58 protein-coding genes (2 of these 58 running past the window's edge) are annotated in these 55255 nt (G+C 62.7%); 33 read left to right on the top strand and 25 right to left on the bottom strand.

From position 1 onward, the window contains the following. On the top strand, positions 1 to 494 hold the 3' portion of the coding sequence (locus AWT76_RS07365) for a hypothetical protein (protein WP_141655905.1). It extends 70 nt beyond the left edge of the window; only the last 494 of its 564 coding nucleotides appear in the window; its start codon lies off the left edge, out of view; the stop codon is at positions 492 to 494. On the opposite strand, the gene AWT76_RS07360 is transcribed toward AWT76_RS07365, so the two are convergent. After that, the gene (locus AWT76_RS07360) at positions 491 to 1093 is read right to left on the bottom strand and encodes a rhodanese-like domain-containing protein (RefSeq protein ID WP_072245778.1); all 603 of its coding nucleotides are present in this window, start codon (positions 1091 to 1093) and stop codon (positions 491 to 493) included. The two genes, AWT76_RS07365 and AWT76_RS07360, sit on opposite strands and share 4 nt — an antisense overlap. 245 nt (positions 1094 to 1338) lie before the next feature. Here AWT76_RS07360 and AWT76_RS07355 point away from each other — a divergent pair, with 245 nt between their 5' ends. The 3 genes from AWT76_RS07355 (at position 1339) to AWT76_RS07345 (ending at position 2987) form a co-directional block, all read left to right on the top strand. After that, complete coding sequence (locus AWT76_RS07355; protein ID WP_072247570.1) at positions 1339 to 2025, top strand: 50S ribosomal protein L21; 687 nt, start codon at positions 1339 to 1341, stop codon at positions 2023 to 2025. 6 nt (positions 2026 to 2031) lie between these two features. Further along, positions 2032 to 2301, top strand: a complete 270-nt coding sequence (rpmA, locus tag AWT76_RS07350) for a 50S ribosomal protein L27 (RefSeq protein WP_072245777.1) — start codon at positions 2032 to 2034, stop codon at positions 2299 to 2301. 143 nt (positions 2302 to 2444) lie between these two features. Then, positions 2445 to 2987, top strand: a complete 543-nt coding sequence (locus AWT76_RS07345) for a GNAT family N-acetyltransferase (protein WP_072245776.1) — start codon at positions 2445 to 2447, stop codon at positions 2985 to 2987. Positions 2988 to 3044: 57 nt separating this feature from the next. Here AWT76_RS07345 and infC read toward each other — a convergent pair whose 3' ends face one another. Next, the gene (gene infC, locus AWT76_RS07340) at positions 3045 to 3533 is read right to left on the bottom strand and encodes a translation initiation factor IF-3 (protein ID WP_245638788.1); all 489 of its coding nucleotides are present in this window, start codon (positions 3531 to 3533) and stop codon (positions 3045 to 3047) included. Between the two features lie 225 nt (positions 3534 to 3758). Here infC and AWT76_RS07335 point away from each other — a divergent pair, with 225 nt between their 5' ends. Next, entirely contained in the window at positions 3759 to 4478 is a 720-nt protein-coding gene (locus tag AWT76_RS07335) for a hypothetical protein (RefSeq protein WP_141655904.1), read from the top strand. Between the two features lie 77 nt (positions 4479 to 4555). Here the strand turns inward: AWT76_RS07335 and AWT76_RS07330 are convergent, their stop codons facing one another. The 5 genes from AWT76_RS07330 to AWT76_RS07310 all read right to left on the bottom strand — a co-directional run bounded on the left by AWT76_RS07330 (position 4556) and on the right by AWT76_RS07310 (position 8796). Further along, complete coding sequence (locus tag AWT76_RS07330; RefSeq protein ID WP_082700138.1) at positions 4556 to 5470, bottom strand: SPOR domain-containing protein; 915 nt, start codon at positions 5468 to 5470, stop codon at positions 4556 to 4558. A gap of 77 nt (positions 5471 to 5547) precedes the next feature. Then, positions 5548 to 6183, bottom strand: coding sequence for a uracil phosphoribosyltransferase (upp, locus tag AWT76_RS07325; RefSeq protein ID WP_072245772.1), 636 nt, complete (start codon positions 6181 to 6183; stop codon positions 5548 to 5550). Next, positions 6180 to 7169: an adenosine deaminase gene (locus tag AWT76_RS07320; RefSeq protein ID WP_072245771.1), complete on the bottom strand. Its 990-nt coding sequence runs from the start codon at positions 7167 to 7169 to the stop codon at positions 6180 to 6182. The genes upp and AWT76_RS07320 overlap by 4 nt, the downstream gene beginning before the upstream one ends. Continuing rightward, positions 7166 to 8365, bottom strand: a complete 1200-nt coding sequence (locus AWT76_RS07315; RefSeq protein ID WP_072245770.1) for a phosphopentomutase — start codon at positions 8363 to 8365, stop codon at positions 7166 to 7168. The genes AWT76_RS07320 and AWT76_RS07315 overlap by 4 nt, the downstream gene beginning before the upstream one ends. Then, the gene (locus AWT76_RS07310) at positions 8365 to 8796 is read right to left on the bottom strand and encodes a cytidine deaminase (protein ID WP_281179088.1); all 432 of its coding nucleotides are present in this window, start codon (positions 8794 to 8796) and stop codon (positions 8365 to 8367) included. The genes AWT76_RS07315 and AWT76_RS07310 overlap by 1 nt, the downstream gene beginning before the upstream one ends. Positions 8797 to 8920: 124 nt before the next feature. Here AWT76_RS07310 and AWT76_RS07305 point away from each other — a divergent pair, with 124 nt between their 5' ends. The 7 genes from AWT76_RS07305 to AWT76_RS07275 all read left to right on the top strand — a co-directional run bounded on the left by AWT76_RS07305 (position 8921) and on the right by AWT76_RS07275 (position 16882). Continuing rightward, on the top strand, positions 8921 to 11200 hold the full coding sequence (locus AWT76_RS07305) for an NADP-dependent malic enzyme (protein WP_072245768.1): 2280 nt from the start codon (positions 8921 to 8923) through the stop codon (positions 11198 to 11200). A gap of 186 nt (positions 11201 to 11386) precedes the next feature. Continuing rightward, positions 11387 to 13288 carry a propionate-CoA ligase PrpE gene (prpE, locus tag AWT76_RS07300; protein ID WP_072245767.1) on the top strand — a complete coding sequence of 634 codons (1902 nt, stop codon included), beginning with the start codon at positions 11387 to 11389 and terminating at the stop codon, positions 13286 to 13288. A 223-nt stretch (positions 13289 to 13511) separates the two neighbouring features. Continuing rightward, a complete protein-coding gene (locus tag AWT76_RS07295) occupies positions 13512 to 13796 on the top strand; it encodes an Hpt domain-containing protein (RefSeq protein WP_176699359.1) in 285 nt (94 codons plus the stop codon). Next, entirely contained in the window at positions 13796 to 15187 is a 1392-nt protein-coding gene (locus AWT76_RS07290; protein ID WP_072245765.1) for a sigma-54-dependent transcriptional regulator, read from the top strand. Before AWT76_RS07295 ends, AWT76_RS07290 begins: the two co-directional genes overlap by 1 nt. Positions 15188 to 15195: 8 nt before the next feature. Continuing rightward, on the top strand, positions 15196 to 16020 hold the full coding sequence (locus AWT76_RS07285) for an SDR family oxidoreductase (protein WP_072247569.1): 825 nt from the start codon (positions 15196 to 15198) through the stop codon (positions 16018 to 16020). 78 nt (positions 16021 to 16098) lie between these two features. Further along, positions 16099 to 16308, top strand: coding sequence for a twin transmembrane helix small protein (locus AWT76_RS07280; RefSeq protein ID WP_072245764.1), 210 nt, complete (start codon positions 16099 to 16101; stop codon positions 16306 to 16308). A 1-nt stretch (position 16309) separates the two neighbouring features. After that, a complete protein-coding gene (locus tag AWT76_RS07275) occupies positions 16310 to 16882 on the top strand; it encodes a cob(I)yrinic acid a,c-diamide adenosyltransferase (protein WP_072245763.1) in 573 nt (190 codons plus the stop codon). On the opposite strand, the gene AWT76_RS07270 is transcribed toward AWT76_RS07275, so the two are convergent. Continuing rightward, positions 16879 to 17280, bottom strand: coding sequence for a DUF4864 domain-containing protein (locus tag AWT76_RS07270; RefSeq protein ID WP_072245762.1), 402 nt, complete (start codon positions 17278 to 17280; stop codon positions 16879 to 16881). The two genes, AWT76_RS07275 and AWT76_RS07270, sit on opposite strands and share 4 nt — an antisense overlap. Before the next feature lie 133 nt (positions 17281 to 17413). On the opposite strand from AWT76_RS07270, the gene AWT76_RS07265 reads away from it, so the two are divergent. Next, positions 17414 to 18289, top strand: coding sequence for a CHAD domain-containing protein (locus tag AWT76_RS07265; protein WP_072245761.1), 876 nt, complete (start codon positions 17414 to 17416; stop codon positions 18287 to 18289). On the opposite strand, the gene AWT76_RS07260 is transcribed toward AWT76_RS07265, so the two are convergent. Further along, positions 18286 to 19905 carry a lysine--tRNA ligase gene (locus AWT76_RS07260; RefSeq protein WP_072245760.1) on the bottom strand — a complete coding sequence of 540 codons (1620 nt, stop codon included), beginning with the start codon at positions 19903 to 19905 and terminating at the stop codon, positions 18286 to 18288. The two genes, AWT76_RS07265 and AWT76_RS07260, sit on opposite strands and share 4 nt — an antisense overlap. Before the next feature lie 107 nt (positions 19906 to 20012). On the opposite strand from AWT76_RS07260, the gene AWT76_RS07255 reads away from it, so the two are divergent. The 5 genes from AWT76_RS07255 (at position 20013) to AWT76_RS07235 (ending at position 25475) form a co-directional block, all read left to right on the top strand. Next, positions 20013 to 20435, top strand: a complete 423-nt coding sequence (locus AWT76_RS07255) for a tellurite resistance TerB family protein (RefSeq protein ID WP_072245759.1) — start codon at positions 20013 to 20015, stop codon at positions 20433 to 20435. 18 nt (positions 20436 to 20453) lie between these two features. Beyond that, positions 20454 to 21509, top strand: coding sequence for an AI-2E family transporter (locus tag AWT76_RS07250; protein ID WP_342667183.1), 1056 nt, complete (start codon positions 20454 to 20456; stop codon positions 21507 to 21509). Continuing rightward, the gene (locus AWT76_RS07245; protein ID WP_072245757.1) at positions 21506 to 22174 is read left to right on the top strand and encodes a P-loop NTPase family protein; all 669 of its coding nucleotides are present in this window, start codon (positions 21506 to 21508) and stop codon (positions 22172 to 22174) included. The genes AWT76_RS07250 and AWT76_RS07245 overlap by 4 nt, the downstream gene beginning before the upstream one ends. Positions 22175 to 22294: 120 nt before the next feature. Further along, positions 22295 to 23236 (top strand): META domain-containing protein, encoded by a 942-nt coding sequence (locus tag AWT76_RS07240; protein ID WP_072245756.1) that lies wholly within the window; start codon positions 22295 to 22297, stop codon positions 23234 to 23236. A gap of 55 nt (positions 23237 to 23291) precedes the next feature. Continuing rightward, positions 23292 to 25475: an RNA degradosome polyphosphate kinase gene (locus AWT76_RS07235; protein ID WP_072247568.1), complete on the top strand. Its 2184-nt coding sequence runs from the start codon at positions 23292 to 23294 to the stop codon at positions 25473 to 25475. Between the two features lie 100 nt (positions 25476 to 25575). Here the strand turns inward: AWT76_RS07235 and AWT76_RS07230 are convergent, their stop codons facing one another. Continuing rightward, positions 25576 to 26100, bottom strand: coding sequence for a TIGR00645 family protein (locus AWT76_RS07230; protein WP_072245755.1), 525 nt, complete (start codon positions 26098 to 26100; stop codon positions 25576 to 25578). A 219-nt stretch (positions 26101 to 26319) separates the two neighbouring features. After that, positions 26320 to 27090: a transglutaminase-like domain-containing protein gene (locus tag AWT76_RS07225; protein WP_072245754.1), complete on the bottom strand. Its 771-nt coding sequence runs from the start codon at positions 27088 to 27090 to the stop codon at positions 26320 to 26322. A 121-nt stretch (positions 27091 to 27211) separates the two neighbouring features. Between AWT76_RS07225 and AWT76_RS07220 the strand changes: the two genes are divergently transcribed. From AWT76_RS07220 to AWT76_RS07200, 5 genes are all read left to right on the top strand, one after another. Beyond that, entirely contained in the window at positions 27212 to 28672 is a 1461-nt protein-coding gene (locus AWT76_RS07220; RefSeq protein ID WP_072247567.1) for a class I adenylate-forming enzyme family protein, read from the top strand. After that, positions 28659 to 29285: a DsbA family oxidoreductase gene (locus AWT76_RS07215; protein WP_072245753.1), complete on the top strand. Its 627-nt coding sequence runs from the start codon at positions 28659 to 28661 to the stop codon at positions 29283 to 29285. The genes AWT76_RS07220 and AWT76_RS07215 overlap by 14 nt, the downstream gene beginning before the upstream one ends. Then, positions 29282 to 30508 carry a multidrug effflux MFS transporter gene (locus AWT76_RS07210; RefSeq protein ID WP_072245752.1) on the top strand — a complete coding sequence of 409 codons (1227 nt, stop codon included), beginning with the start codon at positions 29282 to 29284 and terminating at the stop codon, positions 30506 to 30508. Before AWT76_RS07215 ends, AWT76_RS07210 begins: the two co-directional genes overlap by 4 nt. 66 nt (positions 30509 to 30574) lie before the next feature. Then, positions 30575 to 31429, top strand: coding sequence for an SPFH domain-containing protein (locus AWT76_RS07205; protein ID WP_072245751.1), 855 nt, complete (start codon positions 30575 to 30577; stop codon positions 31427 to 31429). Between the two features lie 3 nt (positions 31430 to 31432). Further along, positions 31433 to 31750, top strand: coding sequence for an NfeD family protein (locus AWT76_RS07200; RefSeq protein WP_072245750.1), 318 nt, complete (start codon positions 31433 to 31435; stop codon positions 31748 to 31750). 28 nt (positions 31751 to 31778) lie between these two features. Here the strand turns inward: AWT76_RS07200 and AWT76_RS07195 are convergent, their stop codons facing one another. After that, positions 31779 to 32798: a ribose-phosphate pyrophosphokinase gene (locus AWT76_RS07195; RefSeq protein WP_072245749.1), complete on the bottom strand. Its 1020-nt coding sequence runs from the start codon at positions 32796 to 32798 to the stop codon at positions 31779 to 31781. Between the two features lie 90 nt (positions 32799 to 32888). On the opposite strand from AWT76_RS07195, the gene AWT76_RS07190 reads away from it, so the two are divergent. Next, positions 32889 to 33485 carry a 2-hydroxychromene-2-carboxylate isomerase gene (locus AWT76_RS07190; RefSeq protein ID WP_072245748.1) on the top strand — a complete coding sequence of 199 codons (597 nt, stop codon included), beginning with the start codon at positions 32889 to 32891 and terminating at the stop codon, positions 33483 to 33485. Between the two features lie 81 nt (positions 33486 to 33566). Here AWT76_RS07190 and AWT76_RS07185 read toward each other — a convergent pair whose 3' ends face one another. Then, positions 33567 to 33890, bottom strand: coding sequence for a DUF6280 family protein (locus AWT76_RS07185; RefSeq protein WP_072245747.1), 324 nt, complete (start codon positions 33888 to 33890; stop codon positions 33567 to 33569). 209 nt (positions 33891 to 34099) lie between these two features. Here AWT76_RS07185 and efp point away from each other — a divergent pair, with 209 nt between their 5' ends. Together efp and AWT76_RS07175 are read left to right on the top strand one after the other, a co-directional pair. After that, positions 34100 to 34663, top strand: coding sequence for an elongation factor P (efp, locus tag AWT76_RS07180; protein ID WP_072245746.1), 564 nt, complete (start codon positions 34100 to 34102; stop codon positions 34661 to 34663). Positions 34664 to 34697: 34 nt separating this feature from the next. After that, positions 34698 to 35894, top strand: coding sequence for an META domain-containing protein (locus AWT76_RS07175; protein WP_072245745.1), 1197 nt, complete (start codon positions 34698 to 34700; stop codon positions 35892 to 35894). Positions 35895 to 36101: 207 nt separating this feature from the next. On the opposite strand, the gene AWT76_RS07170 is transcribed toward AWT76_RS07175, so the two are convergent. The 3 genes from AWT76_RS07170 to AWT76_RS07160 form a co-directional block, all read right to left on the bottom strand. Next, positions 36102 to 38333: a xanthine dehydrogenase family protein molybdopterin-binding subunit gene (locus AWT76_RS07170; protein WP_072245744.1), complete on the bottom strand. Its 2232-nt coding sequence runs from the start codon at positions 38331 to 38333 to the stop codon at positions 36102 to 36104. Continuing rightward, the gene (locus AWT76_RS07165) at positions 38330 to 38788 is read right to left on the bottom strand and encodes a (2Fe-2S)-binding protein (protein WP_072245743.1); all 459 of its coding nucleotides are present in this window, start codon (positions 38786 to 38788) and stop codon (positions 38330 to 38332) included. The genes AWT76_RS07170 and AWT76_RS07165 overlap by 4 nt, the downstream gene beginning before the upstream one ends. A 79-nt stretch (positions 38789 to 38867) precedes the next feature. After that, the gene (locus AWT76_RS07160) at positions 38868 to 39590 is read right to left on the bottom strand and encodes a DUF1223 domain-containing protein (RefSeq protein ID WP_072245742.1); all 723 of its coding nucleotides are present in this window, start codon (positions 39588 to 39590) and stop codon (positions 38868 to 38870) included. A 245-nt stretch (positions 39591 to 39835) separates the two neighbouring features. Between AWT76_RS07160 and acnA the strand changes: the two genes are divergently transcribed. Both acnA and AWT76_RS07150 read left to right on the top strand, forming a co-directional pair. Then, the gene (gene acnA / locus AWT76_RS07155) at positions 39836 to 42586 is read left to right on the top strand and encodes an aconitate hydratase AcnA (protein WP_072245741.1); all 2751 of its coding nucleotides are present in this window, start codon (positions 39836 to 39838) and stop codon (positions 42584 to 42586) included. A 98-nt stretch (positions 42587 to 42684) separates the two neighbouring features. Then, positions 42685 to 43062, top strand: a complete 378-nt coding sequence (locus tag AWT76_RS07150) for a hypothetical protein (protein ID WP_072245740.1) — start codon at positions 42685 to 42687, stop codon at positions 43060 to 43062. Here AWT76_RS07150 and AWT76_RS07145 read toward each other — a convergent pair. From AWT76_RS07145 to glmU, 8 genes are all read right to left on the bottom strand, one after another. Beyond that, positions 43059 to 44783, bottom strand: a complete 1725-nt coding sequence (locus AWT76_RS07145; RefSeq protein ID WP_072245739.1) for a cation:proton antiporter — start codon at positions 44781 to 44783, stop codon at positions 43059 to 43061. The two genes, AWT76_RS07150 and AWT76_RS07145, sit on opposite strands and share 4 nt — an antisense overlap. A 135-nt stretch (positions 44784 to 44918) precedes the next feature. Continuing rightward, the gene (locus tag AWT76_RS07140) at positions 44919 to 45458 is read right to left on the bottom strand and encodes a DsbE family thiol:disulfide interchange protein (protein WP_072245738.1); all 540 of its coding nucleotides are present in this window, start codon (positions 45456 to 45458) and stop codon (positions 44919 to 44921) included. Continuing rightward, positions 45451 to 45609, bottom strand: a complete 159-nt coding sequence (gene ccmD / locus AWT76_RS07135; protein ID WP_176699358.1) for a heme exporter protein CcmD — start codon at positions 45607 to 45609, stop codon at positions 45451 to 45453. Before ccmD ends, AWT76_RS07140 begins: the two co-directional genes overlap by 8 nt. Further along, a complete protein-coding gene (locus tag AWT76_RS07130) occupies positions 45606 to 46337 on the bottom strand; it encodes a heme ABC transporter permease (protein WP_072245737.1) in 732 nt (243 codons plus the stop codon). Before AWT76_RS07130 ends, ccmD begins: the two co-directional genes overlap by 4 nt. Positions 46338 to 46388: 51 nt before the next feature. Beyond that, a complete protein-coding gene (ccmB, locus tag AWT76_RS07125; protein ID WP_072245736.1) occupies positions 46389 to 47045 on the bottom strand; it encodes a heme exporter protein CcmB in 657 nt (218 codons plus the stop codon). Continuing rightward, positions 47042 to 47662, bottom strand: a complete 621-nt coding sequence (gene ccmA / locus AWT76_RS07120) for a heme ABC exporter ATP-binding protein CcmA (protein WP_072247565.1) — start codon at positions 47660 to 47662, stop codon at positions 47042 to 47044. Before ccmA ends, ccmB begins: the two co-directional genes overlap by 4 nt. A 46-nt stretch (positions 47663 to 47708) precedes the next feature. Then, the gene (gene glmS, locus AWT76_RS07115) at positions 47709 to 49526 is read right to left on the bottom strand and encodes a glutamine--fructose-6-phosphate transaminase (isomerizing) (RefSeq protein WP_072245735.1); all 1818 of its coding nucleotides are present in this window, start codon (positions 49524 to 49526) and stop codon (positions 47709 to 47711) included. 4 nt (positions 49527 to 49530) lie between these two features. Beyond that, the gene (gene glmU, locus AWT76_RS07110) at positions 49531 to 50880 is read right to left on the bottom strand and encodes a bifunctional UDP-N-acetylglucosamine diphosphorylase/glucosamine-1-phosphate N-acetyltransferase GlmU (RefSeq protein ID WP_072245734.1); all 1350 of its coding nucleotides are present in this window, start codon (positions 50878 to 50880) and stop codon (positions 49531 to 49533) included. A gap of 180 nt (positions 50881 to 51060) precedes the next feature. Here glmU and AWT76_RS07105 point away from each other — a divergent pair, with 180 nt between their 5' ends. The 5 genes from AWT76_RS07105 to AWT76_RS07085 all read left to right on the top strand — a co-directional run bounded on the left by AWT76_RS07105 (position 51061) and on the right by AWT76_RS07085 (position 55071). After that, a complete protein-coding gene (locus tag AWT76_RS07105; protein ID WP_072245733.1) occupies positions 51061 to 51471 on the top strand; it encodes a universal stress protein in 411 nt (136 codons plus the stop codon). Next, positions 51464 to 51880: a universal stress protein gene (locus tag AWT76_RS07100; RefSeq protein ID WP_072245732.1), complete on the top strand. Its 417-nt coding sequence runs from the start codon at positions 51464 to 51466 to the stop codon at positions 51878 to 51880. The genes AWT76_RS07105 and AWT76_RS07100 overlap by 8 nt, the downstream gene beginning before the upstream one ends. A gap of 74 nt (positions 51881 to 51954) precedes the next feature. Continuing rightward, entirely contained in the window at positions 51955 to 52371 is a 417-nt protein-coding gene (locus AWT76_RS07095) for a universal stress protein (protein WP_072245731.1), read from the top strand. A gap of 89 nt (positions 52372 to 52460) precedes the next feature. After that, positions 52461 to 54473, top strand: coding sequence for an ASKHA domain-containing protein (locus AWT76_RS07090; RefSeq protein ID WP_072245730.1), 2013 nt, complete (start codon positions 52461 to 52463; stop codon positions 54471 to 54473). 31 nt (positions 54474 to 54504) lie between these two features. Beyond that, positions 54505 to 55071, top strand: a complete 567-nt coding sequence (locus tag AWT76_RS07085; protein WP_072245729.1) for a hemerythrin domain-containing protein — start codon at positions 54505 to 54507, stop codon at positions 55069 to 55071. A gap of 34 nt (positions 55072 to 55105) precedes the next feature. Here the strand turns inward: AWT76_RS07085 and AWT76_RS07080 are convergent, their stop codons facing one another. Beyond that, positions 55106 to 55255: the final stretch of an aspartate aminotransferase family protein gene (locus AWT76_RS07080; protein WP_072245727.1), read on the bottom strand. 1176 nt of this gene lie beyond the right edge of the window; the window shows 150 of its 1326 coding nt (coding positions 1177-1326); its start codon lies off the right edge, out of view — the gene reads right to left on this strand; the stop codon is at positions 55106 to 55108.

Genomic DNA, 55255 nt, shown 5'->3' with positions numbered 1-55255 from the left:
GGCTGTGGCAATTGCCGCTTGCCGTGGGGCTGACATTGGGCGCGCTTTATCTGGCGGCAAGCCTTGTGCCGCCCTGTAGCGCGCCCGGTCCAGATTGCGCACCCCCCAACAAGCCAGACGCCCCTTTGATACAACCGCGCGCGCCAGATGCCGCAGCCCCGCATAGGCGCCCCATTCTGCGGGTCGCTTTCGCGCCATTGCCGCTGAGCATGGCAGATGCGCCGCCCGAAAGGGCCGCCCCCCTGCCATCGGGCCAGACGGTTGCCGATATCGCCACGCGGCCCAAGGCCATTGCGCTGGACCAGCTAAACCTGATCGCCGTGGTCGAGGCCGCAGGCCTACGCCACGCGCTGGTGCGGCTGGCCGATGGGCGTATTTTGCGCGTGCGCGAAGGCGACCGGCTGCAAGATGCCACCGTGGCCGCGATCGGGGACAACACGCTCTACATGCTGCGCCCCGACAACACGCGCCGAATGCTGGTGCTGGGGGGCTAGCCCTCTGCCCCGCCTGCGACCGTCAGGCCCAACATGCGCCAGCCCTGCATGCCCCAGCGATAATAGGCAATCTTCTCGGCCGGGTAGCCCGCATCAATAATGCGCCGAATCGCGGTGGGCGACTGGCCGCACCATGGGCCGTTGCAGAACATCACAAGGTTCGGGACCACATCGGCATCGCAAATAAAACCTTCGAAATCCGGCTCACAGCCCAGTTCGTGCAATTCATCCGCCATTTCCGTATAAGGCATGTTGATCGCGCCGGGGATGGTGCCGGTCTGCCAATCGGGCCGCACGCGGCCATCCACGACCAAGGTGTCGGGGTCTTGGAGCGCGTCCATCACATCCAGCTCGCCCACCGTGCGCACCCCCTCGGCGGGCGTCATCGGCTGGATGCAGAATTCCGGGCAAGGCCGCGCGATGCGGGCAAATTCCCCGTCAATCACGGCCGATTCGTCCTGAATGCGCGAAATCTCGACCGGGCCGGACGGGGTTTCGACCGTAACGGCGCCCATTTCGGGCGTGATATTGACGGTCTGCGCCAAAACAGGCCCGGTCAAGGCCAACGCGATGGCGGTCATGGGAACAAGGCGGGTCATGGTCTCTCCTCCACTTGAGATACCTTAGGGTAACGCAACGGCCCCAGCGCGCAACACCCCGTGAACAGGGGCCTTTGCACTGCTTGACAGAGCGCGCGTGCTGGTGCATTAGCCAGCTTCCGTTCGGGCATTCGGCCCGCGCGGATCTATGTCTATGCCCCGAACCGGGGCACGCAGCCCGACGGTAACAAACGCCTGCTTATGCAGGGACCACAGGGCGCGGCAGAAAATAAGGAATGACCGATATGTTCGCGGTCCTGAAAACAGGTGGCAAGCAATACCGGGTGCAGGCGGGTGACGTTCTGCGCGTGGAACGCATTGCCGCACAAGCTGGTGAAAAAGTCCAGTTCAACGAGATTTTGATGATCGGTGGCGATGCCCCCGTGATCGGCACGCCCATTGTGGACGGTGCTGGCGTGCAGGCCGAGGTGATCGACCAGATCAAGGCCGACAAGGTCATCCATTACGTCAAGCGTCGCCGCAAGCACAGCTCGCAGCGCACCAAGGGCCACCGCCAGAAGCTGACGCTGCTGCGCGTGACCGATATTCTGGCCTCTGGCGCGGATGCCTCGGGCGTGAAAGCCGCGATCGGCACCGGGTCCGTGTCGGGCTTTGCGGTTGAAGCTGCCGCTCCGGCCCCCAAGCCCGCCAAGAAAGCCGCCCCGGCGGCAGAAGCCGTGGAAGGCACCAAGCCTGCCAACCTGCTGACCGAAGCCCGCGACGGCAAGGCCGATGATCTGAAAAAGATCTCTGGCGTTGGTCCCAAGCTGGAAGGCCTGCTGCACGAAAACGGCGTGTTCCACTTTGACCAGATCGCAGCTTGGGGTCCGGCAGAGATTGCCTATATGGATGACAAACTGTCGTTCAAAGGCCGTATCGAGCGTGATGGCTGGATCGACCAAGCCAAGCAATTCGCATCTGAACAGGAGTAACAGCTCATGGCACACAAGAAAGCAGGCGGTTCCTCCCGCAACGGTCGCGATTCTGCCGGACGTCGCCTTGGCGTCAAGCTTTACGGCGGTCAGCTCGCGATTCCGGGCAATATCATCGTGCGTCAGCGCGGCACCAAGCATTTCGCAGGTGAAGGCGTCGGCATGGGCCGCGACCACACTCTGTTTGCCCTGACCGAAGGTCGCGTGACCTTCACCAAAGGTTTGAAAGGGCGCAGCTTCGTATCGGTGCAACCGATTGCGGATGCCGCGGAATAAGCCGAACTGTAACATTTTATATGTAACACGGGGTCGGCAGAAGTGCCGGCCCCGTTTCGGTTTCGCAGCCCGGTTGCGTGGAGGAGCAGGCAACCGGCATTTTAGCGGCACCGATCCGGGTGAGGGCCCGACAGGAGGATTGAATGAAACTTGATACCACGCTTGGCGCAGATTTGCCCGTGCTGACCAGCGCACGCCTTGTGCTGCGCCCGTTGCAAACTTCTGATGAAGGGCTACTGGAGCTTTACACAAGCGATGCGCGCGTGGCCGAAGGGACGCGGTCCATCCCGCACCCCCTGCCGCCGGGCGCAACCGCCCAATTCATCGAACGCGCGACTGCGCCCACGCGCGAGGAAGATGTCTGGGTCATGGATGGCGCGGGGCATGATCGCGCGGCGGTTCTGGGGCTGATCTCGCTCAAACCTCTTGACCGGCAGCAAAGCCAGATCGGGTTCTGGGTCGCGCCCGCGTTCTGGAATGCCGGTTATGCGTCGGAAGCCGTGGCCTGCATTGTCAAAGCCAATCCGCATAACGCGCGCACGCTATTTGCCGAAGTGTTTCAGGACAACACGGCCTCTGCGCATGTGCTGACGAATGCCGGCTTCGACTATCTGGGAGATGCCGAAGCCTATTCCGTCGCCCGCCGCGCCAATGTGCCCACCTGGACCTATATCCGCCGGATGTAAGCGCATGAAAAAGCCCGGCACGGCCGGGCTTTTCTGATCCTGCAAAACGATGCGCAGTCAGCGCGGCGCGATCATCATAATCATCTGCCGCCCTTCCATTTTAGGCATATTCTCGACCTTGCCGATTTCTTCAACATCGGCGGCCACGCGGTTCAGCAGGTCTGCACCCAAGTTCTGGTGCGCCATTTCGCGGCCCCGGAAGCGCAGTGTGACCTTGACCTTGTCGCCACCTTCCAAAAAGCGCATCACGTTGCGCATCTTGACCTCGTAGTCATGGGTGTCGGTATTGGGCCGAAACTTGACTTCCTTGATCTCGATAACATGCTGCTTTTTGCGGGCTTCCGCCTCGCGCTTCTGCTGTTCATACTTGAACTTGCCAAAATCCATGATCTTGCAGACCGGCGGCGTTGCATTGGGCGAGATTTCAACCAGGTCCAACCCGGCTTCCTCGGCAAGCATCATGGCTTGGGACGGTTTAACCACGCCGATATTCTCCCCGTCGGCCCCAATCAAGCGAATCTCGGGCGCGCGAATGCGCTCATTCACGCGGGGTCCAGTGTCGCGCGGGGGCGGGGCGTTGTGCGGTCTGCGAGCTATGGCTGAATTCCTTGTATTCTTACGTTTGTGGCGCGCAATCTAAGCCCGCGACCGCTGCTATTCAAGCGGGAATCGCGCGCGGGATATTGCTCGTTTATCGGCGGCTGACTTTGCAAGCGCAGAGATTTCTGTCATACGCAGCGACAGTTAATCATGGTTTCAGAGGACCGTAGCATGAACAAGATGGTTTTGTCATTGATCGCATTGGCGATCGCCGCTGTGGGGATCTGGTTGGGGATCCAGTCGCGCACACCGTCAGAGGTTGTCGCGCCCGTTGAAACGCCGATGGAAGAGCCAGCACCTGCCGAAGACGCCGCAGATGCCGAGCCAGCCGAAGACGTGGCACCCGACACGCAGGACGCCGTAGAAGAGGCTGCAAGTGCCGCGGAAACCGCGGTCGAAAACGCAACAGAGGCGGCAGAATCCGCCCTCGAAGATGCCACCACGGCCGCGCAAGATGCTGTTGAGGGTGCCGTCGAAGAAGCTGAGTCGCTGATGGAAGACCTGACCGGCGCGGGCGAAGACGCGACAGACGACGCGGCCGAAGCGACAAGCGATGCCGCCTCTGACGCTGCAGATATGGCCGATGACGCGGCAGATGCGGCAAGTGACGCGGCGGACGACGCAGCCGAAGCGACATCGGAAGCGGCGGAAGACGCGGCCGAAGCAACAGATGACGCTACAACGGATGAGCAAAGCGATGCCACTGACGCGCCAAGTGAAGGCGCGACAGAAGAAGCGGCAGACGAACCGGCCGAAGGCGCAAACGACGCAGACAATGCGGAAGGCGAAGGCGACTCAGACAATGCCGGCGCGGAAGCTGAAGGCGACGCAGAAGAAAGCGCCGCAGAAATCCTGCTTCGCAATGAAGCCCAAGGGTCCGACGCGGAATAACCGCTGGCACATCCCCGAATTGCCCCCCGGCGAGAGCATTCTCGCCGGGGGTTTTTCATGCCGTAACCGTCTTGACCTTAGCGGCGCAGGAAGGCGTCGTGAAAGCCCATCGCGCGCACCTGTGCCAAGGCGCTCTGTGCCTCTGCGCCGCCGCTGAAAGGGCCAACGCTCACAACCCTTAGCCCGCGTGCCGTCTGCTGGCTGGCGGGCAAGCCATGCGCTAGCAGACGCGACACCAGCCGGTGGGCATTGGCCGGCACGGAAAAACTGCCCACCTGCACCCTTAGCCCCTGCCCGCCACTGTCATGCTGGGCAACAGAGGCGAGCTGCGTCTGCTCTGTTTCGTGCTTGCCCAGAAACAAGGCCGGTTCGGTCACGCAGCGCACCAGTTTGCGCCCGTCGCTTGCATTCACCAACTGCCCGAAAGGCGCACTGCCGGGGCAGGACGGGTGACGGCCAGAGGCATCGGCCACCGGGTAGCGCGGCTTGGCGCGGCGCGGCGGTTGGCTTCGTGGCGGTTCCTTGCCCAGAAAACTGGGTGCGACGCGGCGCACCGGGTCACGGACAGCGCCGACAATCTCTATCCGGCCGCGCGGTGCGGCGGTGGTGTCGGCGGGCGCGGCCGCTGTGGTTTCGGTCGTTTCCGGATCGGCCTGCTCTGCGTCGGCGGCAGGTGCTGCATTTTCTGCCGCGCTGGCCTGTTGGCTTGGCGCGTCTGGCGCAGATGTTGCCGGGGCTGCGGGAGTATCGGATGCAAAAACCGTTGGGGACAGGTCGCAAACCGGGTTGCGGTCCGTCCCGTAGCGCGGAATCCATGTCACTTCGCCCCCGAAGGTTGACCGCAGAAATGCGCAGCCCGCGCTATCGACGAATTCGCGCCCTTCAAACGCTGCGGGCGGCAGATTGGCCGGGTTCAACCCATTGGTCTGAGCCTGTGCCGCAAGGCCCGTGCAAATCGCCGCCACACTTGCAGCCATCAAAAAACGAGTCATCCAAACCCCCCGGTCAATTCATTCAAGAATGCCGCTGCAAGCCTTGGAAAGTAAAGGCGATTCGGCCCTGCGCTTGCCTAAACCGTGCCAAAGATACGATCACCTGCATCGCCCAAGCCCGGCACGATATACCCTTTTTCGTTCAAATGGCTGTCCAGCGCGGCGGTTACGATCCGCACATCGGGGTGCTTCTGGGCCATGACTGCCACGCCTTCGGGCGCGGCCAGCAGGCAGATAAAGCATATCCGCGCGGCACCTGCCCGCTTTAGCAGGTCAATGGCTGCGGCAGCGGAATGGCCGGTGGCCAGCATCGGGTCGACCGCTATGGTAAACCGGCCCGGCATATCAGAGGGCAGCTTGTTGTAATATTCCACCGGGCGCAGGGTTTCTTCATCGCGGTAAAGGCCCACAAAGCCTACTTTGGCCGTTGGCACCACATCAAGCACCCCGTCAAGCAGCCCATTGCCCGCCCGCAGGATTGACACCACCGCCGGGTCAGGCCCGGCCAGCATGGGGGCGTCCATCGCCGTCAGCGGCGTGTCGATGCGCTGCGGCGCGATGGGCAGGTCGCGCGTGGCCTCATAGGTCAAGAGCAGCGCGATTTCGCGCAAAAGGCGGCGAAATTCCGGGCTGGGCGTGCGGCTGTCACGCATCAGGCTTAGCTTGTGCTGCACCAGCGGGTGGTCGATCAGGGTAAGGTCAGGATGGGTCATGCGCTCTCCAATCGTTTGGCAAGGCGTGCGCGCGTGCTGTCGTCGCAAAAGGCGGCGTGCAGCGCGGTCTGCGCCAGCGCGTCGAATTGCGGCTGCTCCCAGCCGAAGGCGCGGTGCAGCCCGGCATATTCCGCGCTCATATCGGTGTGGAAAAACGGCGGATCGTCGGTCGAGACGGTGACAGCCACCCCCGCCGCGCGCAGTTTTTCGATGGGATGGGCGCGCAGGTCGGGATAGACGCCAAGCACCACGTTGGACCCGGGACAGACCTCTAGCACGGTGCCGCGCTCGGCCAGATGTTCGACCAGCGCCGGGTCGTCTACCGCCCGCACCCCATGGCCGATGCGCGACACGCGCAGGTGTTCCAGTGCTGCGCGCACTTCATCCGGCCCGCGCCATTCGCCGGCATGGGCGGTCAGGCCCAGACCCGCCTCGCGCGCGGCATCGAAACTATAGATGAAATCGGGCAGTTCGCCCGCGTTCTCATCGCCCGCAATGCCAAAGCCAGTGATGAAATCGCCCGCCGTTTCCTGCGCGCACCGCGCGATGATGCGGGCTTTGTCCGGCCCAAAATGGCGAATGCAGGTAATACAGCCGCGCAGGGTGATGCCCATTTGCGACTCGGCGGTCGCAGCCGCAGCTTCGATCGCCGCCAGGTAGTCGCGCCACGCCACCAAGTCGCCGCCACCGCAAAAGTCGGGCGAGAGGAACGCTTCCGAGTAAATCACGCCATGCGCGGCGGATTGCTCCAGCACGGCCAAGGTCAGGTCGTGAAAATCTTGCGGGGTGGTCAGCACCGTGCAGGCAGCTTCATAGACGCGCAAGAAATCCACGAAGCCAGTGTATTTATAGGCCCCTGCCACGTCAAAAATGCCCGACAGGTCCACGCCCTTACGCTTGGCCTGCGCGCGGATGAAGGCAGGGGGTGCCGCCCCTTCCAGATGCAGGTGCAATTCCAGCTTGGGCAGCTTTGCAAAATCGCTCATGGTAGAAAGCTCCGTCCCGGCCCATGGGCAGGAACGCCCAGATGCTGCGCGATGGATGCCGCGACATCGACAAAACCGCAATGCCCGATTTCGCCCGCACCAAGGCCCGCAACCAGAACCGGCACGCGTTCGCGCGTGTGGTCGGACCCCGCTGCCGTCGGATCGTTGCCGTGGTCGGCGGTGAACACCGCAATATCGCCCGGGCGCAGGCGACCCAGCATTTGGCCCGCGACTGCGTCGAACCGTTCTAGCGCGCGGGCATATCCCGCCACGTCGCGCGGGTGGCCGTATAGGCTGTCGAATTCCACAAGGTTGCAGAAGGTCAGTGACCCGTCCTCGGCCCCGTCCACCAACCGCAGAAGGTGATCGCACAGCGCCGCGTCATCCGCCCCTTTGTGGCTATGCGTAATCCCCTGCCCCGAGAAAATGTCGGATATCTTGCCCACGCCATGCACCACGCGCCCGGCCCCGCTAACCCAATCGCACAGCGTGGGCGCGGGCGGGGCAATGGCGTAGTCGCGGCGGTTATGGGTGCGGGTGAACGCGCCCTCGGTGCCCAGAAAGGGCCGCGCAATGACCCGACCCACGCGTATGGCGTGCAGATGGGGGGCAAGATCGGCACAAAGTTTGTGCAGCCGGTCCAGCCCGAAGGCTTGTTCATGCGCGGCAATCTGGAACACGCTGTCGGCAGAGGTGTAGCAGATCGGCCAGCCCGTGCGCAGGTGTTCGGCCCCGAAACGGTCGATTATCGCGACCCCGCCAGCGTGACAATTGCCCAAAATGCCATGGGTCCCGGCCAAATCGCAGACCTTCGCGGTCAGATCGGGCGAAAAGGCCGGGATCTGGCGCGGGAAATAGGTCCAGTCCCACGGCACCGGCACGCCCGCCAGTTCCCAATGCCCCGACGGGGTGTCCTTGCCGCGCGAGACCTCTGTCGCCGCACCCCACAGGCCCGAGGGCCGCGCGCCAAGACCCGGCGCATCCATGCCAGAGGCGAGCAGGATCGCGGCCCCCAAGCCCAGCCCATCCAGCACCGGCAGGCGCAACGGCCCTGCGCGGCCCTTGTCCGCCTGCCCCGCCGCACAAGCTTGCGCGATATGGCCCAGCGTGTTGGCGCCCGCATCGCCGAACGCCTCGGCATCCGGCGCGCCGCCACAGCCCACCGAATCGAGCACAACGAGGAAGGCACGCGGCATCAGCCGCGCTCCATATGGTCCGCGCCGAACGCGCCGGGCAAAAGTGCCGCGACCGTGGTGTTCTGCCGCGCGCCGTTCAGCGACAAGAGCGTGACCGGCACATCAGCCCCCGCAAATTCGGCAATCTTCTGACGGCAGCCACCGCAGGGGGGCACCGGCGTTGGGCTGTCGGCAATGACCACGATTTCCGCAATCCGCTGTGCGCCACCCGCGATCATGGCCGCAATCGCGCCCGCTTCGGCGCAGGTGCCTTCGGGGTAGGCCACGTTTTCCACATTGCACCCCACGAACACCGCGCCCGTGTCGGCGCGCAGCGCCGCCCCCACCTTGAAATTGGAATAAGGCGCATAGGCCCGCTCGCGCACATCGCGCGCTGCATCTTCGAGTGACATCGCATACCTCTTTTTGCGCGCAAGTTTGCGCCGCCGCACGCAGCGATGCAAGCCCGCGCTGCGGCGTTTGCCGACGACTGGACAAAACCGCTTTAGCGCTACCGGGACTTGCAGCGACCGGGCAATGGTTTAAGGTTAAACCAAGTTGCGGCAGGAGGATAAGATGACAGAGCAGACCCATGACGACAACCGCCACCCGGCGCTGCTTTATCATGAATACCCGCGCCCTGGGAAATTAGAAATTCGGGCGACCAAGCCCTTGGCCAATGGCTATGACCTGTCGCGCGCCTATTCACCCGGCGTGGCAGAGGCCTGTCTGGAAATCAAGGCGAACCCGGAAAATGCCGCCCGCTACACCACGCGCGGCAACCTTGTGGCCGTTGTCAGCAATGGCACCGCGGTGCTGGGGCTTGGCAATATCGGGGCGCTGGCGTCCAAACCGGTTATGGAAGGCAAGGCGGTTCTGTTCAAGAAATTCGCCAATATCGATTGTTTTGACATTGAACTGAATGAACCCGACCCGGTCAAGCTGGCCGAGATCGTCTGCGCGCTGGAACCCACATTCGGCGCGATCAACCTTGAAGACATCAAGGCCCCCGATTGCTTCATCGTGGAAAAGATCTGCCGCGAGCGGATGGGCATTCCGGTGTTCCATGACGACCAGCACGGCACCGCCATTGTTGTGGGCGCAGCGGCGACCAATGCATTGCGCGTGGCCGGCAAGCGGTTTGAAGATATCAAGATCGTCTCTACCGGCGGCGGGGCTGCGGGCATTGCCTGCCTGAACATGCTGCTAAAGCTGGGTGTGAAGCGCGAAAACGTGTTCCTGTGCGATATTCACGGGCTGGTCCATGCCGGGCGCGAAGTGGATATGAACCCGCAAAAGGCCGCTTTCGCCCAAGCCACCGATGCCCGCAGCTTGGACGATGTGATCGACGGGGCCGACCTGTTTCTGGGCCTGTCCGGCCCCGGCGCGCTGACGCCCGCGCATGTGGCACGCATGGCAGCGCGCCCCATCATCTTTGCGCTGGCCAACCCCACGCCAGAAATTCTGCCAGATCAGGTCCGCGAGGTTGCCCCCGATGCGATCATCGCCACGGGGCGTTCTGATTTCCCCAATCAGGTCAACAATGTGCTGTGCTTTCCCTTCATCTTTCGGGGCGCGCTGGATGTGGGCGCGACAGAGATCAATGACGCGATGCAGATCGGCTGTGTCGAGGGGATCGCGGCGCTGGCCCGCGCGACCACCAGCGCCGAAGCGGCAGCGGCCTATAAGGGCGAGCAGCTTAGCTTCGGCCCCGATTATCTAATTCCGAAGCCCTTCGACCCGCGCCTGATGGGGATTGTGGCGAGTTCGGTTGCGCGCGCGGCAATGGAATCGGGCGTGGCCAAGCGCCCCTTGGCCGATCTGGACGCTTATAAACAGGGGCTGGATGCGTCGGTGTTCCGCTCTGCCATGATTATGCGGCCCGTGTTCGAAGCGGCGCGCGCGGCCTCGCGGCGCATTGTCTTTGCCGAGGGCGAGGATGAGCGCGTGCTGCGCGCCGCCAGCGCCATGCTGGAAGAAACCACCGAAGTGCCCATTCTGATTGGCCGCCCCAAGGTTGTCGCCAACCGGCTGGAGCGCGCGGGGCTGTCGATCAAACCGGGCACCGATTTCGAATTGGTCAACCCGCAAGATGACCCGCGTTATCGCGACTATTGGCAAAGCTACCATCAAATCATGCAGCGCCGGGGTGTGACGCCCGAACTGGCGCGCGCCATCCTGCGCACCAATACCACCGCCATTGGCGCGATCATGGTGCATCGGGGCGATGCCGACAGCCTGATCTGCGGCACCTTCGGGCAATATCTGTGGCACTTGAACTATGTCACGCAAATTCTGGGCGGGCCAGAGCGGCACGCGGTGGGCGCGCTGTCGCTGATGATTCAGCAAGAGGGCAACCTGTTCGTGGCCGACACGCAGGTCCACCCCAACCCAACGCCCGAGCAGATTGTCGAAACCACCATCGGGGCCGCGCGCCATGTGCGCCGCTTCGGGCTGGACCCGAAAATCGCGCTGTGCTCGCATAGCCAGTTCGGCAATCTGGATACGCCATCCGGGCGCAACATGCGCGCGGCGCTGGGCATTCTGGACAGCATGGGCCTAGATTTCGACTATGAGGGCGAAATGCATGTCGATGCGGCGCTTGACCCCGATCTGCGCGCGCGGCTGTTGCCCGATGCGCGGTTCAGCGGGCCTGCCAATGTGCTGATCTTTGCAAATACCGATGCCGCCAGCGGCGTGCGCAACATTCTGAAAACCCGCGCCGGCGCTTTGGAAGTGGGGCCGATCCTGATGGGCATGGGCAATACCGCCCATATCGTAACCCCCTCTATCACGGCGCGGGGCTTGCTGAACATGACCGCGCTGGCGGGCACACCTGTGGCGCATTACGGGTAAGGGGCACGCACCAATTTGCAAAACCGCCTTCGGCCGCGTGGTTTCGGCACGCATAATAGCGTGTTTGCAAACTCTGGCCGCAAAATTGCAAATTTTATGCACCTCCGCGCCCTATGTTGACGGTAACAGCCATTGCGCGCTGCCCGCGCGCTCGGCTAATCCATGTGCATTCTGAGGAGGATGACCATGGCCTATGCCGACCTGCACCGCGCATCATTGACCGACCCGAACGCATTCTGGATGGAGCAAGCCCAAGCCATCGACTGGGTAACGCCGCCATCCAAGGCGCTGTTTGACGAGAACGCGCCGCTTTACGAATGGTTCAAAGACGCGCAGTGCAACACCTGCTGGAACGCGGTTGACCGCCATGTCGAAGCGGGCCGGGGCGAGCAGACGGCCATCATCTATGACAGCCCCATCACCCATACCAAGCGCGAGATCAGCTATGTGGAACTGCGCAACCGCGTGGCCAATCTGGCCGGTGCGCTGCGCGCCAAGGGTGTGGAAAAGGGCGATCGGGTCATCATCTACATGCCGATGATCCCAGAGGCGCTGGAAGCGATGCTGGCCTGCGCGCGTCTGGGGGCGGTGCATTCGGTCGTCTTCGGCGGGTTTGCCGCCAATGAATTGGCCGTGCGGATTGACGATGCGCAGCCAAAGGCGATCATCGCCGCAAGCTGCGGGTTGGAACCGGGGCGCGTGGTGCATTACAAGCCGCTGCTGGATGCCGCGATTGACGCGGCCCGCCACAAGCCCGACTTCTGTGTCATCTTCCAGCGCGAACAGGAAGTGGCCAAATTGGTCGAAGGGCGCGACTATAATTGGCACGGCTTTCAGTATGGCGTGGCCCCGGCGGAATGTGTGCCGGTCGCGGGCGACCATCCGGCCTACATCCTTTATACATCCGGCACCACCGGCCAGCCCAAGGGCGTGGTGCGCCCCACCGCAGGCCATATGGTTGCGCTGCATTGGACGATGAAGGCCATCTACAATGTCGATCCGGGCGATGTGTTCTGGGCAGCCTCGGATGTGGGTTGGGTCGTGGGCCACAGCTATATTTGCTATGCGCCGCTGCTGGCCGGAAACACCACCATCGTGTTCGAGGGCAAACCCATCGGCACCCCAGATGCGGGCACTTTCTGGCGGGTGATTTCCGAACATAAGGTCAAAAGCTTTTTCACCGCGCCGACCGCCTTCCGCGCCGTCAAACGCGAAGACCCGCAGGGCGAGTTCGTCAAGAAATACGATCTGTCCTGCCTGAAACAGGTTTACCTTGCGGGCGAGCGCGCGGACCCTGACACGATTACATGGGCGCAAGAGCAGTTGAACGTGCCGGTCATTGACCATTGGTGGCAGACCGAAACCGGCTGGGCGATCGCCGCAAACCCCGTGGGTGTGGAACACTTGCCGGTCAAGATCGGCTCGCCCGCAGTGGCAATGCCGGGCTATGACATCCGGGTGCTGGACGAAGGCGGCCATCCGGTCGCGCCGGGCGAATTGGGCGCCATCGCCATCAAGCTGCCGCTGCCGCCGGGCACGCTGCCCACGCTGTGGAATGCCGAAGACCGCTTCCGCAAAAGCTATCTGGAACAATTCCCCGGCTATTACGCGTCGGGCGATGCGGGCTACATGGATGAAGACGGTTATGTCTATATCATGGCGCGGACCGATGATGTGATCAACGTGGCAGGGCACCGCCTGTCGACCGGCGGCATGGAAGAAGTGCTGGCAAGCCACCCCGATGTTGCCGAATGTGCCGTGATCGGCATTTCGGACACGCTGAAAGGCCAAGCGCCGCTGGGCTTTTTGTGCCTGAACAAGGGGGCGGACCGCGAAGCCGCAGAGGTGGTCGCGGAATGCGTGAAGCTGGTGCGCGAGAAAATCGGGCCGGTTGCCGCGTTCAAGCTGGCCGTGGTGGTGGACCGCCTGCCCAAAACACGGTCAGGCAAGATCTTGCGCGCAACCATGGTCAAGATCGCCGATGGCGAGGCGTTCAAAATGCCTGCAACCATTGACGATCCGGCAATCCTTGATGAAATCGCCACGGCGTTGCAAACCCTTGGCCTGCCCGCCGCGAAAGCCGGCTGACACAACCGCAGGGATTAAATACGCGCCCAAATTCCCGCTAGGGCACTTAAACCTCTTGTTGTCGGAACCGGCTTCGGACTAGGCTGAAGCAGATGAGTTTCAGCCTTGGCAATGAAGCGGTGTACTGGTGTCCGGCAGGATTGCAACAGAAACGGGGTCATTTGACCCGGTAAAATTGTCAGAGTTTCTTGACATGGGGGGCCCGGAGCTGCGGGATGTGCTTTTGGCACAGGTCCAAATGGACCTTGCGCGGTGTCGCGATGTCTTGACGGCTGCACTGGCAAGTTCGGAACCGTCACGCGACATGAACGCTTTGCGCAAGACCGCGCATGAGGTCAAGGGTTTGTCCGTCACATTGGGGGCGGACAGCCTTGCAGACACTGCCGAACAGGCCGAACAGGCCTGCACCGTGCACGACCGCACGGCGCTGGCTGTCTTGCTGCCAATGCTGGAAGCGCAAACCCAACAGGCCGGGGCGACACTGGCCGCGCTGGCGGCGGGCGATTGATGCCGCAGCAAGATACCAAGGCGCATGGCCTGCTTCTGGTAGAGGACACGCCATCTTTGCAGATGCTGTATGCCACGGTGTTGCGCAAGGCAGGCTACAAACCGATGCTGGCCGCCAGCGGTGCCGAAGCCCTTGCAACCTTTGCCGAGCACCGGCCACGGGTGGTGTTGCTGGACCTTATGCTGCCCGATGCCGATGGGCTGATGGTCATGCGCGAAATGCTGGAATTGCAGCCCGAAACGCGCATCATCGTCATCACCGCCAACGGGTCGGTCAATAACGCAATAGAAGCGACGCGCGAAGGCGCGCATGATTTCCTTGTCAAGCCGCTGGGCGATATCCGCATGATCGGGGCGGTTGCCAGCGCCTTTGCGGAATTGCGCGAAGAGGTCAGCCTGACCGTTGACTCTGCCGGGCGTGGGGACGCGCTGGACCGTGCATTCATGGGCCAATCGGCCGCGATGCAAGAGGTCCATAACCGGATCGCGGCAGTGGCCGCATCAACCGCGCCAGTGTTCATCTTGGGCGAAAGCGGCACCGGCAAAGAGCTGTGCGCGCGCGCCGTGCATCTGAAATCGGACCGCGCGGCGCAGCGTTTTGTCACGCTCAATTGTGCTGCGGCCGACCCAGAGATGCTGGAGATCGAACTGTTCGGGCAAAGCGCGCCCAAATCCGGGCGCGGTTCTGCGCAGGCCCAAACCCGCGCCGGTGCGATTGCGCAAGCCGATGGCGGCACACTGTTTGTACAAAACATTCAGGACATGAATCGCGATCTGCAAGCCGCGTTCTTGCGGTTTCTGCAACGCTCCAGCTTTGCGCCGGTCGGCGACACACGCCAGATCAAGGTCGATGTGCGCCTTGTGTGCACCGCCAGCCGCGACCCGACCGAAGACATGCGCGCCGGTCGCCTGCGCGAGGATCTGTATTACCGGCTGTTCGTCATTCCGTTGACCATGCCGCCGCTGCGCGCGCGCGGCACCGATATTCACATGTTGGCGCAATATTACCTGGCCCAGATTGCCGCGGAAGAAGGCAAGCGCTTTTCCCGCTTCAGCCCCGATGTGCTGGACCTGTTCCTGACCCTGCCATGGCACGGAAATGTGCGCGAGTTGATAAATGTCCTGCGTCATGCCGTCGTTTTGCATGATGGAGAGGTCGTGACCCGGGCAATGCTGCCGCATAATCTGGCCAATCTGCCGGACCCGAACCAAGTGCCCCCCACTCAGCCGAACGCAGACCCGTTCGCCGGGTTGACCATGGCCCAGATCGAAGAGCGCGCGATCACGGCGGCCATTTCGCGCCATGGCGGATCTGTGCCGCGCGCCGCGCGCGAACTGGACATCGCGCCTTCGACCATCTACCGCAAGCGCGAGCAATGGGACAAGGCATAGGCCCGCGCATGCGCAGCGTTCTGATTACCGGGTGCAGTTCCGGCATTGGCCATCATGCCGCCCATGCGCTGGCCGCGCGCGGCTGGCAGGTGCTGGCCACCTGCCGCAAGCCCGACGATTGCGCGCGGCTTTGCGCCGAGGGGTTGGACAGCTTTCCGCTGGACCTGACCGACACGGCCAGCATTCACGCGGCACTGGCGCAAACACTGGACCGTACCGGCGGGCGGCTGGATGCGCTGTTCAACAACGGTGCCTTCGCCCTGCCCGGCGCCGTGGAAGACCTGCCAACCGAGGGCTTGCGCGCGCTGTTCGAAACCAACCTCTTTGGCTGGCACGAACTGACCCGCGCGGTCCTGCCCCTGATGCGCGCGCAAGGGCATGGGCGGATTGTGCAGAATTCGTCAGTGCTGGGGCTGGCGGCGCTGAAATGGCGCGGTGCCTATGTGGCCAGCAAATTCGCTCTGGAAGGGCTATCAGACGTGATGCGTCTGGAATTGGCGGGCACGGGCATTCATGTCGCGCTGATCGAACCGGGGCCGATCACCTCGCGCATACGGGAAAATTCGATCCCGCATTTCGAGCGGTGGATCGATTGGGAAAATAGCCCCCGCGCCGCGCAATACCGTGGCAGCCTGCTGGCGCGGCTATATGATAAGCGCGACCCCGATGTTTTTGAACTGCCGCCCGAAGCGGTCACGAAACGACTGATCCACGCGCTGGAAGCGCGCCGCCCACGCGCGCGCTACCCGGTCACAACACCCACCTACCTGCTGGGGGCATTGCGCCGGGTGCTGCCCACGCGGGTTCTGGACATGATCTTGCAGCGGCTGTAACCCCACGCGAAATTAGGGGTCGCAACGCGCGGCAATAAGATTAAGTTGCGCGCAAGGCGCAACGACAGGGGACTGGCCATGTTCGCAAATGATCCGTTATTCATAGCTGCGGTGGTGGCCTGTCTTGTGGTGCTGGGCGTTCTGGTGGTGGGCATTGGCGGTTTCGGCCGCGGTGGGGCCTTCAACCAGAAACACGGCAACCGCATGATGCGCTACCGACTGATCGCGCAGTTCATCGCGGTCCTGCTGATCGTCGCCTTCGTCTATTTCCGGCAAAAAGGGGCCTGACATGGTTGTTCTGAACAAGATTTACACGCGCACCGGTGATGCGGGCGAAACCGCTTTGGGCAACGGCATGCGGGTCGCCAAACATTCGCAGCGCGTGACCGCTTATGGCACGGTCGATGAGTTGAACGCCGTCATGGGCCTTGCGCGGCTGCACGCGACAGGCGACATGGCCGCCGCCATGGCGCGCATTCAGAACGACCTGTTCGATCTGGGCGCGGATCTGTGCCGCCCCGATATGGAGCGCGACGCAGAGGAAGAATACACCCCCTTGCGGATGATCCCGGCGCAGATCGACCGGCTGGAAGCTGAGATCGACGCGATGAACAAAGACCTGCAACCCTTGCGCAGCTTCATCCTGCCCGGTGGCACGCCTTTGGCCGCGCATTTCCACCTGTGCCGCACGGTCGCGCGCCGCGCTGAACGCGAAACCATTGCACTAGCGGCGATTGAATCCGTCAACGAGTCGGCGGTGAAATACCTGAACCGGCTGTCCGACTGGTTTTTCGTCGCCGGTCGTGTGGTCAACAATAACGGCGCCGACGACATTCTGTGGGTGCCCGGCGCGAACCGTTAAGCGCCCACCTGCCCGTCGCGCACGATCTGGACGCCGTCGATCTGCCAGCCTGCGTCAGACGGGATCATCTGGTAGTCTAGAAAATGCAGACGCCCCTCCGCGTCACGGATCATCACGCGCTGAATGCGGGCCGCGCCCATCTCGCGCAGGTCCAGCATCTGCACGTCGGCGGGGCGATAGACCATCGGGTAGCCGCTTTGCACCATCTGGCCAAACCGCTCGGGCGTGCCGAACAGGCGCTTGATCGTCGGGCTGGCATGGTCAAACGCGGCGGTGAAATCATCGGCCTGAAAGGCGCTGATCTGGTCGCGGATGACATCGGGTATCTCTGAGCCTTGGGCGCGCAACCCAGCGGGCGCAAGGGAAATGGCAAGCAACAGGGCAATCACGTAGCGCATGGCATGTCCTTTCTTGTCTGGATGGTTACGCTACGCGGGCGCGTTCGGATCAGTTTCAGGCCATGGCCATGGATCGGCCCTGCCCGTGCCATAATCGCACGGCACGCTGCCCCGATTGGATCAACCCCTGCATATGACGATGAAACTGGCCTATCCGTCCAACCGTCCAAAGCTGCAACCCGCGCTGCGCCAAGTGCTGAGCGCGCGCGCCAGCATGGCATGTGCAGAGGTCGCGCAACATGGCAGCGCGGCCAGCCTGTTTATGCTGCGAAAACGCGCCAAGGAATGTCGCGGGCTGTTGCGGCTGCTGCGCGGCGGGTGGGACGAGGCCAAAGACTGGAACGCGCAGCTTCGCGATGCCGCCGCCCGTCTGGCCCCTGCCCGCGATGCCGAGGTGATGCTGACCACCTTCGACGATCTGACCGCGCGGCGCCGCGCCCCTGCCGATTTCGACAGCCTGCGCGCGGCCGTGCTGGACGAGATTGAACTCTGGAATTCTGCAAGCGACCCCATGGCGCTGCAAGAATTTTCCGGTATGATGGCAGACTTCGCCGATGCCGCGCAAAGCGCACGCCTCCATGGCAAGACCGCACCGCTTGTCTGGGGCAACCTTGCACGAACATGGATCAAGGGCCAGCGCGCCTATTGCGCGGCCAGCATGGCGGGCGAGGACGCAACCGCCTTTCACACCTGGCGCAAGCGACTAAAACAGCATTGGTATCAAGCGCGGTTTTTCAAACCAATCGACCGGCCCGCGCTGCGCGGCCATATCGCTCAGGTCGACAGGCTTGCGCGCACCTTGGGTGCGCATAACGATCTGGATGTGTTGCACATATTTCTGCGCGCGACCTGCACAAACGACCCCGCCTTGGCGCGGCTGGAGCCGGACCTGATTGCCGCGCGCGCCCGTTTCGCGCGGCAGGCGTTGCATATGGGCCATGCCCTCTATGCCCAGCCCAACCCGACAGAGGGTTGGGCGAAAGCGTGGCAGGTTTGGCGCAAAGCCTAGGCGGTCAGATCGCCCGCCAATGCGCGGTCAATCAGAGCGACGGTTTCGGCCAACCCGTAGAGTGCTATGAAGCTGCCCCAACGCGGCCCCTGGTCCGACCCCAGAAGCACCTCATACAGCACCTTGAACCATGCGCGCAGGTTGTCGAAACCATGCGCCTTGCCAGTATCGCGCACCACCGACATGAACAGTTCTTCGGAAAAGCTGTCATATTCGGCGGCATGGGCTTCGGGCACTGCGCCCGTCTCTGCCATGGTTTTCAGCGTTGCGGCCAATTCCACCAGTGCCGCGCGCTCGGCATCGTCGGGGGCGCGGGGCTTTAGCGTGGGGGCCACGAAATCTGCGAAATAGCGCACGGCAAAACCGGCCGCTTGGTCAAGGTCCGGGTGCGTGTCTGGCGCGGCTTCGGGCGCGTAGCGGCGGATAAAGCCCCAAAGCGTGTCCTTGTCCTGCGCACGGGCAACCGACGCAAGGTTCAGCAAAAGCGAGAAACTGACCACCATGCCAGACGCGGGCACCTGCCCGCCATGGATATGCCAGACCGGGTTCGCGGCTTGCTGATCGGCATCTTGCCCCGGAAAGGCGCGCAATTGCTGGTGATATTCATCCACCGCTTTTGGGATCACATCCCATGACAGGCGCTTGGCGGTGCGCGGTTTCAGGAACATGTAATACGACAGCGATTCCGTGCTGGCATAGGTCAGCCATTCGTCAATGCTGATCCCGTTGCCCTTGGATTTGCTGATCTTCTCGCCCTGCTCATCGAGGAACAATTCATAGATGTAATGCTCGGGCGCGCGCCCGCCCAAGATCTCGCAAATCCGGTCATAGATGGGCGTGTTGGCGGCGTGGTCCTTGCCATACATCTCGAAATCCACGCCAAGCCCGGCCCAGCGTGCGCCGAAATCGGGCTTCCATTGCAGTTTTACATGGCCGCCGGTCACAGGCAGCGTCCATTCGCGCCCGTCCTCGTCGTCAAATGTGATTTCACCCTTCGCGCCATCGACATGCTTCATCGGCACATACAGAACGCGGCCGGTTTCGGGATGGATGGGCAGGAAGATGGAATAGGTTTGCTGACGTTCTTCGCGCAAGGATTTCAGCATGACCGCCATAAGGTCATCATAGCGTTCGGCAGCGCGCAGCAACACCGGGTCGAACTGGCCGGATGCGTAATATTCCGTGGCCGAGATGAATTCGTAATCAAACCCGAACGTGTCCAGAAACCGGCGCAACATGGCGTTGTTATGCGCGCCGAAACTGTCATGCGTGCCGAACGGGTCGGGCACCGCGGTCAGCGGTTTTTGCAGATGTTCGGCCAGCGCGCTCGGGTCGGGCACGTTGTCGGGCACCTTGCGCATACCGTCCATGTCATCGGAAAAGCAGATCATCCGGGTCGGGATGTCGCTGATCGCCTCAAACGCGCGGCGGATCATGGTTGTGCGCGCGACCTCTCCAAACGTGCCGATATGCGGCAGGCCAGAGGGGCCATAGCCGGTTTCAAACAGCACATAGCCCTTTTCCGGCGGCGCGTCCTTGTAGCGCGCGGCCAGTTTCCGGGCTTCCTCGAAGGGCCAAGCTTTCGAGGTCAGGGCAGCGTCGCGCAGGCTGGACATGGGTCTGGTCACTTCCGTGTGGGGGGGCTGGTTTGGCCTTGGTTCCTATTGCGGCGGCGCGCCCGCGTCAATATTCTGCACCTGCACGCATAACACAGGACAAAGATATGCCCCCCCTTCCGCACCCGATGTCGCCGCAAGACAGCCTTGTCGCGGTGATGATCGCGGTTTCCGCCGCCGACCAAAGCATTCGCACCGCGGAACTGGTCGCCATCCAGACGCTGGTGAACCACCTGCCGATCTTTGCGGAGTATGATTCCGACCGCATCCGGGTCATGGCCCAGACCGTGTTCGAACTGTTCGAGGAAGATGACGGGCTGGATGCGCTGTTCGGGTTGGTGCGCGACAGCCTGCCAGAGGTGCTGCACGAAACCGCCTATGCGCTGGCTTGCGACGTGGCCGCCGCCGACGGGTTGCTGGCGCAGCCCGAATTGCGCATGCTGGAAGAAATCCGCCATGAGCTGGGGATAGATCGGCTACATGCCGCCGCCATCGAACGCGGCGCACGCGCGCGCCACATGACAGTGTAAGGGGTATTCGCCGTGGCCATGCCGATAGACCAACAGTTGCGCTATTGGGGCCTTGCGGGGCTGGTCTTTATTGCCCTGTTATGGGTGATGGGGGATGTGCTGTTGCCCTTCATCACGGGCATGGCGATGGCCTATTTCCTGAACCCGGTTGTGACCAAGCTGCAAAACAGGGGGGTGCCGCGCACCGCCGCGGTCTCTGCGCTGATGGCGCTGGCCTTTGGCGTGGTGGTGCTGGCCGGGGGGCTGATTATCCCGGCCGTGGTCACTCAGGCGGTGCAGTTTTCCGAAACCGCGCCGGACCTATTGACACGCCTGCAAGAATTCCTGACCGCACGCTTTCCCGATATCGCGCAACTGGAAGACACGCTGCGCAATTCGCTGTCATCGCTGGGTGAGGCGATCCGCGACCGGGGTGCGGCCTTGGCGCAGGGTGTGCTGCGTTCGGTTTCGGGGCTGGTGGGCGCGCTGGTCTTTCTGGTGGTCACGCCGGTCGTGGCCTTTTACCTTCTGCTGGATTGGGAACGCCTTGTGCGCCAGATTGACGACCTGCTGCCACGCCAGCACGCACCGGTGCTACGCCACCTGGCCGGAGAGATTGACGCCAGCATCGCCGGGTTCGTGCGCGGTCAGGTGACGGTGTGTTTCATCCTTGCCGCCTATTACGCGACTGCGCTGGGCCTGATCGGGCTGCAATTCGGGCTGGCGATTGGCGTCACGGCGGGGCTGATTTCCTTCATCCCCTATATTGGCGCCATCATCGGGGGCGCGTTGGCGATTGGCGTCGGGCTTTGGCAGTTCTGGGGCAGCCCGCTGGAAATCGGGCTGGTGCTGGCGGTGTTCGTTTTCGGGCAGATGCTGGAAGGAAATGTGCTGGTGCCGCGCATTGTCGGAGATTCGGTTCGGCTGCACCCGGTCTGGCTTTTGTTCGCCGTCTCGGCCTTTGGGGCGCTTTTGGGCTTTACCGGCATGCTGATCGCAGTGCCGCTGGCGGCCAGCATCGGGGTGCTGGTGCGCTTTGGCGTGGCGCAATACATGGACAGCAAGCTTTATGGCAAAGGCGGAGAGCCGAAATGACGCCCCGGCAAGCCGCTCTGCCGCTGGTTCTGCCCGCGCGCATGGGGCGGGCCGATTTCGTGCCAAGTGCTTGCAATGCGGCAGCGCTGGGGCTGCTGGGCGCGCCTTTGCCCGGCGGTCGCTTGGTGCTGCATGGGCCAGAGGGGTCGGGTAAAACGCATCTGGGCCATATCTGGGCAGAGGCACGCAATGCAGTGCATCTGGACGGCACCGCGCTGGCCCGGGCCGATCTGCCCGGCGCAGTCGCGCAAGGGGCGGTCTGGCTGGACAATGCCGCGCAGGTGGCCGACAGCGCTGACGGGCAAACCGCGCTGTTTCATTTGCTGAACCTTGCGCAGGCGCATGACGCCGAAGTGGTGATGGCCGCGCGCCCCCCCGCCCGCGATTGGGGTGTGACCCTGCCCGACCTTGCCTCGCGGCTGGGTGCCTGCACTCATGTCGCCGTCGCCGCGCCTGATGACACGCTGCTGGCCGCCGTATTGGCCAAGCTGTTCGCGGATCGGCAAGTGGTCATATCCGAGCGGCTGATTCCCTATCTGCTGCCCCGGATGGAACGGTCGCTGGCGGCCGCGCAAAGGCTGGTCGCGCAGCTTGATGCCAATGCCTTGGCGCGCGGCAAACCCATCGGGCGGGCGCTGGCGGCAGAACTTATGCAAAGCGATTGACCTGCGCCGCCCCCGGCACGCGCAAGGGGCCATGCATATTCTGAACAGCGCGACTTGTGGCACGGCAAGCGCGTGCTTACTGTCGTGTCATTGCATTAAATCACACTCGAGGCCTTTGCCGTGATCCGCTCTCTTCTGTTTGTCCTTGCTCTGATTATGGCCGCGCCGATTGCCGCCGCCCAGACCACCCGCCAGATCAGCGGCGAGGTGGTGCTGCTGGAACGAATCGCCCTGCCCTTTGGCACTAGTTTCATGGTTGACCTTGTCGATGCCGACGACACCAAGGCCGCTGAAAGCCGGGCCGAAATTGGCGATACCCAAAGCCCGTTCGCCTTTGCGCTGGACGCGCCCACCGACCGCGCCTTGATCCTGCGGGCCGGGCTGCGGGCACCCGGCGGTCAATTTTGGCTGACAGAACCCTATGCCCTAAACCCCGGCACTGATGATATCACGCTGCCCCCGCTGCGGGCGATTGCAACACCGCCCATGGGCTTTGCCAGCCTGCTCGATTGCGGCGGGCAATATGTGGAAATCGGCTTTCTGCCGGAAGAATTGCGCTTGCGCTTCAACGAGCAGGTGCTGACGCTGGTGCCGCGCCCGGCGGCCTCTGGCGCGTATTACGAGCAGGCCGACAACCCCGCGACATCTGCGCATCTGAAAGCCGGGTCTGCAATTCTGACCATTGACGGTGCGCAACTGGCCGACTGCCGCTTCATCGCTGCCAGTGAAGAACTGGCGCGCGGGGTCTGGAACCTGACCCAGATTGACGGCAATGCGGCGCTGTTTCCGTCGCGCACCGAATTGGTGTTCTTTTCCGATGGGCGCATGTCCGCCACGGTGGGCTGCAACCGGCTGATCGGCGGGTTTCAGCGCCATGGCGGCATTCTGACCTTTGGGCGCATTGCCAGCACCATGATGGCCTGCACGGACGCCACGATGGCGCAGGAACAGCGCTTTGCCCGCGCCTTGGAACGTGTGGATGGCTACCGGCTGTCCCCAGAGACGGGGCGGCTTTCGTTGACCGCCCAAGGCGCGGTCGTCATCGACGCCCGCCGCCAATAATGAAATGCGCCTGCGCCGTTACAAAACCTACATCAAATCTGGTTATGCGAACCCTATGACACACACGACCCCCACGGCAGATTTTCTGTCCAGCCCCTTCCCCGCGCCCGTAACCCTGTCGGATTTCGACCCGGCCGGACCGGACCGTTTCTTCAACCGCGAATTGTCGTGGCTGGCCTTTAACTGGCGCGTGCTGGAAGAGGCGATGAACCCACGCGTGCCGCTGCTGGAACGCGTGCGCTTTCTGTCCATCTCGGCGGCCAATCTGGATGAATTCTACACCGTCCGCGTGGCGGGTCTGCGCGAATTGGCGCGTGCCGGGCATAGCACCCCGTCGGATGACGGCAAAACCCCCGCCGAACAGCTTGTGCTGATCGACGAGGATGCGCGCCGCCTGATGGATTACCAGCAAGAAGTCTGGGCCAAACTGCGGCCGCTTCTGGCAGAAGAAGGCATCACCATCCTGTCGCGCCATGAGCTGACGGCCGAAGACCGCGCATGGTTGCAGGACTGGTATCTGAACAATGTCTTTCCGGTGCTGTCGCCGCTGGCCATTGACCCGGCGCATCCCTTCCCCTTCATCCCCAATGCCGGTTTCTCTTTGGCGTTGGAACTGGAAGACCCGTCTGGTCGCCAGTTGGACGCGCTTGTGCCCATCCCCAACCAGATTGACCGTTTCGTCCGGGTGGGCACCAATCCCGTCCGTCTGCTGCCCTTGGAAGAACTGGTGCTGGCCGAACTGGACAGCCTGTTTCCGGGTTACGCGCTGCGTGGCTCTTGCACCTTTTCGGTGCTGCGCGACAGCGACCTAGAGGTCGAGGAAGAAGCCGAAGATCTTGTGCGCGAATTCGAGGTTGCGCTGAAACGCCGCCGCCGGGGCGAGGTGGTGCGCCTGAAACTATCGCAAGGCGCCACTGCCGACCTGCGCGACATGGTCATGGACAAGCTGCGCGTCGCCCCCGAAGAAGTGGTCGAAGTGCGTGGGATCATGGGCATCACCACACTGAAGGAACTGATCCTTGATGAGCGGCCTGACCTGCTATGGCCCAGTTTCAGCCCGCGCGTGCCCGAACGTGTTCAGGACCATGATGGCGACATGTTCGCCGCCATCCGCCAGAAGGACATGCTTCTGCACCACCCCTATGAAACCTTCGACATGGTGGTGCGCTTCTTGCAACAGGCCGCGCGCGACCCCGATGTGCTGGCCATCCGCCAGACACTGTATCGCACCTCGCGCAACAGCCCCATCGTGGAAGCCCTGTGCGAGGCGGCCGAGGACGGCAAATCCGTGACCGCCCTTGTCGAATTGAAAGCCCGCTTTGACGAGGCCGCCAATATTCGCCAGTCCCGCCGCCTGGAGCGCGCGGGCGCGCATGTGGTCTACGGCTTCGTGAATTACAAGACCCATGCCAAGATCAGCACCGTGGTGCGCCGCGAAGGCGACCGGCTGGTGACCTATACCCATTGGGGAACGGGCAATTACCATCCCATCACCGCCCGCATCTATACCGACCTGTCGCTGTTCACCTGCGACGCGGCCTTGGGGCGCGATGCGGCGCGGGTGTTCAACTATGTCTCGGGCTATGCCGAACCTGCGCGGCTGGAAAATCTGGCGATTTCGCCCATGGGCATCAAACCGCGCCTGCTGGACATGATTGCCGCAGAGGCCGCGCGCGCCCGCAAAGGCGAACCCGCAGAAATCTGGGCCAAGATGAATTCGCTGATAGAGCCGGATATCATTGACGCGCTTTATGATGCCAGCCGCGCGGGCGTGAAAATCAGCCTTGTCATTCGTGGCATCTGTGGCTTGCGGCCCGGCATTGCGGGGCTGTCAGAGAATATCCGCATTAAATCGGTCGTGGGCCGGTTTCTGGAGCATTCGCGCATCGTGTGCTTCGGCAATGGCGCTGCGCTGCCGTCTGGTCAGGCGCGGGTGTTCATGTCTTCCGCCGATTGGATGGGGCGCAACCTGAACCGCCGGGTGGAAACACTGGTCGAGATCATGAATGACACGGTCAAGGCGCAGATCGTGGGCCAGATCATGGCCGCCAACCTTGCGGATGAGGCGCAAAGCTGGGTGCTGCAACCCGACGGCCCGGCCCGGCGCGTGCTGCCCGAAGATGGTGACGACCGCCGCCTGTTCAACTGCCACCGATTCTTCATGGAAAACCCGTCCCTGTCCGGGCGCGGGTCGGCGGGCGCGGATGACGTGCCAGAACTGACGCATGGATTTGATTGAGGGCGGGGGAAGGTCCGCAAACGGCCTTCCCGCACCCGATGACCCATCGCGCCGCCAAGGCCCGGCGGCAAGCTTCGCCGGTTAAAGGCGGCGGAAGCGGTCAGGTTTTCGGAAGCTTTGATCGCTTCAGGGCTTTGGCATGGTTGGCGATCCAATCCATCGCAGCAAGAAGAACGCCCGAGACGACAAAGACCAAATGGATGATAATCATCCACTGGATCTGCGCATCGGTGTATTTCTCGATATCCATGAACACCTTAAGAAGGTGAATCCCGGAAATTGCCACGATAGAGGCCACGAGCTTGAGCTTCAGCGCAGAGAAGTCGACATCGCCCTGCCAGTCGAACCGATCTTCATGTTCCTTAAAGTCCATACGGCTGACAAAATTCTCATAGCCCGAGAAAATCACGATCAGAAGCAGGTTCGCCGCAAGGCTCAGGTCGATCAGAGCAAGAACGCCAAGGATCGCATTATCGACCGTCATCGACGGGATTTGACCTACGAAGCGGACCAGTTCCACCCCGAAAACCCAGACAAGCGCAGCCACGGTGACCACAAGCCCAAGATACATCGGTGCAAGCAGCCAACGACTGGCAAAAAGAGTATTCTCGATCAGACGTTCCATAATGTGTTCACACTTGCCAGAGGGTCGCCACCATAAGCGAGCGTCCAAGTATGGCAATCTTGGCCCGTTCGCAAGTGATCTTTCAAGCAGCGGCCGCGCCAGCACCCGGCAAGGGCCGCAAGGCTGAACCCGGTCTTGGGAATGGGCCTGCCGACTGGTCGTTCATCGGCAAAGAGGTCGCTCAACGAGGGTGTGCAAATGACGGTTTTGACGGCCTTCTCAGCCCACCCGCACCTCTTGCCGCACCACGGTCGCCCAGCCTGCCGTTTCCATGAAGGCCACATCGCCCGCGTCGCGGCCAGAGGCGATCACGGCGAAGTTGCCCGGCGTGCTCATCCCCGTCGGGTCCACCAGTTGCCAGCCGCCCTCCAGCCAGACCTCGGCGCAGGCGTGGAAATCGGGCGGTGTCACGCTGGGGCTGTAGCCCGAAACATAGCGCGCGGGCACCCCGGCGGCGCGGGCAAAGGCACAAAGCAAATGCGCATAGTCGCGGCACACCCCCTGCCGCGTGACGAATGTGTCCAGCGCGGTGGTCGCAGCATCTGACGCGCCGGGCACATAGCGCAGATTGCCCGCCACCCAGTCGCGCATGGCGGCGATCATCGCGCCCCCCGACAAATGCCCGAACCGGTCCTGCACAAATGGCCCAAACCGGTCCGAGGGGCAGAACAGCGACGGGCGCAGTGCCGCCAGCGCCTCTGTGGGCAGATCGTGCATGGGAACGGCCGACAGCCTGTCCAGCAGCGGTGCCGCGCGGGATATCTGAACCCGCGCCGCGTAGCGGGCCAGCAGGCGCACGCCCTCATGCAAGACCCAGACACGCTGACCCGCCGCCCCGGCCTGATCCAACCATGAAAGCTGGGCATCTTGCACCTGCAAATCGCTGTGCAGGATGGTCTGCGCGGGCGATGGCAGCACTGCAAGCGCCAGCAAGACCGGATCGCCCGGTTCCAGCGCATAGTCCATGGTCACATCGATGGTCACGATCATGCTTGAAGCCTTTGCTGCGGGAATGGGGCGCTGTGCCGCCCTTGCATGTTCAGGCGGGCTGCGTCAACGCTTGTGCGGCTGGGTGCTTGCATCTTTCACACGGGCGCGCCTATGTCATGGCATGACCGCCCATTGCCCTGCCCCGTTCAACCTGACCGCCCATGTGCTGGCGGCGGGTTTGCAGACCCCTGACAAGATCGCGCTCGAGATCTTGCGCGCCAGCCGGGCCGAACGGTGGTCCTTTGCGCGGCTGGACGCAGCGGTGCGCGGCACCGGCACGGGTTTGGCGGCGCTTGGCTTGCCACCGGGCGCACGGGTGCTTTTGCGCTTGGGCAATAGCGTGGGTTTTCCGCTGGCCTTTCTTGGGGCTGTGGCGGTTGGGCTGGTGCCCGTGCCGACCTCTACCGCGCTGACCGGGCCAGAGATTTCGGCCATGGCCAAGGGGTTGAACCCCGCGCTGGTTATCGCGGAAGAAGGCGTCGCCCTGCCCGACCACCCGGCCCCCGTCCTGACGCTGGAGCAGTTGCGCGCCATGCGCGATCTGCCGCCATGTGCCTATGACATGGGCGCGCCCGACCGGCCCGGATATATCGTCTTCACCTCTGGCAGCGGCGGCACCCCGCGTGCGGTGGTGCACGCCCATCGCGCGGTCTGGGCGCGGCGGATGATGTGGGATGGCTGGTATGGGCTGCGCACCGATGACCGGGTGTTGCACGCAGGCGCGTTCAACTGGACCTACACGCTGGGCACCGGGCTGATGGACCCTTGGGCGATTGGGGCAACCGCCTTGGTGGTCGCGCCCGGTGCGCCCATGAGCCTGCTGATGCGCCGCCATGATGCCACGATCTTTGCCGCCGTGCCGGGCGTGTATCGCCAGCTTCTGGCAGCGGGCCGCTTGGGCGCGCTGCCGCGCCTGCGCCATGGGCTGTCGGCGGGCGAAAAACTGCCAGAGGCCACACGCGCGGCATGGGCCGCCGCCACGGGCACAGCGATTTACGAAGCGCTCGGTATGTCCGAATGTTCGACCTATATTTCCGCCAGCCCCACGCGGCCTGCGCCTGACGGCGCGATTGGCTACCTGCAAGACGGGCGGCGCATATCCGTGCAGGACGGTGTTTTGGCCATTCACCGCGATGATCCGGGCTTGATGCTGGGCTATCTGGGGCCGGATGGGCCGCATCTGCCCTTGCACGGCGACTGGTTCGTGACCGGCGACCGCGTAGCGCAAGCCAAGGATGGCGCGATCACCTATCTGGGCCGCGACGATGACATGATGAATGCGGGCGGCTTCCGGGTCTCTCCACTAGAGGTAGAGCGCGCATTGGCCGACGCCCCCGGTATTGACGATATCGCTGTGACCGATGTCGAAATCCGCCCCGATGTGCGGATCATTGCCGCGTTTTACACCGCGCCAGCGCCGCTGGACGACGCAGCGCTCAACGCCTTTGCAGCCGGGCGGCTGGCGCGCTACAAGCAGCCGCGACTCTACCAGCATTTGCCCAGCTTGCCACGCGGGGCGAATGGCAAACTTTCCCGGCGCGCGCTGCGGGCCCAGTTCAAGGCAGATGATGATAACGCTTGAGATCTATTCCGACCCGGTCTGCCCGTGGTGCTATATCGGCAAGGTCGCGCTGGAGCGCGCGATGGAGGCGCGCCCTGACCATCCGTTCGCGGTGACATGGCACCCGTTCATGCTAAACCCCGACATGCCCGCAGACGGCATGGACCGGCAGGAATACCTTGAGCTGAAATTCGGCGCCGACCTGATGAGCGCTTACGGCCCTATCGTGAAACGCGCCGAAGCGCTGGGGTTGGATCTAAACCTGCCCGCGATCACGCGCCAACCCAACACCGCTGCGGCGCATGCGCTGATCCATTGGGCCGGGCTGGAAGGCAAGCAGAACGCTGCCGTAAGCGCGCTGTTCCGGGCGTATTTCAAAGAGGGTCGCGACATTGGCGCGCGCGATGTGCTGTTGAGAATTGCTGACAGTATCGGCATGGACCGCGATCTGACCGCGCGCCTGCTGGATGCCGGCGCGGATCGCGACGCGGTAATAGACGCCGACCGCACCGCCCGCACGCGTGGCATACAAGGCGTGCCGTTTTTCGTGGTGGCAGGTCAGCACGCTGTCCCCGGCGCGCAGGACACCGAATTATGGGTGCAGGTGATCGACGAATTGGCGGAACGGGCATGACCTGGCCGCGCCCCACCCGCCCGCTGCATTTCGGCGAATTCGTCGCATTGATGGCGCTGATGATGTCCTCTGTGGCCTTCAGCATAGATGCCATGCTGCCCGCGCTGCCCACGATCGGGCTGGAATTGTCGCCCGACGCGCCTCAGAAAGGCCAGCTGGTGATTACCAGCTTCGTGCTGGGCATGGGGCTGGGCGTCATGATCTGCGGGCCGGTGTCCGACGCATACGGGCGCAAATCGGTGCTGCTGATCGGGATCGCCGCCTATATCGCGGGCTCGCTTCTGGCCATGCAGGCGCAAAGCATTGACGGGCTGCTGGCCGCGCGCTTCCTGCAAGGGCTGGGGGCTGCCGCGCCGCGCGTGATCGCCACCGCCATGGTGCGCGACATGTATGAAGGGCGCACCATGGCGCGGGTCATGAGCATTATCATGACCCTTTTCATCCTTGTGCCGGCGCTTGCGCCCTCTATCGGGGCGGTCATCATCTGGCTGGCCGACTGGCGCGCGGTGTTTCTGGCCTTCGTGGGCTTTGGCCTGATCGCGGCTGCGTGGCTTATGCTGCGCCAACCCGAAAGCCTGCCCCCAGACCGCCGCCGCGCGCTGTCCTTGCGCAACATCTGGGCGGCAATTGTGGAAATCGTGACCACGCCCGCCGTGATGATCTATGTAGTAACACTGGTATTTGCCTTTGCGCCCTTGTTCGCATGGCTGTCGAACCTGCCGATGATCTTTGCCGATGTCTATGATCGCGAGGCAAGCTTTCCCATCTGGTTCGGCGTCACCGCGCTGATCGCGGGCAGCGCCAGCGTGGTCAATGCGAAACTGGTCATGCGGCTGGGCATGAAGCGGATCGCCACGCTGGCCTTCGGCTTTCAGGCCGGGGTATCATTGTTCTTTCTGGCCCTGTTGCAGTTCAACCTGCCTGCACCGTGGGATTTCGCGTTTTTCTTCGCTTTCATGTGCAGCGCGTTTTTCTCGATCGGGCTGACCTTTGGCAATTTGAACGCGCTGGCGCTGCAACCCTTGGGGCATATGGCTGGCATCGGGGCGTCGGTCATCCAATCGCTTTCGACCGTGGGGTCGGTCATGGTCGCGGTGCCGATTTCGCTGGCCTATAACGGCACGCCCCTGCCGCTGATAACCGGCATGGCGTTTTGCGCCTGCTCGGCGCTGGCGCTGATGTTGATCGCGCAGCGCCTTGCCCCAGAGCAGCCCGCCGAATAGCATTCAATTTCCATCTTTTGCCTTGTAGAAGGTAGTTGAAGGTATTTTCGTTAAAGGTGTCATGACATGGAACTGATCCTCGCCCTTGCCGTTCTGATCGTGTTGATCGTGCTGATGGGCCTGAAAATCGTGCCGCAGGCGCAGAATTTCGTTGTTACCCGACTGGGCGCTTACCACCGCACGCTGGATGCGGGCGTGAATGTGATCGTGCCGTTTCTGGACAAGGTCCATTCCAAGGTGCCGGTCAATGACCAAGTGCTGAATGATATCCAGCTAGAGGTCGTCTCTGCCGATAACGTGGTATTCGGGGCCAAGCTGCTGGTTGTCTACCGTATTGAAAACGCAGAAGCCGCCGTGTTCCGCGTGAACAAGATCGATGAATTGGTCATCGGGCTGGTGCAATCGCTGGTGCGTTCGGAACTGGGCAAGGTGGAACTGGACGCGGTGCAATCGGATCGCGGTTCGCTGAACGTGGCGCTGCTGACCGCATTGGAAGACGCGGGCAAGACCTATGGTATTCGCATTTCACGCTCGGAAATCATCGATGTGAACCTGAACGCGACAACACAGGCCGCCATGGCCGAAGTGCTGGCCGCCGAACGCGAACGCCGCGCCGCCATCACCCGCGCCGAAGGCGAGCGGCGCGCGACCGAGTTGAACGCCGATGCCGAGCTTTATGAAGCGCAGCGCAAGGCCGACGCCATTCGCGCCATCGCGCAGGCCAATGCGGAATCGAACCGGATGCTGGCCCTGTCACTGGACAGCGACAGCGCGCGCGAGGCGTTGATCTTCCAGACCGCCCGGATGCAGGTCGAAGCCTTGGAAGGGTTGGCGAAATCATCCAATGCCAAGCTGATCATGCTGCCGGGCGGGCCATCGAACAGCTTCCGCGAAGCCGCCGCCATCCTGAAGGAGATGTAAACCATGGACCTGTTCGCCCTGCCCGACTGGTCCATCTGGGGGCTGATTGCCGTTATCCTTCTGGTGGGCGAAATGCTGACCACCGCCTATGTGGCCTTGGGCTTTGCCGTGGCGGCCGGGCTGATGGGGCTGATCGTCTGGCTGGTGCCGGGGCTGCCCGTGGTGGTTCAGGCCTTTATCTGGGCCGCGCTGGGTCTGGCGATCTGGCTGGGGCTATCGCGCTGGAACACGCAGCGCCACAAACGCCCCGACATAAACGACTACGACCCGCGCGACAGCCTGCCGCCCTCTGACCGGGGCGGCTGGACCGGCAAAGACTAGACGGGGGCGCAGCGCGCGCCCCCCGCACTTAAACGCTGGAATACAGCCCCTCATAGATCGGCTGCAACGTCTCTGTATCGAACAGCGACGAGACAGATGTGCCTTTCCATGTGTTCAGGATCGCTTGGGCAAACATGGGCGCCGTGGCCACAATGCGGATATTGGGCGCAGCTTTCACCGCATCGGTCGGCGCGATGGAATCGGTTATGATCAGCGATTTCATCACCGATTTGGTAATCCGCTCCACCGCCGGGCCGGACAGCACGCCATGGGTGATGTAGCTGTGCACTTCGGTGGCCCCCGCTTCCATCAGCACTTCGGCTGCCTTGCACAAGGTGCCTGCGGTGTCGCAAATGTCATCGACGATGATGCAGGTCTTGCCGCTGACATCCCCGATCACGGTCATTTCCGACACTTCGCCCGCCTTCTCGCGCCGCTTGTCGACAATCGCCAGCGGGCAGCCCACACGTTTGGCCAATTCGCGCGCCCGCGACACCCCGCCCACATCGGGAGAGATAATCATCACATCATCCAGCCGCCCTTTGAAATGGTGCAGCACATCCAGCGCGAAAACCGGCGCGGCATACAGGTTGTCCACCGGAATGTCGAAAAACCCCTGTATCTGCGTGGCGTGCAGGTCCAGCGTCAGCACCCGTTCGATCCCCGCCTGCGCGATCATATTGGCGACCAGCTTGGCGGAAATCGGCGTGCGCGCCTTGGTGCGGCGGTCTTGGCGCGCATAGCCGAAATACGGGATCACGGCAGTGATGCGCGCAGCGGATGAGCGTTTCAGCGCATCGGCGATAATCAACAACTCCATCAGGTTGTCATTTGCCGGGCGCGAGGTCGATTGCAGGATGAACATGTCCTCGCCCCGGACATTTTCGTAAACTTCGACAAAGATTTCTTGGTCATTGAAACGTTCGACCCGCGCATCGACCAGTCCGACATTGACGCCGCGATGCAACGACATGCGCCGCGCAATGGCCTTGGACAGTTCGGGATTTGAATTCCCGGCAATCAGCTTGGGTTCGGTACGGTCGATCATGGGGGTTTCCTTGGCGAGTCGCGACGTTGACACCGCTTACCACCCCGATACGGTCTTGGAAATGTTACAAGCAGCCAAAAGGGACCGCAGATGTCGCAGATTGACTACTACCTAAGCCCGATTTCGCCATGGACGCATCTTGTCGGGGGCCGCGCCGCCCGGATTGCCCGCAAGGCGGGTGTGACGTTGCGCTACAAACCGCTGGACCCGATGGCGCTGTTTCCGCGCACCGGCGGACAGGTTCTGGCTGACCGCCATGACAGCCGCAAAGCCTACCGCTTGCAAGAACTGGACCGCTGGTCGCGCCGCCTTGGCGTGCCTTTGAAGCTGCACCCCGCGCATTTCCCGACCAACCCCGCGCCCGCCGCCTATGCGATCATTGCCGCGCAGGAAACAGGCGGCGGCGACATTGACGCGCTGGTCACCGGCCTGAGCCGCGCATGTTGGGAGGACGACCGCAACATCGCCGAGGATGACGTGATCCGCGACTGTCTGGCAAAAGCGGGCTTCGATACCGGGCTGGCCTTTTCCGGCATGTTGCAAGGCGCAGAGATCTACCCCCGCAACCTTGAAGACGCGATAGAAGCCGACGTGTTCGGCGTGCCCTTCTTCGTGGTGGATGAGGCGCGGTTCTGGGGGCAAGACCGGCTGGATTTTCTGGCCGATCACCTTGGCGTGACCCTGTAACCCAGCAGCCCGCTTTCAGACACGAAAAAACCCCGCACCGATCACGGATGCGGGGTTTTTTCAGGTCCGGTCCAGCGTTGTTCAGGCCGCTTCGGCCTCTGCCTCGGCTGCGGCACGGCGTTCACTTTCCTCGCGCGACAGCGCAACAGAGGTGCGCACACCCTTGGCCACGAATTCCATCAATCCGGCGACAACGCGCTCATTGGGGTCGATTCCCGCACAGCTCAGCACTTCGCGGCCATCGCGCGAGCGTGCCCAGCGGGCAATCTGTTCCGGCCCGTTGCCGTATTTCTTGTCATCGGCGATCGCGTCATCCAGCGCCGCCAGCACCACCGCCGCAAACAGCTTGCGTGCCCGCGCGCCCTGCTCATGGGTAAACGCCGTTCCATCCGCCGCATCAAACATGTTCTTTCCTTTGTTCTTGCTCTTGCATTCACCGCGAACGCCTGCCTACCCTTTTTGAAGACTGATTCGCTAGCCCGCCAACGCATACCACCCATGCAAATTTTGCATAGCACATCACAAGGCGGCTCCATATCCTGTTCTTGCGCGGCTTGGCATCACGCGATATAGCATCCGACAAGAAAAGTCGCGTCCTCGCCAAGGTTTGTCCCATGCCCAAAATCAACGGTAACGAAATTCGCCCCGGCAATGTGTTGGAGCATGACGGCGGCCTGTGGGCCGCGGTGAAAGTGGGCCATGTGAAACCCGGCAAGGGCGGCGCCTTTGCCCAGGTCGAGATGAAGAACCTGCGCGATGGGCGCAAACTGAACGAACGCTTCCGGTCGGATGACAAGGTCGAGCGTGTGCGGCTGGAGCAAAAAGACCAGCAATTTCTGTATGAAACCGATGGCCGCCTTGTGGTCATGGATATGGACACATTCGAGCAGATCGAACTGGATGCCGAGATCCTTGGCGACCGCCGCCCTTTCTTGCAAGACGGCATGACCGTCACGGTGGAATATTACGGCGAGGAAGCATTGAACATGACGCTGCCGCAAAAGGTGATCTGCAAGGTTGTTGAAACCGAACCGGTCGTCAAAGGCCAGACCGCGGCCAACAGCTTCAAGCCCGCCCTGCTGGACAATGGCGTGCGCGTGCTGGTGCCGCCCTTCGTCGGGCAGGACGAGGACATCGTCGTCAACACCGAAACCTTCGAGTATTCCGAACGCGCCTGACCCTCTTGCGCGGCTTCGGTCCGGGGCCAGGCCTATGCGTGTCATTGCCATATCCTGCGCAATCACAGCCCTTGCACAGGGCGTGCAGGCGCGTGACGTGGCCCTGACGCTTGACTGGCCGACCGATACAGCCCCGGCAACAGAGATTGTCGCCGTCACCCGTGACACGGCAGGCGCTGTTCTGGACACCCAACGCCTGACCCTGCCCGCCGACACGCGCAACGCGGTGCTGCCCCTGCCAAGCCTGTCTCGCCAAGCCAGCACAGTGCAGGTCGGCGCGTTGGTGGATGATGCTTTTGCGTTGCAAAGCGCGCGCGCCCCCGTCGAAGGCGGGCAAGCGCCCGAACAGATGCAGCTAAACGCGGCGCTGAGCGCAAGTTTCTCTGACGCGTATCTGTGCAATTCGGGGCAGGTGATCGCGCTTTTCCCCGATGGCGACGCGGTCCGGTTAGAGGGCCAACGCTTCAGCCCCGCGGCGCTGGAAGGGAGGTTTACCGCCCCCGACGGGACGGTCCTGAACCGCGCGCCCGGCCTGCTGCAACTGGAAACCGCCGAAGGCACGCTGATCGACAGCTGCCAAGCCATTCCCGCACGCCCCATCCTGCCGCTGACGGCACTGGGGCCGGATGCAAGCTGGAAAGTGCACACAGAAGTCGCCGGGTCCATGGTTCTGACCACGCCAGAGCCGCCGGCCGATCCCGTGCCAGAGCTTGCCCCGACCAAGATCACCCGAACCGCCGATGACGTGTATGCATTCAGAATCGGACGCCAGACCCTGCGGGTAGAACACCGCCCTTGCCAGCTTCCGGGGCTGGACATGCCCTATCCCTTCACCGCGCAGCTTTCGGCCCCGGGGGCCAGTTTTCCACCGGGCTGCGCGGGCAACCCGCTGCATGCGCTGGAAGGGCCGGTCTGGCAGGTCACGCATCTGTATGGGCTGCCCCTGCCCCGCGCGGATGAAAGGATGACGGATTTCTCGGTTCAGGTTAATGCCGGGCGGCTTTCGGGGCGGACAAACTGCAACCGCTACCTTGGCCGCGCCGCGATTGCCGAAACCCGTTTGCAGGTCACCGACCTTGGCACCACGCGTCTAAGCTGCCCGGCCAACCAGTCCAATCTTGAAATCCGCTTTCTGGACGCGCTGGAAGCTGCCACCGGGATCAAGCACCTGCCGGATGGTAGTTTGGCGCTCTATGCCGGGCCGGTGGCCGTGCTGGTTGCAACGCGGTGACGCACGCCTTCAACATTCGGGATCGCACCGCGCCGAGAGGCTGAGAGGAACCCAAAGCGACAGATGCGGCACGACGCAGGAAGGCGCGCTCTTATCAGTTGCCAGAAACCTGACATAGCTTAAGAAAGTTATGCCAAGAGTTTCTGACATCAGATTTTCAAAGAACTGGTTTGAGCGGCCTTGGCCACTGCCCCGCGTGAACCAATCCTAAACCCCGAAATCCGCCACATCGCGCAGGGGCAGGCTGCGCGCGCGTGTGCCTGTCAGGGCAAACAGCGCATTGGCGAGCGCGGGCATGGCGGGCGGTGTGCCGGGTTCCCCCACACCGCCCATATGCGGGTTGTCTTGCAGGATCGCGACCTCGATGCGCGGCGTGTTGACCATGCGCAAGGCGTCATAATCGGGGAAATTGGCTTGCTCGACTGCGCCACCCGCGAAGGTGATCTTGCCCATCACCGCCGCCGATAGCCCGTAGATCAGCCCCGATTCCATCTGCGCGCGCACAATGCCGGGGTCCAGCACCAGCCCCGGATCACAGGCCATGAAGGCACGGTCCATGCGGATGCGCTCGCCATCCTGCGCCAGTTCGATCACCACCGCCGTGGGCGTGCCGAAAGACCATGTCATCGCCACGCCGCGCGCGCGGCCTTCGGGCAGGGGCGTGTCCCAGCCCGACATCTCGCGCACGCGGGTCAGCACGCCTGCGGCAACCGGGCTTTCGGGCGCGACATGCGCCAGCCGAAACGCCAGCGGGTCGGCCCTGGCAGCATGGGCCAATTCATCGACAAAGCTTTCATGAAAGAACCCGTTGAAAGACGCGCCCACCGACCGCCAGAAGCCGATGGGCACGTCCAGATCGGCCAGATGCCCCGCCACGCGGTAATTCGGGATCGCATAGGGCTGGTCGAACGCGCCTTCGACATGCCCCTTATCGGCCCCGCCGGGCGCGCGGCCCATGATCCGCGTCATGGCGGCGCGGGTGACGGATGGCGCGGCAATCGCGGCGTTGAAATGGCTGATGCGGCCCTGATCTAGCGCGCCTTGCATCCGCGCTATGGCGGCGGGGCGGTAGAAATCATGCCCCATATCTTCCTCGCGCGACCATGTCAGGCGAATGGGCGTGCCGGGCATGGCGGCGGCAATGCGGGCGACTTGGGCGACCGCATCGGTTTCCGCGCGCCGCCCGAACCCGCCCCCCATAAAGGTCGTGTGCAGGGTGATCGCATCCTCGGCCAGCCCAGACGCTTCAGCCGCCTTTTGCACGCAGAGGCGCGGCGCTTGGTTGCCAGCCCAAAGGGTCATGCGCCCGTCTTGCAACCATGCCGTTGCGCCTTGGGGTTCCATCGTGGAATGGGCAAGGAAGGGCACGCGATACTCGGCGCTGATCGCGCCGTCTGGCAAGGTGGTCGCGTCACCCTCATCGCGCAGGGTGGAATTTGGTTCTGTGTCGAACGCGGCCTCTATAGCGGCGAACATGCCGTCCATATCGGCAGGCAGAGGCGAGTCTGTCCATGTGATATCCACCGCCCGCGCCCCTTCCAGCGCGGCCCATGTGTTGCGCGCGACCACGGCCACGCCATTGCCCATGTCGATCACCTGTTCAACGCCGGGCATGGCCAGCGCAGGCGCGGGATCAAACCCCGCCATGCCGCCGCCCAGATGCGGGCAGATGCGGACGGTGGCGAATTTCATCCCCGGCAGTTGGATATCGGTTGCATATTGCGCTTTGCCCGTGATCTTGGCGCGCATATCGGGGCGCGGCAAAGCACGACCCAGCAATTTCCACTCTGATTGCGGGCGCAAGGTTACATCGGGCACCGGGCGCGCGGCGGCCTCTTCCGCCAAATCGGCATAGGGAATACGTCTGTCGTCGGGGGCGATGACAGCCCCGTCTTCGGTGCGCAACTCCGCTCTGTTCACCCCCAGACGGTCGGCTACGACCGCCTTCAGCGCCTCGCGCGCGCCAGCACCGGCCAGCCGCATCTTCTCATAGGCATCGACGGTCGAGGTGGACCCACCCGTCACCTGCAACCCCAGCAGCTTGCTGACTGCGCCAAGCCCGCCGACCACGCTATGTTGCCAATCCTTCATGGCGTAATCGGCAACGGGCAGCGCACCATGCATCAGCGCGCCGTTGTAATAAGCGGCAGAGGGCGGGCCATGCTCGACCCGGATGGACGCGAAATCCACGTCCAGTTCTTCGGCTACAAGCGCGGCAAGGGTGGTGTGCACGCCCTGCCCCATTTCGGCGCGCGGCGCGATGATGGTCACACCCGTCTGGTCAATGATGACATAGGGGTTCAACGTGGCGCCCTGATCGGGGGCCAGCGGGTTTTCGACCGGTTTGCGAATGTGATAGACGCCAAATGCCGCGCCGCCCGCCACCGCGACCGCACCCAGCAAAAGCCCGCGCCGCGTGATCTTGCCCAAGGTGCTCATTGGTCTGACCCCATCGCGCGCGCCGCATCATGGATGGCCGCGCGCAGGGCGGTATAGGTGCCGCAGCGGCACAGGTTGCCGCTCATGGCGGCGTCAATATCGGCATCGGTGGGCGCAGGATTATTGGCCAGCAGATCCGCCGCCTGCATGATCTGGCCGGACTGGCAATAGCCGCATTGCGCGACTTGGTGACGTTCCCACGCCGCTTGCAGGGGCGTCTGGCCGCCAAGCCCTTCAATGGTCGTGACCGGACCCCACAGATCGCCCACCGCCACTTGGCACGACCGCACGGCTTGGCCCGCGACATGCACGGTGCAGGCCCCGCAAGCGGCAATACCGCACCCAAACTTGGTACCGGTCAGTCCCAACTCGTCGCGCAGCACCCATAAAAGCGGGGTGTCCGGCGCGGCATCTGTCTGGATTTCGGCGGCGTTCACGGTCAGGGTAATCGACATAGCGGCGGTTCCTTGCGCTGTTCCCCGTCAATATGGGGTGCGCGCACCGCTCTGCCAAGGCACACCTTGCGTCAGCCCGTCAGGGATAGCGCGCGGCCCCAAGGACCGGCCCCTGACCTTGCTCTTGCACCAGAACGGCCATCCCGGAGCCTTGGGGCAGATTCTCTGTCACGGTATGGTTGAAGGGCTCCAACCCGTCCCACGCGCCCAGCATGTTCCAATCGGTCACGATGTTGCGATAGGTCAGGAAACGGCCCTCATTCTCTCCGGCCAGAATCTCGACAGTCGCCTCGTTCAGAAAGCGGACAAGCTGAACATCGACCGCATGGTCCAACCCCAACGGAGATTGCGCAGTGATCGTCACACCGCCGCCGTCGCGGGCCGTGATCTGAACGGACACCCGCCCGCCGCCGACCGGGTTCATGCGGTGTTCGGCGATTTGCGCCATGACCTGCATCGTGGCATTGCCCTGCACGTCATCCACGCCGCCAATGACCATTTGCGGGGTGTAGACGGATTTGCGCCCCATCTCGCGGGCATAGGCTTTTTGCCGCTCGCTGAACGCCGTTTTGCCAAAAGTGTCGGCCCAGCCAATATAGTCCCAGTAATCGACATGCAGCGCCAATGGCAAAATAGCGTCATGATCCGCCATCTGGTTGAGCAGTTCATCGGCCGGCGGGCAGGCCGCACAGCCTTGCGAGGTATAGAGTTCGACCACAACCGGGTTTTGCTGCGCCCATAGCGGACCGGCAGATCCGATCAGCGCGCAAAGGGCAAATGCTAAGGCAGAGTGCTGGCGCATGGGCTTTCCGTTCTGTTGGTGCGTTGCGATCTAACCACCCCCTTGCACAAGGGCCAATCAAGGTTTTGCGAGAAGTGCCTGCACGCTGCACATTGGCCACAGCGCGGGCGACACCGCAGGAAAACCGCAAAATTGTGCACAACGGTATACAAAAATGCGCAATAGCCCTTGATCGATACGGCGAGCAATGGCAAATGCAAGGGGCCAAGACCCCTGTCACCCAATTTAGCAGAAGGCTCAGCCAAATGACCATTACAGTCGGCCACGACAGCGCGGGTGCGCGCAAGACATTGACCGTCGCAGGCAAGAGCATTGCCTATTACTCCATCCCCGCCGCGCAGGCCGCAGGCTTGGGCGATTTCGCCAAGCTGCCCGCCGCGCTGAAAGTGGTGCTGGAAAACATGCTGCGGTTCGAGGACGGCAAGACGGTCACGACCGACGACATCCGCGCCTTTGCCGATTGGGCCACACAAGGCGGCAAGAACCCGCGCGAGATTGCCTACCGCCCTGCCCGCGTGCTGATGCAGGATTTCACCGGCGTGCCCGCCGTGGTTGACTTGGCCGCCATGCGTGACGGCATCAAAGCCTTGGGCGGCGATGCGCAAAAGATCAACCCGCTGAACCCGGTCGATCTGGTCATCGACCATTCGGTGATGATCGACGAATTCGGCAACCCGCGCGCCTTCCAGATGAACGTGGACCGCGAATATGAGCGCAATATCGAGCGCTACACCTTCCTGAAATGGGGCCAGAAGGCGTTCAACAATTTCCGCGTGGTGCCGCCGGGCACCGGCATCTGCCATCAGGTAAACCTTGAATATCTGGCGCAAACCGTCTGGACCGATACCGACCAGACCGGCGCTGAAGTGGCCTATCCCGACACGCTGGTGGGCACCGACAGCCACACCACCATGGTCAATGGTCTGGCCGTACTGGGCTGGGGTGTTGGCGGGATCGAGGCTGAAGCCGCAATGCTGGGCCAGCCTGTGTCGATGCTGATTCCCGAAGTTGTGGGCTTCAAGCTGACGGGTGCCATGGTCGAAGGCACCACCGCCACCGACTTGGTGCTGAAAGTGGTGCAGATGCTGCGCGCGCACGGCGTTGTGGGCAAATTCGTCGAATTCTACGGTCCGGGGCTGGACAACTTGCCGCTGGCGGACCGCGCCACCATTGCCAACATGGCCCCAGAATACGGCGCGACCTGTGGCTTCTTCCCGATTGACGATGAAACCCTGCGCTACCTGCGCCAGACCGGCCGCGACGAGGACCGCGTGGCGCTGGTCGAAGCCTATGCACGCGAAAACGGCTTCTGGCGCGGTGCCGATTACGCGCCGGTCTATACCAGCACGTTGGAATTGGACATGGGCAGCGTGGTGCCTGCCATTTCCGGCCCCAAGCGCCCGCAGGACCATACCCCGCTGGACCAAGCGGCCGCAAAGTTTCTGGACGTGGTGTCGGAGTATCGCGGTGTGGCTGCCACGACCGAGGCCGCCGAAATGGCAGATGAAGGCCCCGCGCCCACTGCGCCTGCCGACCCGCGTAAATCCGCCACCGTGACCGGAGAGGATTACACCCTGCGCGACGGCTCTGTCGTGATCGCGTCGATCACGTCCTGCACCAACACCTCGAACCCCTATGTGATGATCGGGGCCGGTCTGGTCGCGCGCAAAGCCCGCGCGCTGGGTCTGACCCGCAAGCCTTGGGTCAAAACCTCGCTCGCGCCCGGCTCTCAGGTCGTCTCTGCCTATCTGGAAGCCGCCGATCTGCAAGACGATCTGGACGCCATCGGCTTCAACCTTGTGGGCTATGGCTGCACCACCTGCATCGGCAATTCCGGCCCGCTGCAAGAGGAAATCTCGAAGGCGATCAACGACAATGACCTGATCGCCACGTCCGTTCTGTCGGGCAACCGCAACTTTGAAGGGCGCATCTCGCCCGATGTGCGCGCGAACTATCTTGCCAGCCCGCCCTTGGTCGTGGCCTATGCTCTGGCCGGTGACATGAATATCGACATCACCAAAGACCCGATCGCACAAACGCCAGAGGGGAAAGATGTCTACCTGAAAGACATCTGGCCCACGCAGAAAGAAGTGGCCGATCTGGTGGAAGCGACCGTCACGCGCGAAGCGTTCCAGTCGAAATATGCCGATGTGTTCAAGGGCGACGAAAAGTGGCAGGCCGTGCAGACGACCGACTCGGAAACCTATGACTGGCCAGCGTCGTCCACCTATATCCAGAACCCGCCCTATTTCCGGGGCATGGGGGCCGAAGCGGGCAGCATTTCCAACCTGAAAGGCGCGCGCATTCTGGCGCTGTTGGGCGATATGGTCACGACCGACCACATCAGCCCGGCGGGCAGCTTCAAGGCCAGCACCCCGGCTGGCCGCTATCTGGAAGAACGTCAGGTTCCGGTGCGCGAGTTCAACTCTTACGGCTCGCGCCGCGGCAACCACGAGGTGATGATGCGCGGCACCTTCGCCAATATCCGCATTCGCAACGCCATGCTGGACGGGGTCGAAGGCGGCTACACCAAGGGGCCAGATGGTCAGCAGACCAGTATTTTCGACGCCGCGATGGCCTATCAGGCCGAAGGCACGCCCTTGGTGGTGATCGGCGGCAAGGAATATGGCGCAGGCTCCAGCCGTGACTGGGCGGCCAAAGGCACAAACCTGCTGGGTGTGAAGGCCGTGATCGCGGAATCGTTTGAGCGTATCCACCGCTCCAACCTTGTCGGCATGGGCGTTATCCCGTTCGAATTCACCGGCGGCGACACCCGTGAAAGCCTTGGCCTGACGGGCGATGAAGTCATTAACATCAATGGCTTGGAGGATGACCTTAAGCCACTTTCCGAAGTGCCCTGCACCATCACTTACCCCGATGGCACGGAAAAGACGATCACCCTGAAATGCCGCATCGATACCGGCATAGAGAAGGAATATGTCGAACATGGCGGCGTGCTGCATTACGTGCTGCGCAACCTCGCCAAGGCCGCGTAAACGCTTCACAATCGCAACCGACCCCGGCGCGCCCACCCGCGCCGGGGTATTCCCTTGCCCGGCGCTTGGGCTACTGTGCCCCAAATTTCGGAGAGACCATGGCCACCCGCATCATCGCTTTCGTGTTCCTTGGGCTGTTTCTGGCCTTTGTTGCGGTGATGGCCTCTGTCACCTTCTTCGTGCGCGACCCGCTGCCGATTGTCGGTCCGAATCAACAGCTTGTGCTGGAAACCAACAAGATTACACCGCCCCGGCGCGCCGAAATCGCGGTCGATGGCGAATACAAGGTGCTTTTGACGGTCACACCGCTGGACGAGGCAGACCGCCTGCGCCTACGCTTTACCGACAGCGACGATATCCCGCTGGTGCAACAGGGCGAGGCTGCCGAAGCACAATTCACCCGCACCGGGCGCTGGGAACTTGTGCTGGTGTCGGGCGGCGCGGAAGAAGTGCTGGCCTTCGTGCTACGGGATTAGGTCGTTTCGCGTTCTTCAGATTCGATGGCCGGTATCGCCAGGCGTTCTTCGCTTTCAGCCCCGCACAGCAACTCAACCGCCCGGTCAGCAGCGTCATGGAACGGCTCCAGAACCACATCTGCCCCAGAGGCGAATAACTCCTCAGTATCGCGCGCATTATGCGATGCGACCGCAATGCGCCCCGGAAAGCCCGACATCCGGGTCAGTTGTATCAGCGTGCTGCGTGTATCTTCATGGCTAAGCCCGGTCGGGTGGATCGGCACGGTCGAGACGATCCATTTTGCATGGGGCAAGGGCAGTTCCGCCACGAATTCGGGGTCGCTGGCATCGCCGAATTCGGTTTCCAGCCCCAAGTTACGCCAACGCCTGATGGCGCTTGGGTTGAAATCCACCCCCAACACCTTGATGCCCCGTTTTTGCAACCGCAGCCCGATGGCCGTGCCAAACCGCCCCAAGCCGAAAATAATAACCTGATGATTGTCGTTGCGATGCATGCCAGCCTCTGACGGCTCTCGCGGCGTGCCCTTGCGCTCGAATATGCCAAGGTAGCGATCAAGCCGGGCATAAATCTGATGCGAGTAGGTAATCATATAGGTCGAGGCCGCGATGGTCACGAGGCCCACCATGGTCACAAGCCCCAGCGCATCCTCCTGCACATGGCCGATAGTCACACCCATCGCTATGAAGATCAGCGAAAATTCACTGATTTGGGCCACTGTCAGACCTGCCAGAAACCCCGTGCGCTTGCGGTAGCCCATCGCCCCCATGATGGCCAGCACGATCAGGGGGTTGCCGATCAGCACGAATAGCGAAAAGATAATCGCACCAAGCACATGCGTGCCCAGAAGCGACAGGTCCAGCCCCGACCCAAGCGCGATGAAAAAGAACAACAGCAGGAAATCGCGCAGCGGGGCCAGACGCGCGGCAATCGTTTCGCGATACGGGGTAGAGGCCAGCGCGACACCCGCCAACAGCCCCCCCACTTCCTTGCCCAGGCCCACCAGATCACCCACCGCTGCGAACATGGCGGCCATGGCAATGGCAAAGATCACCAGCAATTCCGGCGCATGGGCCAGCTTTTCGGTCAGCGGGTCCGCAGCATAGCGCACGAACAGGATGACAAGCCCAACCATGGCAACCCCGGACCCGAACACCATGGGCACCGAGCCACCGCCATGCCCATCCGCCGCAGCCCCGATCCCGATGGCCGACAGCACGATCATGGCCAGCACCACCACAAGGTCTTGCACGATCAAAAAACCAAGCGCGATCTGGCCGTGCAGGCTGTCAATCTCACGCTTGTCGGACAGCAGTTTCACGATGATGATGGTGGACGAGAATGTCAGCGCAATGGCGACATACAAGCTGGTGATATGCCCCAACCCAAGCGCAAGCCCGATCAGGTAGCCGAAAATCGACGTGAAGGCGACCTGCCCCAGACCTGTCAGCAAGGACACCGCCCCAAGCGATCGGATCAGTTTGACATCCAGCTTGATCCCGACAAGGAACAGCAGCACCGCGATTCCCAATTGCGACAGCAGCCCGATCTGGGCATCCGAGCGCACAAGGTCCAGCGCGGATGGTCCCGCGATCAACCCCACGGCTATGAAACTGACAATCAGGGGCTGACGCAGGATAATCCCGACAAAACCCGTTACGGCGGCCAGAACCAACAGTGCGGCAATCTCTGCAAAGGGGGATTGCGCAATGATATCAATCACGGTTCTGGTCCTTTCACGGGTCTATCCGCCCGCCTGTCATGCCTTGCCACCATTCAATCAGATTTTTGGCAGGACATTGATTTTGGTCAAACCTTTAACCGGAAGACCGGTTTTTGTGTTTAGATTCTTCGCGGGTCAGCGCGCCGCCGCGCGTTCCATCGCGGGGCGGATACGATTTTCCATGATCTCACGCGTGATGGGCCCGGCATAGCGGAATTCGATGGTGCCATCACCTGCAACCACAAAGGTTTCCGGCAGGCCCACGACGCCCCAATCCAGACCCGTGCGCGCAGCGGGGTCCGACCCGATGGCGGCGAAGGGGTCGCCCAGTTCCTCCAGGAAATCTTCCGCCTTATCGGCCTGATCGCGGTAATTCACGCCGTAAATGGTCGTGCCTTCCTGCGCCAGTTCTTCCAGAAACGGGTGTTCGGCGCGGCAGGGCGGGCACCATGTGGCCCAGAAATTGACTAGGGTCACCTCGCCTTCGCGCAGCATTGCGTCGGTCAGCAAGGTGCGCTCACCCAGTTGCTGCACGCCAAGTGCGGGCGCTTCCTGCCCGGCCCGCGCCGAAGGCAGGTCGTTGCGCCCTTCGCGGAAATTGCCGATATAGAACATCACCGCCAAACCAAGGAACAGCAGCGGCGGCAGCAGCATAAGCGGGCGGATTTTACCCATTCTTTCCTCGTTTCTGTTCGAACGCATCCAACTCGCGGCGCACCCGGCGACCGCGAACCACATACCAAAGCGCCAATGCCCCGATCAGGCCCAGTGACACAATATAGGCCGATGTCACTTCGACCGCGTATCGTCCAAGATCGGGCATCATGCCATGCGCTCCCGTGCGGCTATTGCTTTCATGCGGCGGGCGCGAATTTCGGTGCGCGTGCCGGTCAGCACCAGCGCCAGAAAGATCAGCCCAAAGCCCACCATGCAGGTGTAAAGCGGCGCTTTATAGGCCCAGTCCATCCGCGTGCCGGGCTGCACCGACAACGACGCGCCCTGATGCAAGCCTTGGTTCCAGAAGTTGGCTGCATAGCGCGACAACACTGCGAAAACCGACCCGACAAGGCATAGAACGGCGGTCAGATCCGCGCCTGTATCCGGGTCGTCGATTGCGGCCCACATGGCGATATAGCCCAAGTAGAACAGGAACAGGATCAGGAAGGATGTCAGGCGCGGGTCCCAAGCCCACCATGTGCCCCACATTGGCTGGCCCCAGACAGCACCTGTAATCAGCCCGATCACGGTCATCGTCGCCCCGATGGGGGCTGCCGCCCGCGCGGCCAAAGCACTGACATGGTGACGGCGGATCAGCCAGACCAAAGACGCCACCAGCATCATAACCCAAGCGTTGATCGCCATCATCGCGGCGGGAACGTGGATGAAAACGATCTTCACGGTAGAGCCTTGGCGGAAATCATCGGGCGTAAAGAAGAACCCCCAGATCAGCCCCGTGGTCGTGACAACTACAGCCGCCACCGCCACGATTGGCAACAGCCAATCGGTTGTGCGCATGAATTTCAGTGGGTTGGCGTATTCCCAGAGCGATGACATGAGGATTACCTATCTTTGCGTGGGTGGGCTCTCAAGCGAAACTGGCGCGGCTCACCGAAGGTTTATCCGGATCACATGCGCAGAGGCAAAGGGCAATAATGCCACAGCCCCCGCCGTGATCCCCGCCAGAAGCGCCAAAGGCGTGCCAACGGCAAGCCCTTGCGCCCCGCGAGAGACAACTTCGGCCCCGAATACCAGCGTCGGGATGTAAAGTGGAAGGACAAGCAACGACATCAACAACCCGCCGCGCTTCAGCCCGACGGTCAGCGCCGCACCGAACGTGCCGATGACCGACAGTGCCGGCGTGCCAAGTGTCAGCGAAAACAGCAGCCAGCCATAGGCAGGCACCGGCAGGTTAAGCAGCAGGCCCAGCACCGGAGAGACCAGCACCAGCGGCACGCCCGTGGTGATCCAATGCGCCAGCGCCTTTATGCTGACCACACCTTCCAGCGGCACAGGGGCGGTGGCCAGCAGGTCGAGCGAGCCATCCTCGTAATCCAGCGCGAAGATGCGGTCGAGCGACAAGAGGCAGGCCAGCAACGCGCCCACCCACAGGATACCCGGCGCGATCAACGACAGCGTGCCGCGCTCTGGCCCAACGCCCAGCGGCACCAGCACGGCCAATATCAGGAAAAACGCCAGCCCAAGGCCGAAGCCGCCGCCTGCGCGAAACGCCAAGCGCAGGTCGCGGAACAAAAGCGCGATCATAGGAAAGCCTCGTCAAAGGCACCTGACGGCTCTGGCAGGCGGGCCTTGTAAGGACCAAGCTCCAGCACCCGCGCTTCGGGCAGGCCAAGGTCGATATGCGTGGCCATCAACGCCATGCCGCCACTGGCCAAATGCCCGCGCACCACATCGGCAAACAGCGCGACAGATGCGGCGTCCAGCGACACAGTGGGTTCATCCAGCACCCAGACGGGGCGGCCCGTAACCATCAACCGCGCCAGACCCAGCCGCCGCTTTTGCCCCGCAGACAGGTTCTGCGCCGCACGCTCGGCCAGTGCGCGCAGGTTCATACGGTCCAGCGCGTGATCTATCGCGCGCGTGCCATAAATTGCGGCCCAAAAAGCAAGGTTTTCCGTCACGCTAAGCGTGGTTTTCAACCCATCGGCATGGCCCGCATAGGCGATCGTATCGGGCGGGCTGTCGATCTGCCCGGCAAGGGCCGGTTGCAGCCCGGCAATGGTGCGCAACGCGGTGGTCTTGCCGCAGCCATTCGGCCCGCGCAGCACCAGCGCCTGACCGGGGTCCAGCGCGAAACTGACCCCTTCCAGCAAGGGCAAGCCACCACGGGCGCAGGACAGGTTTGTTACCTTCAAGGACATGAATGTCCGCATAACCCGGTTCCGGCGGCAAGGGAAGTGATCTGGATCACTCTACCGTCACAGATTTCGCCAAATTGCGCGGTTGGTCCACATCGGTGCCGCGGTGTAATGCTGTATGATAGGCGATCAACTGCGCGGGCACCGCATAGACGATGGGCGCAATCAATTCAGGCACAGGTGGCATTTGCAGCGCATAGGGCACCTCGCCCGCGGCTTTCAGGCCCGCGGGGTCCGACACAAGCAGCACCTGCCCTTGCCGCGCCATGACCTCTTGCATGTTGGACACGGTCTTTTCGTACAAACCATCATGCGGGGCAAAGACGATCACCGGGAAATCCGCGTCAATCAGCGCGATGGGGCCGTGTTTCAACTCTCCTGCCGCATAAGCTTCGGCATGTATATAGCTGATTTCCTTTAGCTTTAGCGCACCCTCCAACGCCAGAGGATACATCGTGCCGCGCCCAAGGAACAGCACGTCGCGGGCTTGGCTCAGCATCTTGGTCAGGCGTTCGATCTCGCCTTCGCGGTCAAGGGCTTGCGCCATGAAACCGGGCAGGCTGCGCAGGTCTTCAAGCAGACGCGCGTAATCCTCGGCGCTCAAATGGCCACGCGCGCGCCCGGCTTCCAACGCCAGCACGGCCAGCACCAAAAGCTGTGCGGTAAACGCCTTGGTCGAGGCGACGCCAATTTCCGGCCCGGCATGGATGGGCAGCGCGATATCGCTTTCGCGCGCGATGGAAGATGTGGGCACATTCACCACCGATATGACCTGCGCCACATGCGATTTTACATGGCGCAACGCGGCCAAGGTGTCGGCGGTTTCGCCCGATTGGCTGACGAACAGCGCCATATTGTTCGGCCCCAGCACCGGGTCGCGGTAACGGTATTCGCTGGCGATATCCAATTCGACTGGCAGGCCCGCGTATTTCTCGAACCAGTATTTCGCCACCTGACAGGCATAGAAGGCCGTGCCGCAGGCGACCATAACCAGCCGGTCGGTGCGCACGAAATCCAGCCCCTCGGGCAGTTCCAGCGAATCGTTCTCCAGCCCGGAATAAAAGCCCAGTGCGGCTTTCAGGATTGCGGGTTGTTCGGCCATCTCTTTGGCCATGAAATGCTTGTGGCCCGATTTGTCGACCTGCGCGGTGTCAAGGTTTATGCGCGTCACGGGCCGGTTGGTCTGGTTCCCGTCCGCATCGAATATCTGCGCGCCGCCATGCGTCAGCACCGCCATGTCACCTTCTTCAAGGTAGGTGATACGGTCCGTCATCTCAGATAGCGCGATCGCGTCAGAGCCAAGGAACATTTCACCCGCGCCATGCCCGATGCACAGGGGCGAGCCGCGCCGCGCGCAGATGATCAGGTCATCCTCGCCGTCGAACACGAAAGCAAGCGCAAAGGCCCCTTCCAGCCGTGCCAGTGTTTCGCGCGCGGCTTGCAAGGGCGTGCGCCCTTGCTCCAGCAGGCGCGAGGTCAGTTGCACGATGGTTTCCGTGTCGGTCTGGCTGCTGAATTGCGCGCCTTCGGCGGTCAGTTCATCGCGCAGGGTGCGGAAATTCTCGATTATTCCGTTATGGACCACGGCGGCGCGGCCCGCGCGGTGGGGGTGGGCGTTTTCCACCGTTGGCCCACCATGCGTGGCCCAGCGCGTATGGCCAATGCCCACGCGGCCCGGCAGCGGGTCATGCACCAGTGTATCCGACAGGTTGACAAGTTTGCCCACCGCGCGGCGGCGGTCCAGCACGCCCTTGTTGACCGTGGCAATCCCAGCGCTGTCATAGCCGCGATATTCCAGCCGCTTCAGCGCCGACAGAATGGCGGGCGAGACTTCGTGTTTTCCCAGAATTCCGACAATGCCGCACATCTGCTCACCCTTTGTTTTGGTCCGCTTTGCGCGCACGCAAGCGGTCCATCAGCTTGCGCCCCAGCCCCGGCTTGATGGTCTGATCGGCACGCCCCAGCGCCAAAGCCCCCTCGGGCACATCGCGGGTAATGACCGACCCCGACCCGGTCAGCGCACCCGCACCCACCGTGACAGGCGCGACCAGCATGGTGGAAGACCCGATAAACGCGCCCTCGCCAATCGTGGTGCGATGCTTGAACACGCCGTCATAATTGCAGGTCACAGTGCCTGCGCCCAAATTGGCATATGCGCCCACATCGGCATCGCCGACATAGGACAGATGGTTGACCTTGGCACCCTCGCCCAATTGGGCATTCTTGATTTCCACGAAATTGCCGATGCGCACATCTTCGGCCAGTTCGGCACCGGGGCGCAGGCGCGCGTAAGGGCCGACCACTGCGCCACGGCTGACATGGCAGCCTTCCAGGTGGCTGAAGGCGCGGATTGTGGCGCCCGATTCGACTGTCACATCGGGGCCGAACACAACATAGGGTTCAATCACGCAATCGCGGCCCAGACAGGTATCTTGCGCGAAGATGACCGTGTCGGGCGCTTGCAGCGTGACGCCATTTTCCAACGCCTCTGCCCGCGCTTGCGCTTGAAAGGCCGCCTCGGCGGCGGCCAGTTCGGCGCGGGTGTTGATGCCCAAGGTCTCTGCCTCTGGGCAGGTGACCACCCCGGCGCTAAGGCCCCGCGCGCGCGCTAGTCCCACCACGTCGGTCAGGTAGTATTCACCCGCCGCGTTGTCATTGCCGACCTGTGCGATCAGGTCGAACAGCACCGCGCGATCGGCACATAGAACCCCGCTATTGCACAGCGTGATCGCGCGCTCGGCCTCTGTTGCGTCCTTGAATTCGACAATGCGCTCCAGCCGGTCGCCTTGCGCCACCAGCCGCCCGTAGCGCCCCGGATCGGCGGCATGAAACCCTAGCACCACCACATCATGCGCGGCGCGGGCGGCTTGCAGGGCTTCCAGCGTTTCGGGCCGGATGAAGGGGGTATCGCCATACAACACCACCACATCGCCGCCCTGCCCGTCCAGCGCCGCACGCGCCTGACCGACCGCATGGGCCGTGCCAAGCTGTTCGGTTTGGGTGACGATCCGGGCTTGCGGGTCTTCATCTGCGACCACGGCTGCGACCGCCTCTGCTCCGTGCCCGACAACCACGACCACGCGCGCCGGGTCCAGCGCACGGCCCGCGCGCATGGCATGCACCACCAGCGGGCAGGCGGCAAGTTTGTGCAGCACTTTCGGCAAGTCCGACTGCATGCGACTGCCCTGCCCGGCGGCCAGAATGACAAGTGAAATACCCATGCGCCCTCAATCCGTTTTGTTTTGTGCCTGAATGCGCGGAATGCCACGCCGGTGCAAGGCTTGGCACAATCACGGCTGATTTCAGGCTGAAACAGGGGCGAATTCCTGCCGGTTTGACCGATATCAAGGTGCTTGGCACCAATTGCGACGATACTGGCCCGGAACGCTGGAGGAACGCCCATGTACAAGACCATTCTGGTTGCTGCCGATCTGGCGAAACCTGCCGAGGCCCGCAAGCTGCTAGAACAGGCGCAAAAGCTGTGCGCGCCCGAAGGCACAATTCGACTGCTGCATTTGCTGCGCGGCCATGTCACCGCCGCGCAGCGGGCAAGCGCGATGGCAGGGCTTCTTTCCCTTTCCGATGAAACGGATCCACGCGTGATGCCGATCCTGCGCGAGGGTGCCGTTGCGCCACAGATCAACGCCTTGGCAAAAGCTGACAAGGCTGATCTGGTCATGCTCGACAGCCGCTTGCCCGGTGTGACAGAATTCTTCATGGAAACGACCGCCACCAAACTGACACGCCATTCCAGCATCTCGGTGCTTGTGGCCCGCAACGCTCATTCTGAAAGGACTGCCCAACATGTATGATTCCATCGTCATCGCCGCCGCATTGTTCAACGAAGGCGCAACCACGCGCGCCGCTTTGGAAAAGGCCAAGACGCTGCTGAACCCCGGCGGTGCCGTAACGCTTGTCCATGTGATCGAAGAAGTGCCGGGCTATGTCGCGGCCTCGATTCCGAAAGAACATATGACCACGCGCCACCGCGAAGTTCAGGAGCAGCTGGATGCCATGGCCGCCGCGGCGACCGGCATCAAGGTCAAGGCGATCATCCGGCATGGCCAGCCTTCGGCCTCTATTCTTGGCGCGGGCAAAGAGGCCAATGCCGATCTTATCATGATCGCCAGCCATAAACCGGGCCTGAGCGATTATTTCATCGGCTCGACCGCCGCGCGCGTGGTGCGCCATGCGCAATGCTCGGTGCTGGTGACGCGCTGAATCTTGCGGGGGCAGTTTGCCAAGGCGCTGCCCCTGTGTCACTGTGCCAGCCGAACCTGCAAAAGGAGGGCAGCATGTATAAATCCATTGTCGTCGCCGTGGCTTTGTTCAATCAGGGTGCAACCAGCCGTGGGTTGATCCAGCGGGCCAACAAGCTGATCGACCCGGACGGCACGATCACCCTTGTGCATGTGCTGGACGAGGTGCCTGCCTATCTTGCCGCCGCGGTCGCCAAGGAACAGCTTCTGGCGCATCGCAAGGCGATCCGCGAACAGCTTGACTCGCTTGCGGCTTCGGCCAAGGCGAAACGGGTCGATGTCGATCTGCGCGGCGGGCGCCCGTCCGAGAATATCCTTGCCTGCGCCGAAGAATGCCATGCCGACCTGATCATGATCGCCAGCCACAAACCGGGCATGGGCGATTACTTCATCGGCTCGACCGCGTCGCGCGTGGTGCGCCACAGCCAAGTGTCGGTTTTGGTCAGCCGCTGACGCTTTTTTCCCGGCAAGTGACGCGAACAAACCTTTTCCTTGCGCGCCAAAGCGGTATCTGTCGCGCAAGGTTTCGCGGGTAGTAGCACATGTCGGACGCTCTGGTCATCTTCACGCCCTCTGGCAAACGGGGGCGTTTCGCGCTTGGCACGCCAGTTCTGACAGCCGCGCGACAATTGGGGGTGGACCTTGATTCGGTCTGCGGTGGGCGCGGCATCTGTTCCAAATGCCAGATCACGCCGGGCTATGGCGATTTCTCCAAACATGGCGTGAGTGTCGCACCCGATGCGCTATCCGAGTGGAACGCGGTCGAACAACGCTACAAGGACAAGCGCGGGCTGATCGATGGCCGCCGCTTGGGCTGTCAGGCGCAGATCATGGGCGATGTGGTCATCGATGTGCCTGCCGAAAGCCAGCTTCACAAGCAGGTCGTGCGCAAGGATGCCAGCACGCGCCCCATGGTCATGGACCCGGCCACACGCCTGTTTTTCGTAGAGGTCGCGGAACCCGACATGCACGAGCCATCGGGCGATCTGCAACGACTGGCCACGGCGCTGCGCGCACAATGGGACGTGCCCGAGATTTCGATGGGTCTGGACGTGCTGCGCAAGCTGCAACCCACGTTGCGCGCGGGCGGCTGGCAGGTGACGGTTGCGCTGTTTTCCGACCATTCGGGCGGCGCGGCGCAGGTGCTTGATATCTGGCCGGGGCTGTATGAAGGCACGCTTTATGGGCTGGCCATAGACCTTGGGTCCACCACCATTGCCGCGCATTTATGCGATTTGCGCGATGGGCAGGTTGTGGCGTCTTCCGGCATTATGAACCCGCAAATCCGCTTTGGCGAAGACCTGATGAGCCGCGTCAGCTACGCCATGATGAACCCCGGCGGCGATGTCGAGATGACCCGCGCGGTGCGCGAGGCGCTCGACACGCTGATCGGCGCGCTGGCGTCAGACGCGGGCTGCAACGCGCGGCAGATCATGGAAACGGTGATCGTGTGCAACCCGGTCATGCACCATCTGCTGTTGGGCGTGGACCCGGTGGAACTGGGCCAAGCGCCCTTTGCGCTGGCGACCTCGGGCGCGCTGTCGCTGAAAGCGTCCGAATTGGACCTGACCGCGCTGAACCCCGCTGCGCGGGCCTACCTGTTGCCGTGCATCGCCGGGCATGTCGGGGCCGATGCCGCCGCCGTCGCGCTGTCCGAAGCGCCAGAGCGATCGGATGATCTGGTGCTGATCGTCGATGTGGGCACCAATGCCGAGATCTTGCTGGGCGACAAGCGCCGGGTCCTGGCCTGCTCCTCGCCCACCGGGCCAGCGTTTGAAGGCGCGCAAATCTCCTCTGGCCAGCGCGCCGCCCCCGGCGCGATCGAGCGCATTGAGATTGACCCTGCCACCAAGGAGCCGCGCTTTCGGGTGATCGGGTGTGACCTGTGGTCGGATGACCCGGATTTTGCCGCCACTGTCACCGGCATTTGCGGGTCGGGCATTATCGAAGCTGTGGCCGAAATGCGCATGGCCGGGCTTGTGGACCCATCGGGCCTGATCGGGTCAGCCGAACAAACCGGCACATGGCGTTGCCAGCCCGAAGGCCGCACTCATGCCTATGTTATTCACGATGCCACCGCCACGGGCGGGCCGCGCATAACCGTCACCCAAGGCGATATTCGCGCGATCCAGCTTGCGAAATCGGCGCTTTATGCGGGCGCGCGGCTGTTGATGGATGAAATCGGCACTGACACGGTGGATCGCATTGTGCTGGCAGGTGCCTTTGGCGCGCATATCAGCCCTAAACATGCGATGGTTCTGGGCATGATCCCAGATGCGCCCTTGGACCGGGTGAGCAGTGCCGGCAACGCTGCGGGCACGGGCGCGCGGATGGCGCTGTGCTCAAAATCCGCGCGGGCGGGCATAGAGCGCACTGTGACCCGCATTCACAAGGTCGAAACCGCGATAGAGCCGCGCTTTCAAGAGCATTTCGTCGCGGCCAATGCCCTGCCCCATGCCACGGCCCCCTTCCCGGAACTGTCGCGCGTTGTGACGCTGCCGCAAGTCAGCTTCAACACCGGCGGAAGCGAAGGACGGCGGCGCAGGCGGGGTTGAAGCCGGGGCGCAGGGAGTTAATTTGCCCGCCATGGAACAAATTGACCTTGCCCAACGCAGCCGCCTGCCCGACGCGTTACGTGTGCTACTGGAACAATACCCCCGCGACATGTGGGAGAGCCATCGCAATTTCGACGGGCTGACCCGGTTCTGGCTGGAGCGGCACCTGATGTTCCGCCGCGCGCTGGGCCAGTGGCAGGATGACACGCGCGGCTTTCTGGACCGTGGCCGCGACCCGCGCGCACATGGGCAGATGACCGCGCGACTAGGCGGTTTTCTGATAAACGAGCTGCACGGCCACCACCACATAGAGGACGCGCATTACTTCCCGGTTCTGGCGCAAGCAGAGAAGCGCTTGGCCCACGGGTTCGAGTTGCTGGATGCCGACCATCACGCATTGGATTCGCAACTTGCCGCCTTGACGGATGCGGCGAATGCCCATCTGCGCGCGTTGCAAGATAAAGGCGCGGACCAAAAGGCCAGCGCGGGCGCGATGCTGGCACGGCTGGACGGGTTCGAGCGGTTTCTGGACCGCCATCTGGTTGATGAGGAAGAGCTGGTCGTGCCGACCATCCTACATCACGCGCTGAAATTCTAGGCAGGGGCACCGCCCCTGCCCGTTCGCATGTCTGCTAGGCTGCCAAAGCCGCCTCCACCGCCTCTGCCAGCCGTCCGACAATCTGGTCGACATCTTCTGGCGTGACAATGAAAGGCGGTGCCAGCAGCACATGATCGCCGCGCACCCCGTCAATCGTTCCGCCCATCGGGTAAACCATCAGGCC

Origin of the sequence: Roseibaca calidilacus, from assembly GCF_001517585.1 — a bacterium.
GTDB lineage: Bacteria > Pseudomonadota > Alphaproteobacteria > Rhodobacterales > Rhodobacteraceae > Roseinatronobacter > Roseinatronobacter calidilacus.
The sequence above is the reverse complement of the archived record's forward strand: the minus strand, read 5'-3'. Positions and strand labels throughout refer to the sequence as shown.

Coding starts and splice junctions, on each gene's coding strand:
- AWT76_RS07235 (WP_072247568.1), top strand. CDS start 23,292: ATGACACACACGACCCCCACGGCAGATTTTCTGTCCAGCCCCTTCCCC.
- AWT76_RS07270 (WP_072245762.1), bottom strand. CDS start 17,280: ATGCGCTACGTGATTGCCCTGTTGCTTGCCATTTCCCTTGCGCCCGCT.
- AWT76_RS07330 (WP_082700138.1), bottom strand. CDS start 5,470: ATGACTCGTTTTTTGATGGCTGCAAGTGTGGCGGCGATTTGCACGGGC.
- efp (WP_072245746.1), top strand. CDS start 34,100: ATGCCCAAAATCAACGGTAACGAAATTCGCCCCGGCAATGTGTTGGAG.
- ccmB (WP_072245736.1), bottom strand. CDS start 47,045: ATGATCGCGCTTTTGTTCCGCGACCTGCGCTTGGCGTTTCGCGCAGGC.
- AWT76_RS07345 (WP_072245776.1), top strand. CDS start 2,445: ATGAAACTTGATACCACGCTTGGCGCAGATTTGCCCGTGCTGACCAGC.
- AWT76_RS07355 (WP_072247570.1), top strand. CDS start 1,339: ATGTTCGCGGTCCTGAAAACAGGTGGCAAGCAATACCGGGTGCAGGCG.
- ccmD (WP_176699358.1), bottom strand. CDS start 45,609: ATGATGCCCGATCTTGGACGATACGCGGTCGAAGTGACATCGGCCTAT.
- AWT76_RS07255 (WP_072245759.1), top strand. CDS start 20,013: ATGCCCCCCCTTCCGCACCCGATGTCGCCGCAAGACAGCCTTGTCGCG.
- AWT76_RS07230 (WP_072245755.1), bottom strand. CDS start 26,100: ATGGAACGTCTGATCGAGAATACTCTTTTTGCCAGTCGTTGGCTGCTT.
- AWT76_RS07215 (WP_072245753.1), top strand. CDS start 28,659: ATGATAACGCTTGAGATCTATTCCGACCCGGTCTGCCCGTGGTGCTAT.
- AWT76_RS07265 (WP_072245761.1), top strand. CDS start 17,414: ATGACGATGAAACTGGCCTATCCGTCCAACCGTCCAAAGCTGCAACCC.
- glmS (WP_072245735.1), bottom strand. CDS start 49,526: ATGTGCGGCATTGTCGGAATTCTGGGAAAACACGAAGTCTCGCCCGCC.
- AWT76_RS07260 (WP_072245760.1), bottom strand. CDS start 19,905: ATGTCCAGCCTGCGCGACGCTGCCCTGACCTCGAAAGCTTGGCCCTTC.
- AWT76_RS07205 (WP_072245751.1), top strand. CDS start 30,575: ATGGAACTGATCCTCGCCCTTGCCGTTCTGATCGTGTTGATCGTGCTG.
- AWT76_RS07315 (WP_072245770.1), bottom strand. CDS start 8,365: ATGCCGCGTGCCTTCCTCGTTGTGCTCGATTCGGTGGGCTGTGGCGGC.
- rpmA (WP_072245777.1), top strand. CDS start 2,032: ATGGCACACAAGAAAGCAGGCGGTTCCTCCCGCAACGGTCGCGATTCT.
- upp (WP_072245772.1), bottom strand. CDS start 6,183: ATGACCCATCCTGACCTTACCCTGATCGACCACCCGCTGGTGCAGCAC.
- AWT76_RS07095 (WP_072245731.1), top strand. CDS start 51,955: ATGTATAAATCCATTGTCGTCGCCGTGGCTTTGTTCAATCAGGGTGCA.
- AWT76_RS07225 (WP_072245754.1), bottom strand. CDS start 27,090: ATGATCGTGACCATCGATGTGACCATGGACTATGCGCTGGAACCGGGC.
- AWT76_RS07290 (WP_072245765.1), top strand. CDS start 13,796: ATGCCGCAGCAAGATACCAAGGCGCATGGCCTGCTTCTGGTAGAGGAC.
- AWT76_RS07280 (WP_072245764.1), top strand. CDS start 16,099: ATGTTCGCAAATGATCCGTTATTCATAGCTGCGGTGGTGGCCTGTCTT.
- glmU (WP_072245734.1), bottom strand. CDS start 50,880: ATGGGTATTTCACTTGTCATTCTGGCCGCCGGGCAGGGCAGTCGCATG.
- AWT76_RS07100 (WP_072245732.1), top strand. CDS start 51,464: ATGTATGATTCCATCGTCATCGCCGCCGCATTGTTCAACGAAGGCGCA.
- AWT76_RS07150 (WP_072245740.1), top strand. CDS start 42,685: ATGGCCACCCGCATCATCGCTTTCGTGTTCCTTGGGCTGTTTCTGGCC.
- AWT76_RS07245 (WP_072245757.1), top strand. CDS start 21,506: ATGACGCCCCGGCAAGCCGCTCTGCCGCTGGTTCTGCCCGCGCGCATG.
- acnA (WP_072245741.1), top strand. CDS start 39,836: ATGACCATTACAGTCGGCCACGACAGCGCGGGTGCGCGCAAGACATTG.
- AWT76_RS07175 (WP_072245745.1), top strand. CDS start 34,698: ATGCGTGTCATTGCCATATCCTGCGCAATCACAGCCCTTGCACAGGGC.
- AWT76_RS07105 (WP_072245733.1), top strand. CDS start 51,061: ATGTACAAGACCATTCTGGTTGCTGCCGATCTGGCGAAACCTGCCGAG.
- AWT76_RS07165 (WP_072245743.1), bottom strand. CDS start 38,788: ATGTCGATTACCCTGACCGTGAACGCCGCCGAAATCCAGACAGATGCC.
- AWT76_RS07275 (WP_072245763.1), top strand. CDS start 16,310: ATGGTTGTTCTGAACAAGATTTACACGCGCACCGGTGATGCGGGCGAA.
- AWT76_RS07210 (WP_072245752.1), top strand. CDS start 29,282: ATGACCTGGCCGCGCCCCACCCGCCCGCTGCATTTCGGCGAATTCGTC.
- AWT76_RS07130 (WP_072245737.1), bottom strand. CDS start 46,337: ATGTCATCGCTCTGGGAATACGCCAACCCACTGAAATTCATGCGCACA.
- AWT76_RS07200 (WP_072245750.1), top strand. CDS start 31,433: ATGGACCTGTTCGCCCTGCCCGACTGGTCCATCTGGGGGCTGATTGCC.
- AWT76_RS07285 (WP_072247569.1), top strand. CDS start 15,196: ATGCGCAGCGTTCTGATTACCGGGTGCAGTTCCGGCATTGGCCATCAT.
- AWT76_RS07335 (WP_141655904.1), top strand. CDS start 3,759: ATGAACAAGATGGTTTTGTCATTGATCGCATTGGCGATCGCCGCTGTG.
- AWT76_RS07170 (WP_072245744.1), bottom strand. CDS start 38,333: ATGAGCACCTTGGGCAAGATCACGCGGCGCGGGCTTTTGCTGGGTGCG.
- ccmA (WP_072247565.1), bottom strand. CDS start 47,662: ATGTCCTTGAAGGTAACAAACCTGTCCTGCGCCCGTGGTGGCTTGCCC.
- AWT76_RS07320 (WP_072245771.1), bottom strand. CDS start 7,169: ATGAGCGATTTTGCAAAGCTGCCCAAGCTGGAATTGCACCTGCATCTG.
- AWT76_RS07190 (WP_072245748.1), top strand. CDS start 32,889: ATGTCGCAGATTGACTACTACCTAAGCCCGATTTCGCCATGGACGCAT.
- AWT76_RS07220 (WP_072247567.1), top strand. CDS start 27,212: ATGACCGCCCATTGCCCTGCCCCGTTCAACCTGACCGCCCATGTGCTG.
- AWT76_RS07090 (WP_072245730.1), top strand. CDS start 52,461: ATGTCGGACGCTCTGGTCATCTTCACGCCCTCTGGCAAACGGGGGCGT.
- AWT76_RS07140 (WP_072245738.1), bottom strand. CDS start 45,458: ATGGGTAAAATCCGCCCGCTTATGCTGCTGCCGCCGCTGCTGTTCCTT.
- AWT76_RS07160 (WP_072245742.1), bottom strand. CDS start 39,590: ATGCGCCAGCACTCTGCCTTAGCATTTGCCCTTTGCGCGCTGATCGGA.
- AWT76_RS07185 (WP_072245747.1), bottom strand. CDS start 33,890: ATGTTTGATGCGGCGGATGGAACGGCGTTTACCCATGAGCAGGGCGCG.
- AWT76_RS07360 (WP_072245778.1), bottom strand. CDS start 1,093: ATGACCCGCCTTGTTCCCATGACCGCCATCGCGTTGGCCTTGACCGGG.
- prpE (WP_072245767.1), top strand. CDS start 11,387: ATGGCCTATGCCGACCTGCACCGCGCATCATTGACCGACCCGAACGCA.
- AWT76_RS07305 (WP_072245768.1), top strand. CDS start 8,921: ATGACAGAGCAGACCCATGACGACAACCGCCACCCGGCGCTGCTTTAT.
- AWT76_RS07195 (WP_072245749.1), bottom strand. CDS start 32,798: ATGATCGACCGTACCGAACCCAAGCTGATTGCCGGGAATTCAAATCCC.
- AWT76_RS07250 (WP_342667183.1), top strand. CDS start 20,454: ATGCCGATAGACCAACAGTTGCGCTATTGGGGCCTTGCGGGGCTGGTC.
- AWT76_RS07085 (WP_072245729.1), top strand. CDS start 54,505: ATGGAACAAATTGACCTTGCCCAACGCAGCCGCCTGCCCGACGCGTTA.